The following is a 57671-nucleotide window of genomic DNA, read 5'->3' as shown; positions in this document are numbered from 1 at the left end:
AGCGCGATCAAGGCCAGCAACGCCGAAAGCGCCGCGAACCCGGTGAACATCGGCGTCAGCTTGACGCCGCGCGTCAGGTAGGCCTGACGATCTTTGAGTCCGAGCCAGCCGGAACCGGCCATGACTTTTGCCGCCGACATCATCGAGATGCGCGGCACGTCGACGTCCGTCGCGGCTCCGCTTGCCGTTCGCGTCCAGAAAACGCCGCCGCCCGTTGCGTCCGCGATCGGCTTCATCTTGCTGTCCGTCGCCGTCACTTCGCTCATTTCACGCGGGTCTTCGACGCCGGCGTTGGCAACCGCTGTCAACTCGCCGGTCGAAGCCGAAGTCTCGGCTTTGTAGAGGCCCGGAAGTTTGACATCGATCGTCGAACGCCAGACACCGGGCTCGGCTGTCGCGCGTGTGAGCGTGACATCGGTCGTATCGCCGCCGGGGCCGAGTATTTTCACCGGCGAGATTGCGTCGTCCATCGAGCGCCGTTCGACCGTCAGTTTCAGTCCGCGCGCGGATGCGATGAGCCGCTCTTCCTCGAGGTCGGGCTCCTTCATGAGCCAATGCGATAGCCGGCGCAGGAGATCGGTATGCGGCCCGCCGCCATCGTAGCCGCGCGCCCACAGCCAAGCCTGATCGGACGTCAGCAGCGCAACGCGTCCCTTGCCCTTGCGGTCGAGAATGAGCAATGGCTTGTCCTCGGCGCCGGTCATCATGATGCGGCCGCGCTCGCCGTTGACCTCGGCTTGGCGGAACCAGCGTCCCCACGTCGGCTGCGGAGACCCGTCCGCGACTTTCGCCGAGTTCCAGCCCGGCAAACCTTGCGTCACCGGATGCTTCTGGCCTTCGGGCGTAACTTTGGCGCGGAACGGCATTTCGAGAACGCGACCAGTCGGAGCCGCAGGCAGCACCGACGACAGCGGCGTATGATAAATGCTGTAGGCGCTGGCGTAATCGTCACCCGCCGCGACCAGCAGCGCGCCGCCGTGCTCGTCGACGTAGCGCGCGATGTTGTCGTAGTAGAGCAGCTGCAGAATGCCCCGGTGCTCGTACCTGTCGAAGATGATCAGATCGAACTCGTTGATCTTTTCCGAAAAGAGTTCGCGCGTCGGGAACGCGATCAGCGACAGCTGATTGATCGGCGTTCCGTCCTGCTTCTCGGGCGGCCGCAAAATTGTGAAGTGCACGAGATCGACCGCCGCGTCGGATTTCAGAAGATTGCGCCACGTCCGTTCGCCCGGATGCGGCTCGCCGGAGACGAGAAGCACGCGAAGGTTTTCACGCACGCCCTCGGCCGCGACGACGGCGCGATTGTTGGCGGTCGTCAGCTCGCCCGGTGTCGGCGCCAGCTCGATCTCGACGATGTTCGTCCCCGTGTGCGGGATCGGCATGTCAACCGTGACCTTGCGGCCGATTTCGGTGCGAACCGTTTCGTCCGGCTGGCCTTCGCGGCGGACTTTCAGCGTCACGGCTCCGGAAGCTGAGGTCGGAGCTTTGCCGGTCTCGCGCACGGCAAGTTCGATGGGGCGCGATTGCCCGACGAGCCCGTATCGCGGCGCCTCGATGATCTCGATACGCCGGTCGAATTCATCCGGCTTGCCGGTCAGCAGCGTATGCACCGGCGCGTCGAAGCCGAGCGCCGCCGCCGACTTCGGCACGTCGTGCACCTGACCGTCGGAAACAAAAACGACGCCGGCGATGCGGTCGGGGGCCGTGTCGCTCAGCGCCGCGTTGAGGTCGGTGAACAGGTTCGTTCCCGGCGCCGTCTGCTCGCCTGGAACGCCCCCGGTCACCCACTTGATCTTGAGGTTCGGGATTCTCGCGAACTTTTTCTCGATGTCGCTGCGGATCGCTTCGAGCTGTTGCGACCGGTCGGCGAGTTTCTGGCTCGGGCTTTCGTCGAGCACGACGATGGCGACATTGTCGAGGCTCTCGCGCTGCTCTTCTTTCAGGATCGGATTGAGAAGCGCGCCGATCAGCGCCGCCAGCGCCGCGAGCCGTAGCAGCGCCCCGCGCGACCGCCGCATGAGAAGCGCTATGACGAGGCCAAGCGCCACCGCCGCCAGCGCAATCAGCACCAGATTGGGAACGAGCGGAGCGAATGTAATCGACCAGTTCAAATTCGGTCCTCTATTGCCCCAAGCGTTCGAGCAGCGCCGGCACGTGCACCTGGTCGGCTTTGTAGTTGCCTGTCAGCGCGTGCATGACAATGTTGATGCCGCCGCGAAACGCCATTTCCCGCTGCATCTCGCCGCCCGGAACCGTCGGGTAAATCGGCCGGCCGCGCTCGTCGAGCGCCCAGGCCGCCGCCAGATCGTTCGACGTGATCATGATCGATGTGACGCCGTCGGAAACGCGCGCCTTGTGCGTGTCGTTGTCGTTGTTCGGGATCGCCTCGACCCAGAGCTGCCCGCCGTCCCAGCGGCCGGGGAACGACCGCAGCAGATAGAACGACTTCGTGACGACATGATTTTCCGGAACCGGTTCGAGCGGCGGCACGTCGAGCTTGCTCAGCAGCCGCTGCAACGCAGATCCGCTTTTGCCCGCGAGCGGCAACGTGCTGCTGCCGCCCTGGCCATAGTCGCGCGTGTCGAAAATGATGAGGCCGCCTTCCTTCATGTAGGCGTCGATCTTGGCGATCACCGCGTCGGGAAGGGCTTCCGCAGTTTCAAGCACCGGCCAATACAGAACTGGATAGAAAGCAATCTCGTCCTTCTTGATATCGACGGGCTTCGGTTCGCCCGGCTCGACGGCTGTCCGCGTTTGCAGCACGCGTCCCAGTCCTTCGAGGCCCGCGCGGCTCGTTTCATCCGTCGTGCGATCGCCGCTGACGACGTAGCCGATCGTGACTTTGCTCGTCGCCTCGATGGCGGCTTTGTCGGCCGCCGAAAGGTTGCCTGAGCGGACGACCTGCGTGCTGTCCATCGGCGGGCGCGGCGCGAACGAGTCGAGCTGTTGAATGTCCGGTTGCCGGAAATCCTGCGGCGAGAAATCTTGTGCTCGGACGTTTTCCGGAAATGCCGTAGCCGCGAGCGCCGCCAGAGCAAGCACGGCAGCCGCGCCAGTACCGGGACGCGGACGGCGAGAGAACAGCCCGCCAAGTCCGCCCGCCTGCAAAACGAGAACCGCGAGAATGTCGGCAAACAGCAATCCGAGCGCGATGCCGAGCAGCGTCGGCTTCAGCGCCGTGCTCGCGCCGTTGTCGTAGGAGAGGCGGGTGACCGAGGCTGGAAGACCAGGAAACGGAATGAGCGTGCTTTTCGGCGTCAGCACGTTAAGCGCGCGCGGGCTCGCCGGTTGTCCGTAATAGCCCGGCGGATGCTCGACGCTCGGCGCGGTCTTTTCAAGTTCAGAGGCTTTGACGGGTTCCGCCGTCGGCGGTGGCGTGCGAAGCGCCCCGAACCCATCGAGCGTCCTGATCGGCGCGAGCACGTTGATGTCGTTCGTCTCGGTCGCGCTCACATTGGTATTCGCATCCGTCGCGGCGCTGTTGTGCGCCGCCGCCGCGCCGATCGTACCCATCGTCGAGAGACGGCGAAGCATGTCGACGAAAAGCCCCGACATGGGCAGGTTCGACCAGTCGGAATTCGCAGTGACGTGGAACAGCACGAGACGGCCGTTGCCGTGTTTGGCCGCGGTAACGAGCGGCGTCCCGTCCTTGAGCCGCGCCCAGATCTCGATCTCGGGTGTGAGCTCGGCCGGGTCGGCCAGCACCTGCCGGTTGATCGTCACATCTTTCGGAATGGCGAGACCGGCGAACGGACTGTTCTCGTCAAATCCCGCGAGCGGTTGCGGTGTCGACCATGAGAGCGCCCCGCCAAGCGAGCGGCCGCCGCTTCGGAGCGCGACGGGCAGCAGATCGTCGCCAGCCTTTTCGAGACGCGGACCGGCGAAGCGTACCAGAAGGCCGCCGCGCTGCACGAAGTCATCGACCTTCTTCGCCGTTTCGCCCGTCAGTGTGCCGATGTCCGCCAGCATCAGCACCGAGATGTTCTGCTTGAAGACGGCATCGAGCCCATCGGAAAGGTTGGCGTTCTTTGCGATCGCGAGATCGGCGTAAGGCTTCAACGCCTTCTCGATGTAGTAGAGCGGCGCCAGCAGCGGCTGCGCCTCCTCGCGGCTTTCGCCTGACAGAAGTCCGACGCGATGCCACTGCGTCGCCGCATCGATCAGGCTGACCGTTCCCGCCGAGCGCTCGCTCGCGATTTCAAGCCGCGCCACCTGATTGCGCAATTCGAGCGGCAACTCGAACACGACGGTCGTCGAGCGCTCGCCTGCCGCGAGTTTGAACGGCGCCTCGCCGAGCCGCTCGCTGCGCGCGGAATACGCATACACGCTGCCCGCGCGCGCCGGACCGCCCGGCGATAAAACGGTCGCCTCAAGCTTTCCCTTTTCGCCGAGGTGCGCCGCAAGTCCGAGCGCTTCGCGACCCTGCGCCTCGTCGAGCACGGCAAACGTGCCGTTGCCCGCCATGTCGGCAAGTTTCTCGGCGACCCCAGCGACATCCGACTTGTGATCGATGCCGTCTTGCAGCCAGACGATGCTCGGATTTTTGACGCCCGCTTCATCGAGCGCCTTTTGAAGCGCGTCGGTGGCCGCGCCGCGATCGGGCGCGAAGGGCTCCGGCACCAGCGCCGCAGCCGTGCTTCGTGCTTCCGCCGGAGATTGAATTTTGAGAACCGGCAGTCGCGTGGCCGCCGCCGTTCCCGCAACGATCACCGGGCGTCCTTTGCTCTCCGCCTCTCCGATGATGCGATCGATCATCGCGATGCGGTCCGGCCAACGCGATGCCGACGACCAGCCGTTGTCGACGAATACCACCACGGGCCCTTCGCCCGACAGCGCCGCGTCGCGCGACGGATTGAGAATGGGTTCCGCCAGCGCCAGGATGACGAGCGTCGCCGCGATCAGCCGGATGAGCGTCAGCCACCACGGAGTCTTTTCCGCGGTCTTCTCGTCATTATCGAGCCCGACGAGAATGCGCGTCGGCGGAAACTGAATTTGCGTCGGGCGCGGTGGCACGGCGCGCAACAGCCAATAGATGATCGGCAGCGTCACGAGCGCCGCCAGCAGCCAGGGATTGAGAAACGCCAGCGGACCGAAGCTCATGGCGCACGCTCCGTCGCATCCGAGCTTCCCGCCATCCACTTATAGCCGCTTGTTGAACCCTGGAGCCGCATCAGCAGCGACAGCAGCGGTTCCGACGCGGGCCTGTCGGTGTGATGCGTCAGGAACGACCAGCCGAACCGCTTCGCCATCTCGGTAAGCTCGGCGCGATGCGCTTCGAAACGCGCACGATATTTCGGCCGCAGTGCTTCGACGCGATCCGCCACCCATCGTTCGCCGCCGGACGGGCTCAGGAATTCCGTGCGCCCGTGATAGGGCAGCGTCTCTTCCGCCGGATCGAGCACTTGCACCATATGCCCGGCAACGCCGTTGCCTGCGAAACCTTCGAGCCGTTCGCGGATGACGTGCGGCGGTGACAGGAAATCGCTGAAAAGAATGAGCCCCGAAAACCGGCTGAGCGAAGCCTTTGGCGGCAGGCCGGTGTTCATCGCTTCGGAACGGCTGTGTCCGGCAATCGTCTCGGCGATGCGCGTCGCGGCATTACGGCTCGCGGTTGGCGACGTCTGCGCCAGAAGCGCGACGCGTTCGCCGCCACGCACCAAAAGTTCGGCCGCCGCCAGCGTCAGCACCAGCACGCGGTCGCGTTTTGAAACCGGCGCGATGTGGCTCTGAAAATTCATCGACGGAGAAATGTCGGGCCAGAGATGCAGCGTATGCGCCGCCTCCCATTCGCGCTCGCGGATATACAAGTGATCGGAACTCGCGGAGCGCCGCCAGTCGACGAGCGTCGCGTTTTCGCCCGGCTGGTATTGCCGGAATTGCCAGAACGTCTCGCCGGGGCCTGCGCGTCGCCGTCCGTGAATACCCTGCGCAACGGTCGACGCGATGCGGTCCGCCTCCATCAGCAACTCCGGCATGCGATCGACGAGATCGACCGCCTCGCGTTCGAGCGCCAGAACCTGCCGGCTCTCAGTGGTGATGCCGGAACCTTGCGCGCGGGCGCCCGCCATTCGCGATTACTCCACCGACGCCGCGAGGCGCGCGATGATGTGATTGAGATCTTCGCCCTCGGCGCGCGCCGCAAACGTCAGCGCCATGCGGTGCTTCAGGATCGGCTCGGCGAGTTGGATGACGTCGTCGACCGACGGCGCCAGGCGTCCGTCGATCAATGCCTTGGCGCGTACCGCAAGCATCAACGCCTGGCTGGCGCGCGGGCCAGGGCCCCAGGCGACGAAGCGATCGGTCTCAGCGTTCTCGCCCGTTCCCGGGCGCGCCGAGCGCACGAGCTTCAGGATCGCTTCGACGACCTTGTCGGGAACCGGGATCTGGCGGACGAGCCGCTGCGTCGCCATCAGGTCCTGCGCCGAGATCACCGCTTCGACTTTCGCGGTATCGGTGCCGGTCGTTGCGTAGAGCATGCGCCGCTCGGCGTTGAGATCGGGATATCCGACGTCAATTTGCAGGAGGAACCGATCGAGCTGCGCTTCGGGCAGCGGATATGTGCCTTCCTGTTCCAGCGGGTTCTGCGTCGCGAGCACATGGAACGGCGCGGGCGTGTCGTGCCGTTGCCCGGCGACGGTGACGTGATGTTCCTGCATCGCCTGCAGGAGCGCCGACTGCGTCTTCGGCGAAGCGCGGTTGATCTCGTCCGCCATCAGCAGCTGCGTAAAGATCGGCCCCTTGATGAAGCGGAACGAACGCCCGCGGCCCGGCTCATCGTCGAGCACTTCCGAGCCGATGATATCCGACGGCATGAGATCGGGCGTGAACTGGATGCGCTTGGCTTCAAGCCCGAGCACTTTGCCGAGCGTTTCGACGAGCAGCGTTTTCGCGAGACCCGGCACGCCGATCAGCAGCGCGTGTCCACCCGACAAAATCGTGATCAACGTCCGCTCGATGACCTGATCCTGACCGAAGATGACTGCGGCGGCGGCCTTGTGGGCGCGCTGCACGCGTTCGGCCGCCGCTTCGAGCCGTGGCACGATATCGGTGTGGGTCTCGACGACGTTGCTCATGGAATGAATGGCCTCGCTGGGCAGGTTTCGCGCAGATTTCGCATAGGGAAACGAAGGGCCGAGCTATGGCGTTCCCGGCAGCGCCTGAGCCTAGACGATCCCGCCGGGTCCTCCTAGGGTCAAGTGAATGTTACGTTAGGATAAGATAGCAATTCGCCGTCCCGAAGCCTTGCGACAGATGCCGGATAAATCTCATGAATTTGCCGCCATGAAAGAAACGTCCGCATCTTCCTCCACCGCATTGGATGCGTTGCTGCGCGCCGCGAAGGAAAGCGGCGAGGCAGGTGCGCGCCCGGTCGACAAATGGAACCCGCCGTACTGCGGTAGCATCGGCATGAGCATTCGGCGCGATGGCGTATGGCTTTACCAGGGCAGCCCGATTGGACGCATCGCGCTGGCCAAACTCTTCGCAAGCATTCTGAGAAAGGACGCCGACGGCAAGACCTACCTCGTGACGCCGGCCGAGAAGGTCGATGTCGACATCGACGATGCGCCGTTCCTTGCTGTCGAGATGGTGGTGTCGGGTGAAGGCCGCGATCAGGCGCTGACCTTCCGCACCAATGTCGACGATGTGGTGACCGTCGACGCGACTCATCCCCTTCGCTTCGCAGTGAGCGAGCCCGATGGCGGCCTCAAACCTTATGTGCTCGTGCGCGGCCGCCTCGAAGCGCTCTGCACGCGCGCCGTCTACATGGAACTGGTCTCGCTCGCCGTGGCGAAGAACGCGGACGGTGATGAAATCGGCCTATGGAGCGGCGGCGTGTGGTGGGCGCTCACCGCAAGCGTTTGATGCGCGGGCAACGGATGGCCGCAGCGCTTCGTCAACCAGGCAAGATTACTTCGTTTTCGCAGCTTTGACGCGTTTTGCGGCCGACGTTTCTTTCTTTTTCGCCGGCGGTTCGGCTGCTTCTCGCGCTAGCCGCTCGGCGCGCAGGCGCTCTGTCTTGGCCCGAACAGCGAGCCGCTGGGCTTCGTAATCCTTCATGGCCTGGGACGCTTCTTGTGCCCTGCGCAATTTAACGGCGGCGGCACTCGGTGCGGACTTAGGGGGTGACGCCATGGCAACAGCTCCTTCGATCTCGAAAACAAGCAAAACCCGCGACTGGCAGAGCAGGCGCGGGTTTCATTGATATAGCCATTGCCCCAATCCTCGCGAACCGGGGCTGAGGCTCCGACATCTGGACTTATACGGCCCGAAGATTGTCGGCCGAAGACTTACCGCTACGGCGATCGGCCACGATATCGAAGGACACTTTCTGACCTTCGTTGAGACCATTCAGCCCGGCCCGCTCGACTGCGCTGATGTGCACGAACACATCATTGCCGCCCTCATCCGGCTGGATGAAGCCAAAGCCCTTTTGGCTGTTGAACCATTTCACGGTTCCTGTCTGCATAAATAAAAATCCTTGTCTAAACATGCGCTCTACCCCGGCGAAATGCCGGGATAAACGGTCGAGATTTTTTTGGAAGTCCGTATCAGGCGCGCACTTCGCAGCGAGGCCAAAGTCGTTCCAGCGAAGCTCGATCACCCCTACTATGGAAAAAAACACCTTCGGTTGCAAGCCTAAGATGCGTGAAATCGCCGAATTAGCTGCTTTTCGGGCAGGCGCAGGCGTGCCCGTGCCTGAAAAACCGGCACACGATCAGGGACCAAGCTCAAATCTGCCGAAACGGCCTAATCCCCCGCCGCGACGGACAATTCTTTCGCCAGCGCTGCGCCGGGCGTGAATTCCGGGCTCGTCCGCTTCAGCCAATCGGCGATTTCCGCGAGTCGAGCGTTCGAGATGCCTTCGCCTTGTTTCCCGACGCGCGTTACGAAAAAGCCGTCGCCATTACGTGCGCCAATCCATTTCGAATCGTCTTCGGCCACGTATTTCAGGAACGACGACGGCTTCGCTGCACTCCCATCGCCGATGGCAAACGATGCCTCGGCCTTGTCCCACGTGACGTTCTGGCAGTTGCCGTCCCAGCCGAGCAATTTCAACGAATCCTGCGCCGCGCCCGTGGCTTTTCCGAACAGCGCAACCTTGAAATCGTCACCGAGCCAGCGGACGGTGACATGATTGCCGTCGCAGGCTTTGAGGTGCAATTTGTTGTCTTCGAACGCTTGCGGATTAGCAAACGACGGCGAGACGCCGAGTGCTGCCAGGACCAGGGAAGCCCCGCACGATAAAATGCGCATATCGGTGATCTCCGTCTTGAGTTCGCGCGATGATGGCTGGCCATCTGAGATGAGCAAGGTGTTTTGAGGTAGAATATTGAAAACTAACGTAAATGTGATCCTTCGTGTTCGTCTTCGCTGAGAACTGGGACTGAGGTTGCCGGACGGAAACCCGTTGCGATCTGCAGGATGTGAACTGATTGGGCTTAATCGGCGTTGAGGCTCCATGACCGGCTGGATTGGTAGTCTGCATTCCCTCGCTCTTGCTTCCCGAAAAATGCCGGTGGCGATCCGCTATCTGATTACCGCATCGGCCGTCCTTGTCTTGATGTGGGCATGGATGCACACGGACGCGAATACGCAGCGCTATCCGTATTTGATTTTTATTCCGATTATCTTTGCGTCCGGGGCGCTTCTGGATAGTGGCAATGGATTTTTCGCTACCCTATTGAGTGCGGCCGTCGTCGATCATTACGTGTTGCCTCCAGTCGGTTCACTAGCCGTCGCGAGCGGCGATGATCAGATCTCGCTCGCGCTGTTCGTCATTGTTGGATTCATTATCGCCGCCGTGGTGGAGGCGCTGCACGTAGGTTTGGTCAATCTCGCTATCGAGCATGAGCGCGCGCAAACGGCCGTCAAAGATCGCGAGGTTCTGCTCGAAGAGCTTTCGCATCGAACGCGCAACGACCTTGCCAACGTCATAACGCTTTTGAATATGCAGGCTCGTTCGTTGGACGGCGCCGCGCACGACGCATTGGTTTCGGCGGCCGACCGTGTGCAGGCGATTGCACGCGTCCATCGTCGTTTTCAGATCCATAACCACCGTGTCGTCGTCGATACCAAATCCTACATTAGCGAACTGTGTGACGATCTGCGGCTCTCGCGGTTGGCGTCGCGTCCCGTAGCTCTGCAATGCGACGCCGAAAGCCATTTGATCAGCATTGAAAAGGCCGTCCCCCTCGGCTTGATTCTGAACGAATCCGTGACGAACGCAACTAAGCATGCGTTCCCTGATGATCGTTCGGGCGCGATCGGCATACGTTTCGTGCGCACCGACGATACGTACACGCTGACGATCGCCGACAATGGGGTTGGAACAGCGGCTACTGTCTCTCAACGCGGGACAGGGAGCCGACTGATCCAGATGCTGGCAGCGCAACTCGAAAGCAAGATCACGACCGAGCCGCGCACGCCCGGCACCGCGGTTGTCGTGACGATCCCAGTAAAAACCGCGAAATGAGGAAGGCTAGTCGACGAGCGAGAGAAGCTCCTGGCGCTTGATCGGATTGTCGCGAAAACACCCGAGCATGCGGCTGGTGACGAGATCGGTATCCGGCTTGTGCACGCCGCGCGTCGTCATGCAATGATGCGTTGCCTTGATGATGACGCCGACACCTTTCGGCTGCAGCGCGCTCTCGATGGCATTGGCGATCTGCGCCGTCATTTTTTCCTGGATCTGCAGTCGTTTCGCATAAGCGTCGACGACACGGGCGAGCTTGCTGATTCCGACGACGCGCCCGCGCGGAACGTAAGCGATCCAGGCGCGTCCGACGATCGGAGCGAGATGGTGCTCGCAATGACTTTCGAAGCGGATGCCGCGAAGCATGACCATCTCGTCGTAGCCTTCGATTTCTTCGAAGGTCTTCTGAAGAATTTCCGCCGGGTCTTGCCGGTAGCCTGAGAAAAATTCTTCGAACGCTCGCGACATGCGCGACGGCGTTTCGGCGAGGCCGGGCCGGTCCGGATCGTCTCCCGCCCATCGAATAATGGTGCGGAATGCCGCTTCGACGTCGGAGCGTTCGAGTGCGTCGTCGTTGGCCTCAACCCGCAAGCACTTGTTCAGTGGTGTGACCAATGCATCCACGAGATCGTCTCCTGTGATTGATGAACAGCCTTACTTGCCGGCCACGACATGAACCGTCCCGGTCATATCGGGATGGAAGCGGCAGAAGTATTTGCTTGTTCCCGCGTGATCGAATTGCAGCCGTGCCGATTGGCTTTCGGCGATGGCGACGTCCCAAGAGCCGTCGTTGGCGGTTGCGGTATGATCGATGAAGTCCTCATTTACCCACTCGATCGTATCGCCTTCTTTGATGGTGATCTCGGCAGGCGAGAAGGCGAGGTCGGTTATTTTTATTTTTACGACCTCGCCCGCGAGCCCGACGCGAGCGCTCATGATCTGCAGCGCCAGGAGCATGGCGGCGCAACGAAATGCGGTTCGCATCGGCCCCATCCGTTACTTGAGTGTGCTCGCAAGATGCTCGGCGTGTGCCAGGTGACCCTGGAAGATTTTCAGGCCGGTTTGCAGCAGGCCCTTCAATTCGCCGTTCGACGAGGAGGGGATCAGCGTCGTCTCGAGCGCGCCATCGACGGTCTTATGAAACGCGACTTCGTTCGCGACGTAAGCCTTGTCGAACGCTGCGCCCGACAGCTTGCTCAGTTCATCGTGCTTCTGCGCGGCTTGCTCGGAGAGAGCTTTGCTCGTGCCGTTGTCTTCCGGCGTGACGTTGAGCTTTTTGACCAAAGCCAGCGCCTTTTCGTTGACCGCCTTGTGGTCGCGAACCATGTCGCTCGCGAATGCGCGAACGGCTTTGTTCTGTGATTTTTCAAGAGCCAGCTGACCGGCTTTCACGTCGATGTCACCCGCCGTATAGGCGATGTGCGCGATCTGCGGATCGGACGGTTGGTCGGCTGCGAACGTCGGTGACGCTAGCGCTGCGAGCGCGACCACTGCAGCGAAACTCGTTGGGAAGTGACGCATTGAAATTGCCTCCGTGTTGCGAGCCATGCAGGCTCTCAGTCTCACGAAGGATTGGATGGCAGCGCGCGCGAAACGTTCCCCAAAATCAGCGTTGGCTGAGGCGCGACACAACGGCATTCGTCAATCGCTCGCATCGTTTGCCGTCAAACGGAAAAACGTCGCTGAAAAAAGAACCGATGTGGTCCTCGAGCGAAGACTTGAGAAGATTGCGCGCTCGATGCAGGCGCGTTTTCACGGTCTCCGGCTTGATGCCGTAAAGCTCCGCCGTCTCGTCTATGCTCAAGCCTTCGATGGCGCGTGCAATGAGAACGGTTCGGAATTCGTCCGGCAGCTTATCGATCGCCTGTTCCAGAAGGCGGCAGATCTCATGTTGTGAGGTGGCTCGCTCAGGGTCCACGATCGTCTGTCCAGAAAGAGGGAAGGGAATGATCTCGGCGATCCTTTCCGGCGGAAGCTCGAACTGCGAAGCGGGCTGATCGACCCGCCGCCGCGCCCGCTGCAGGGCTTCGTTGAGCACGATGCGCGTCAGCCATGTGGTCAGGCTCGACTCTCCGCGAAAATCGGAAATCGCCGAGAAGGCGCGGAAGTACGCCTCCTGCAACACGTCTTCGGCCTCGCTGTCGTCGCGGACGATACTGCGCGCGACACGATAAAGACGCCGATTGTGTTCCTGGATGATCGCGCGGATCGCCGCTTCATCTTTTGCAGACGCGCGCCGGATGAGATCGGCTTCCGCCGATCTTGCCGCGCTGCTCACCATCGATTGAGCCATGGCCGTAGTCCTTCCCGAAGCACCGATCCTATTGGATGCACGCCCGGAAAAAAGGTTCCCGCAAGACCGGCCGCGGCACGCAAGCCCATATTTTAGCGGCTTGGAGCGCCGAGGCCTCCGAAATCGCTAATCTCAATGAACTTTGAATTCGGCCTCGACAAGCCTCAGTTCGGCGGGGCGGATCAGCTCCGAATGCGCGACGGTAACCCGGAAAAGTTTACCATCGAGCGTCGCCGTCCAGAAATCGAGAAACGATTTGAGCTTCGGGAAGCGCGGAGCGAGGTCGTACTCCTGCCAGATGTAGCTTTGCAGCAGCGACGGATGATCCGGAAGACGATATAGAATTTCGGCAGTCGTCAGGCTGAAGCCGGCAAGTTGAGCTTTGAGCCCGCCGACATAAGAAACGTCCTTGTTGGTCACTGGCAATCTCCCTTTCAATAAGAGTGATTGGCGCCCTCCCCGGAATAACGATGATCAGTTGAGATTCGCGCGTTGTCCAGACGAATGACAAAGCGCGGGACTACTAGCAAAGTGCACGGATGAGTGCTCGGCGCATTGCAGCTTTTGGATGTTCGCAAGATGCTCGAAACGGCGCTGAAGAGTTTGACGACGTTCTTTGCCACGATCGGCCCGGTCGAGGCTGCGGTGTTGTTCGCAACGCTGACGCCGAAGATGGCACGTCAGGAGCGTCAGGCGATCGCCGTGCGCGCGACGCTGATCGCGTCAGCTATCCTTGGATTCTTTACGTTGCTCGGCGGCCCGATCCTCGCGCAACTCGGCGTCTCGATTGCCGCGTTGCAGACCGCGGGCGGTGTGATCCTGCTGATGATCGCGCTCGACATGATCTTCGCGCGACCAGGCGGTGCGATCAAATTGACGCCGCCCGAAGGCGCCGAAGCGCAGACGCGCGAGGATGTCGCCGTATTTCCGCTTGCGACGCCGTTGCTCGCGGGACCGGGTGCGATGAGCGCCGGAATTCTGCTGGCCGCAAACGCAAGCGATGAGCCATTCGGCTTGGCGGTCGTCACGGCATCCCTTGCGTGCGTTATGATTGTGACCCTCGCTCTGTTGCTTCTCGCGCAAGAACTCAATCGCGTGATGGGGATTACCGCTCAGCGCGTGCTCATTCGCGTTTTCGGAATTCTGCTCGCAGCGCTCGCCGTGCAGGCGCTGTTCAACGGCATCAAAGATTCGGGGCTGATCCCACCCCACGGATTTTCTTGAGTATCGGCACACGAGATGATCGCGGCAGGCGATTCTGAACGCTCGTTAGCGCCTCTTTAACGCATCGATGTTTCAATCCGGGACAACGAATTCGGTTTGAGTTGCGTTTTTGTAGCGTTGAAAGCGTGAATATGTGTGCGTTTGCTGCGAGCCGGTCGCCGGCCAAAGTCGCTCGTGCGGCGATCGTGCCGCTGCTCGTTGCAGCAGCAGCTTTACTCGAGGCCGGATGCGCCACGGATAATAACGCGTACAACGCGGGTGCTCCGGCCAACGTCGCATATGTCCGCCAGGCATCGGCGGCCACCGAAATGGAAGAGGACGGCTTGCCGTCGCAGGTGCCGCCGTCCGCAAATATCCGCCAGTTGCCCGACGATCCGTCAGAACCCTATAGCCGCAACTACGGTGGCCCGAATCCGGCGGCAATCGACCATAAGCCGGCGGCTGAAATCACACATACGCCTATCCCGGCGGAGGCCGCGATCCCATCCGACTTACCGCCCGCGTTTCGCCGACAGCTTGCGATGGCCGGTTACGCCACCGAGTAGCGTCGACCGACAGCGTCGCGAAGACGGTTGCGACATGGTATGCGGACCCATGTCCTCAGATATTTCCATCTGCCGCTATCTCGATGTCGAACGCACACCCCGCCTCGATGAAGAGATCGACGCGATCTTTTTCGAAGCGAGCAACACGAAATCTTTCGAAAGCGACGCAGCGCGATCAGCCTTCCGCGAGCGCTGGCTGGGGCGCTATCTTCGTGACGATCCGCAGTTCGCGTATCTGGCAATGTCGATTGCGGGTGACGTGGTGGGCTATCTCGTCGGCACGATCGAAGACCCGGCGTCGCGCCCGTCCACGGAGAACACCATCGCCGCATTTCGCGAGGTGACGAAACGATATCCGGCTCATCTGCACGTCAATGTTGCGCGCGCCTATCGCAGTTCTGGAGTTGGCGGCCGCTTGATCGATACGTTTGTCGCCGATGCGCAACGTGCAGGCGCGGCCGGTGTTCACGTGATCACGAGCGCAGCGTCCGCCAATGTCCGCTTTTATAATCGCAACGATTTTCAGGAAATCGCGCGTGCCGGACCAGCCGACGCACTCGTTTTTCTGGCGCGAGCATTGACCTGAAAACATCCGGCCGTCGACGTTTACATGAGACGGCCGGAGAGTTGCACGACGCCTAGGGAAGAGAATTTACGCGCTCAGTTGGTGAGTTCCGGAAGCCGGGGCGGCAAAGCAAACCCGATCGGTTCTGACTTTTTCATAAGCGTTCGCGGGTCTTCATTGGTCCGCCGCGACTTGCCCTCGAACATTGCGCCTTGTTCGATCGATAGCGATTGATGGTAGATGTCGCCTTCGACTTCGCTCGTTGTCTGCAGCATGACGCGCTTGCTGTGGACGGAGCCGACGACGTGTCCGCGAACGACGACTTCCTCCGCGGAGATGCTGCCGGTCACTGTCGCGCCTTCGCCGACGACGACGTGGCTGCCTTCGATATCACCTTCGACGATCCCGTCGACCTGCACTTCGCCTTTGCAAATCAGATTACCGGCAATCGTCAGGTCGCGGCCGATAACGGAAACGGATTTAGCGGGCTCGGCCTGCGGCACCGTCAGAAACGGGCGCGGCTGGAATGACGGGGCAGGGGGCAACTCGGACGTGGCTGCCACGGTTTGCAGCTTCGGCGAGTCGGTCTCTGAGCGGCGAAAGTTCGGCAACATCGGAAATCTTCCCCTCACACAACTTAAGCAACAAGAGCACCCGTCACCCGAGCGCATGTGATTCGGTTAGCACCTTCACCGTCCCGGTTCAGCCGGGAGTCACAACTAATGCACCGACAATCCCCAGGATTATAAGCGGCCGCTACAATACTGGCCGCACACTGTGGCAGAAGATCAACGAACACGCGCGCCTGCGGAATTTTTAGTCATTTGACTAACGCCTTGACCGCAGCCAGGACGTCCTCGGCATGGCCGGGAACTTTCACCTTGCGCCAGCTTCCGGCGAGCTTGCCCTTGGAATCGATCAAAAATGTCGAGCGCTCCACGCCCATATACTTGCGGCCATACATGCTTTTTTCCACCCAGACGCCATAGGCATTGGCGGCATCCTTATTTTCATCCGCCAGCAGCCGCAGCGGCAGGTCGTGTTTGGTTTTGAATTTTTTGTGGCTCGCCGCGCTGTCGGGAGAAATACCGATCACCTCGGCGCCCGCTTTGGTGAAGTCGTCCGCAAGGCATGAGAAATCCTTGGCTTCCTGCGTGCACCCCGACGTGTCGTCCTTTGGATAGAAATAGACCACCACCGGACGGCCCTTGAGCTTCGATAGGCGCACGACGGAACCGGCGTCGTCATGCAGAGAAAAGTCGGGTGCGATTTCACCGTCTTGGAGCATCTTGAAAGTGCCTTTCTTTTGTCGCTTTTACATCTGTACGTGCCATCGCGTAAGAACAGAAACCAGCACTTTGTAGCTTATCCGGCAACGAGTTCTGCCCGTTCGCCGGAAGGCACGGATCAGTCGGTCGTTGTTGTTGCCGTCCGCGGGGGTTTGAGGAGCGGCGTTGGCGAAATCCGTAACTGGCGGGCGTCCTGTCGAGGGACGCGGCGCCAATAATACTGCGCATCACGTGAACCGGCCCGGTGCGACGACCTTGCCGGAGCGCGGCGTCGCGATATCTTCTGATGAGATTGAATCCGACGAGGCCGTGGTGACGCGCGGCCTGCGGCGGTTTTTCCGCGGCTGCCGGCTGATGTTCTACGTCGTGATGCCGTTGCTTCTGCTGACTGCAATCGGCGTCGGCGTTCTTTATGTCCGGCTGCGGCATGGTCCGATCGGCTTCGATTTCGTCGTCGCCCCCATCGAACGCGGCATCAACGCGGAATTGGCGGCAAGCTCGGTCAAGATCGACGGCGCGGAGTTGCGCCTGGGCGCATCTGGCGAGCTGGAATTTCGCCTGCGGGATGTGAGTGTTCTTGAAAAGGGCGGCGATGTCGTCCTTTCGTCCCCTCTTGCTGCCGTCAACATCTCGCTCGCGGCTCTGATGCAGGGGCGGGTCGTTCCGCGGCGCATCGAATTGATCGATCCCATCATTGCGCTCGCTTATTCCGAGGAGTCTGGCTTCGTTTTTGAACGCGCCGTCCCGCGTCCGGTGCCCGCGCGCGCATCGAGCGAGAATGCGGCTGCAACGGCGACTTCACAAGAGAGTCCGATGGCGCCGAACACCACCGTCGCTGTACGGACGGTCCGCACCGGCCACCAGCTCAATCTCGCGAAGATGCTGAGCGACTCCTCTTATCGCGCCCGCCAGCGGCTCGACGCGACCTCGTATCTGACCGAATTCGGCCTCTCGAACGCGACCGTCGTCGTCGATTACGAAGGCCAGCGCAGCTCATGGCGCATCGACGAAGCCAGCGTCGATTTCAACCATCGGAAAAAGCGCAGTCTCATTTCCGGCCGCGCACTCGTCGCGTCGAAACAGGGTCCCTGGGCCGTCTCGTTCCTGACGGACGAAAGGGAGGCGACCGATAAGCTGCAGGTCAAGGCGACCATTCGTGATCTCGTACCGTCGACACTGGCCGCTGCCGCTCCGCCGCTTGCCCTCCTTGGAATGTTCGAATTCCCCGTCGCGGCTGATGCAACCGTCGTGCTGACGCGCTCGGGCGATATCGAGAACGGCGACCTTGCGCTCGAATTCGGAAAGGGCCGCGCACGGCTGCCATATCTCGTGCAGCCCATGGACGTGACGGCCGGGGTCTTCAAGCTCGACTACGACGGCAAGAAACGGCGCTGGGATCTGAAGCCGAGCCCGGTCAAATGGGCTGACGGAACGATCATGTTCTCCGGTGCGATGATGGACGTCGCGAAGGCGAACGAGGCGCCGCAATGGCGCTTTGCGCTCGATGGCAAGAAGGGCGTGTTCGAATCCCCGGAATTCAACGTCCCGCCGGTGACGATCGACAGCTGGACGGCTCAGGGCTCCATCATTCCGCGCCGCGGCCAGGTCGACATCGACGAGTTTCGCCTCGCGGGCGGCGGCGGCGTTGCGACCGTCAAGGCGACGACGCAGGCAGGCCCCGACGGGCAAAGCATGGCGGCCGAATTCTCGGTGTCGCCGATGCCGCTGCAAACGCTCAAGGCCTTGTGGCCCCGGGCGCTCGCGACCGGCACCCGCGAATGGGTCGGCAAAAATCTTTCCGCCGTCGACTTTCAGGGCGGAACGCTGCGTTTCACCAACGGCAACGTCGGCGGCGTCGATGCCGGAACCGTCACCGTGTCCACCGATCTCGAGCGCGTGACGGCAAATTTCGATGCGAAGAACCTCGTGTTCCGTCCACTGCCGGGCATGCCCGAAGTCAAAGTGCCGGAGGTGTCGGTCAGGCTCGCGGACAACGCTCTCGATATCGCAATGCCTGCCGCCGAAACGACGCTTGCGGACGGCCAGCGGCTCGCGATCAAGGATGTCAGCGTCCGCACCGACAACGTCATGGCGGCGAGGCCGAACGGCGCGATCGGTCTGACGGCGTCCGGCGATCTCGCGCCATTCATTGAGACGGTCCAATCGCTGCCGATCCGCAACCTGCGTGACGCTCCGCGGCTTCCGAAGGCAGGCGAAGGCAAGGTCGACGCGCATTTCGACATCAAGGTGCCGTTCATTCCCAATGTCTCGGGCGACGACATTTCCGTCAGCGGCAAGGCGAGGATCACGGATGGCCGTTTCGGCAAAGTTGCGGGCCGGTTCGATGTCCAGGGTTTCACGCTCAATCTCGATCTCAGCGACACCACCCTCGATGCGAAAGGCGACCTGCTCGTCAACGGCGTTCCGGCGAAGATCACGGGCCAGCGGCTGCTCGGTCCAACCGCCGGGCAGCAACCGCCCATCAAGATCATGGCCAAGCTCGACGATGCCGATCGCACGCAACTCGGCCTCGACATCAACGATATCGTGCAAGGTGTCGTCCCGATCGAAGTCTCGTTGGAACCGGCCGCGAACGGCCCGCTCGCCGTCAAGCTTCATGCCGACCTGACCAACGCCGACATGACGCTCGATCATCTGCAGTGGCACAAAGCAGCCGGACGCAGCGCCGCGGTCGATGCCGATATCGTCAGCAACCCGAACCATGACACGGAGTTGCAGCGCTTCAAGATCACCAGCGACGACATCGCAGCCGAAGGCAAAATCGTCGTCGGGTCGGACAACAAGATCAAGCAATTCGAATTTCCGAACCTGATGCTCAACGTCGTGTCGCGTCTCGACATCAAGGGATCGCGCGGCAAGGACGACATGTGGTCTGTCGATGCATCAGGCAAGAACTTCGACGGCCGTAACTTTTTCCGTGCGCTGTTTAACGTCGGCAACGGGCCTGAGCGTAAAGGCAACCCCCCGGGCGCCGCCAAGGGCGCACGCGTCAACGCCCAGATCGACAATGTCATCGGCGGCTACGACGTCTCTCTGCGCAACGTGAAAATGCAGATCGAGACGCGCGGCGGCAATCTGACGGCGCTGGACGTCAAAGGCACGCTCGACGGCGGAGCGCCGCTCGCGGCTACAGTCGACAAAAGTTCCGGCCCGCGTCGCTTGCTCGTCGATTCTCCCGATGCCGGGCAGGTGATGAAGCTCGTCAATTTCTATCCCAACATGCAGGGTGGGCGTTTGCGCCTTGAGGTCAATCTCGACGGTTCGGGACCGGCGGAGAAAACCGGAATTCTTTGGGTCGAGGATTTCAAGATTCTGGGCGATCCGATCGTCAGCGAGGTTGTCAGCAGCGCCGACCAGGGGAGGCCTGCCATCGATGGACGCCGCAACGTCACGCGCGAGGTTTTCGAGTTCGACCGGATGCGCGCGCCGTTCTCCGTCGGCTACGGACAGTTCGTGCTCGAGGAGGCCTATCTGAAAGGCCCGCTGCTTGGCGCCAACCTGCGCGGCAAGGTCGATTTCAAAACAAAGCACGTCAATTTCGGCGGCACGTACATTCCATTGCAGGGTCTGAACGGGGCTCTTGGCGGCATTCCGCTGCTCGGCCAGATTATCTCGGGCACGCAAGGCGAAGGCATTTTCGGCATCACGTTCGCGGTCCAGGGGCCGACGGCTAATCCTCAGGTGATCGTCAACCCGTTATCGCTCGTCGCGCCGGGCATCTTCCGCGAGGTGTTCCAGATGACGGCGTCCGATCCGAAGGTGCAGATCCGCGGTGACGATCGCGCACCCCAGGCAGCAACGGCCGCGCGCGTGCGCCAGACGAAGCCCGATGAGCCCGCGGCCGGCCAGAAACCAAAAAAAGCCAGCGCCAACACCAAAATAAAATCGAAACCGAAAAAGCCGGTCGAAGCCCAGGCGGGCGGCATCGATGGCTGGTCGTCGACCACCCAGCCCTCGCAGTAGGTCTCCGCCCGAATTCGCGTTTGGGTCAGACGGGTCGCACGAGAACGTGCTTCTTCTTGCCGAGCGAGAGCTTGATCACGCCGTTTGAAACCGCATCCGTCGCCTTGAGAACGGCCTTGTCCGACGTCACGGCCTCATCGTTGACCTTCAGCCCGCCGCCTTGAATTTGCCGCCGCGCCTCGCTGTTCGACGCGACGAGCCCGGCCTTGACGAATGCGGTCAGCACGCCAAGTCCGGTTTCTAATTCTGCTGAAGAAATCTCGATCGTCGGCAGGTCGGTCGCAAGCGCTCCTTGTTCGAACGTCTTGCGCGCCGTCTCGGCCGCCGCTTCCGCCTTCTCGCGGCCATGCACCAGCGCAGTCGCCTCTGTCGCCAGCGTCTTCTTCGCCTCGTTGATCTCCGCTCCGCCGAGGCTCGAAAGTTTCGCGATCTCGTCGAGCGGCAGCATCGTGAAAAGTTTTAGGAAGCGGGCAACGTCGGCGTCTTCCGTGTTGCGCCAGAACTGCCAGTAGTCGTAGGGCGAAAGCTGCGCCTCGTTGAGCCACACCGCGCCGGATGCGGTCTTGCCCATCTTGGCGCCCGACGACGTCGTCAGCAGCGGGCACGTCAGCCCGAAGAGTTGCTCCTTGACCCCCATCCGGCGGCCGAGATCGATGCCGGTGACGATGTTGCCCCACTGATCCGAGCCGCCCATCTGCAGGTTGCAGCCATAGCGGCGGTTGAGTTCGACGAAATCGTAGGACTGCAGCAGCATGTAGTTGAATTCGATGAATGACAGCTCCTGCTCACGGTCGAGACGCAGCTTCGCGCTGTCCATCGTCAGCATGCGGTTGACCGAGAAATGCCGCCCCACGTCGCGCAGGAATTCGATATAGTTGAGCGGCGCCAGCCATTCGGCGTTGTCGACCATCAGCGCGTCGGATTTGCCGGTGCCGAACGCCAGGAAGTTCGAGAACACGCGCTTGATGCTGTCCTTGTTGGCGTCGATCTCCGCGATCGTGCGGATCTGGCGCGTTTCGTCCTTGCCCGACGGATCGCCAACGCGTGTCGTGCCGCCGCCCATCAGCGCGATCGGCTTGCCGCCCGTTCTTTGCAGCCACGACAGCATCATGATCGAGATCAAATGTCCGACGTGCAGCGATGGCGCCGTGCAGTCGTAGCCCGCATAGGCGATTGCGCGCCCCTCGGATGCGAGTTTGTCGAGGCCATCGAGGTCTGAGCACTGGTGGACGAAACCGCGCTCGGTCATAATCTGCAGGAATTCGGACTTCAGTGTCGGCATTGCAATTCAGAGCTTTCGTTTCGGTAGCGTCCGTCTCAGGGACAGGGCGGCGGCAACATGCACGGGAAGGTGGTTATGGGCAAGGTGATGCGCGCCATCGGCCTGATGAGCGGAACGTCGCTGGACGGCATCGACGTCGCCTATCTCGAAACGGATGGCGAAACCATCGTGAAACGCGGTCCGGCGCGGACGTTTCCCTACGACGACCGGATGCGGGACCTGCTCGCGAAAGCGATTGCCGCGGCCGCAAATCTTTCCACGCGCGACGAGCGTCCGGCGGCACTGACGGAGGCCGAGCAAGCGTTGACGACGCGCCATGCGGATGCCGTCGCTGAATTCTTTAACGCGGTCGGCATCGAGCCCGCCTCCATCGATCTGATCGGCTTTCACGGCCAGACGGTCCTGCACCGGCCCGAAAACGGTCTGACGGTTCAGCTCGGTCTGGGCGAGCTTCTGGCGAACGCCACCCGCTGCCCGGTGATTTACGATTTGCGCGCGGCCGATGTCGCGGCTGGCGGCCAGGGAGCGCCGCTCGTCCCGGCCTATCATCGCGCTTTGACAGCGAAGCTTCCGCAGCGGCCGCTGGCGATCGTCAATATCGGCGGCGTCGCGAACGTCACGTGGATCGGCCGCGACGGCGCGCTGATTGCATTCGATACCGGCCCCGGAAATGCGTTGCTCGACGACTGGATGATGCGGCGGGCGAAACTTCCCCGCGATGAGGATGGCGCTGCGGCAGCACGCGGACACGCCGACGAAGACATCGTTCGTGATCTTCTCGGGCACGCTTATTTCGCCAAGCCGCCGCCCAAATCCCTCGACCGCAATAGCTTCGCAGCCCACGCGATCGAAAATCTTTCGACGGACTGTGGCGCAGCGACGCTTGCCGTGTTCACGGCGCAGAGCATCGCCAGATCGCGGGAACATATGCCGGAAGAGCCGGAGCTTTGGATCGTCGCGGGCGGCGGCAGGCGAAACCGCACGATCATGCGATTGCTGGCTGAGCGCGTCGAGCACGCCGTCGTCCCGGCCGAGGCTGTTGGCATCGACGGTGATAGTCTGGAGGCGGAAGCCTGGGCTTATCTCGCTGTGCGCTCGGTCAAAGGCCTGCCGATTACGTTTCCGGGAACAACGGGCGCGCCCGCGCCGATGACGGGCGGCCTGCGCGCCGATCCATCGCCGGCACGCAAGCTGATTTGATCCGCGATCGCGTTTGAAAAGCGGCGATTATTCGTCGTCGCTGTCGTCGTCACCGCCGCCGCTCGGGCTGGGTGCAGGCACGCTCTGCGCTTCCATCCGCTCGAGCTCACGCTGCCGCTGACGTTCGCGCTCCCGCTCGCGTTCACGCTCTTTGTTGCGTTCGCGATCCTGCTCGAACTGGATCATGCGTTCGTCGAGATATTTGCCGACGACGTCGCCCAGTTCTTCGATCTTGTTCTCGAAGAAATGGTTGGCGCCGGGGATGATCTCGTGCGCGATCTTGATGCCGCGCTGGACCTTCGTCTTCACCGACATTTCCGCAACCGACGACGTCGGAACGACCCTGTCGAGTTCGCCATTGACCAGCAGGCCGGACGACGGGCACGGCGCGAGAAAGTTGAAATCATAGAGGTTCGCGAGCGGCGCGACGCAGATGAAGCCGTCGACTTCAGGGCGGCGCATGAGAAGCTGCATCGCGATCCATGTGCCGAACGAGACGCCGGCGATCCAGCAGGTCTTGGCGTCGGGCTTGACGAGCTGCAGCCAGTCGAGCGCGGATGCCGCATCCGCAAGCTCGCCGGGGCCGCTGTCCCAGACGCCCTGGCTCCGTCCGACACCACGGAAATTGAAGCGCAGCACCGAGAAGCCGCGCGCCGCGAACGTATGATATAATGAATAGACAACCTGGTTATTCATCGTCCCGCCGAGCTGCGGATGCGGATGAAGGATGAGCGCGATCGGGCTGTCGCTGTTGGCTTCATGATGATAACGGGCCTCCAGGCGACCGCCGGGACCATTGATAATCAGTTCGGGCATCAGAAAACTTCTCGGTTTGTGGTGATCGGGGTTAGGCCGGCTGGGCGCTCGGACACGAGGTCGCGTTCAAATCCTCGTGGCTCTGTTTCTTGAACCTTGACTTCCGCACTCAGGATTTCCATAAGTTTAGAACGGTTCGAAACATTTCCTAGCTTTGTTAAGGTTCACGCCGCAAGTCAAGGCGGCTGTCTTAGCACAGTCAGGGGTATCGGGCGCAAGGCAAGGATTTCGCCGCCACTTGAGGCGGCTCTAGTCCGGAGACGAATGTGGAACTGACGACCAAAGGCCGGTACGCGGTCATGGCGATGGCGGATCTCGCCGCGCACGCCGATCAAACTGCTGTTCCGCTTTCGTCGGTCGCGGATCGCCAGCATTTGCCGCTGTCCTATCTTGAACAGCTTTTCGTTCCGCTCCGCCGCTCCGGCCTCGTCGAGAGCGCCCGTGGTCGCTCAGGCGGCTACCGGCTCGCGAAGAAGTCTGCCGAGATTTCCATTGCCGCCGTGATGGCTGCCGTCGAGGAAGTCACGCACTTCACCCGATGCACCGATAACGACCCGCGCTGCTCGGTTGCGACACCGTGCCTGACGCACGTCTTATGGAGCGCACTGAGTAAGGCCACGTCGGAGTTCCTTGAGTCGGTAAGTCTTGCGGACGTATTGCCCGGTGGAGAATTTGCCGTGCGGGCCGCCGCGGCTGTTTCGGATTCGCCGGCACCCAAGAAGCGCGCTTATCTCGATTACAACGCGACCACGCCGCTGCGGCCCGAGGCCAAGGCCGCCATGATCGTGGCGCTCGACGTGGTCGGAAATCCGTCCTCGGTCCACATGGAGGGACGCCGCGCGCGAAGCATCGTCGAATCGGCACGCGAAAGCGTCGCGCGTCTGGTCGGCGCGAAACCGTCTGAAGTTGTCTTCACGAGCGGCGCATCAGAGGCGAATGCCTGGGTCATGGCGCAGCCGTGGGAAACGATCCTGACGAGCGGCATCGAGCATGATTCCGTTCTTGCTCCGGCGCACGCTGCAAAATGCAACGTCATCGAGCTTTCGACCGGCCGCGATGGTGTGGTGCGCGTCGAGCAAATCGCCGAATTGATTTTGAAGCATGGCGTAGCTCGCCCGGCAGTGATCGCTCTGCAAATGGCGAACAATGAAACCGGCGTTATCCAGCCGGTCGCCGAGGTCGCCGAATTCGCGCGAGCGCATGGCATCGTCGTGCACTCGGATGCGGTTCAGGCGGCGGGCCGCGTGCCCGTTGATTTTGCGGCGCTGTGCCTCGATACGATGGCGATCTCGGCGCATAAGCTCGGCGGCCCGAAAGGGATCGGCGCACTCATCATTCGCGATCATTTTGATCTCGTGCCGCTGCTGCGTGGCGGCGGCCAGGAACGGCGCCGCCGCGCTGGGACGGAGAATGTCGCGGCCATAGCGGGCTTTGGCGCCGCGGCCGAGGCCGCCTACGCTGAACTTCCCGGCATGTCGGCGGTTAAAGGCTTGCGCGACGATCTCGAAGCGCACATCCGCGCCATCAGCCCGCGCGCCGAGATCATCAGCGAAACCGCGCCACGAATTGGCAACACCATCGCGGTCGCGCTGCCGGGCAAGCTGGCGGAGACATTGGTGATCCGCCTCGATCTGGCCGGTATCGCGGTCAGCGCGGGCTCGGCCTGTTCGTCGGGCAAAGTTGGCGCCAGCCATGTGCTCGAAGCGATGGGACTTGGTCCCGAGATCGCATCCGGAACGATACGGATCAGCCTTGGGATTGAAACGACGAAAGACGACATCGCGGCGTTTATCGCGGCCTGGCGAGCGATTGCCGGTTCGCAGGCGATCGCCGCTTGAAGACAAAACTGAACTGAAGGGCCGCCTTTGCGGCATTGTTGAAAGAGAGACGAGGAAATGGCTGCTGTTCAGGAGACGATTGATCAAGTCAAGAAGATCGACGTCGACCAGTACAAGTACGGTTTCGAAACCAAGATCGAGAGCATCAAGGCTCCGAAGGGTCTCGATGAATCGACCGTGCGCTACATCTCGGCCAAGAAGGGCGAGCCCGAGTGGCTCCTGAACTGGCGTCTTGAGGCGTTCCAGCGCTGGAAGGCGATGACCGAGCCGACCTGGGCCAGGGTCCATTATCCCAAGATCGATTTTCAGGACCTCTATTATTATTCCGCGCCGAAATCGACCGAGGGTCCGAAGAGCCTCGACGAAGTCGATCCGGAGTTGCTCGAAACTTACAAAAAGCTCGGAATTCCACTGAAGGAGCAGGAAATCCTCGCGGGCGTTTCGTCATCGCGCGTCGCCGTCGACGCCGTGTTCGACAGCGTCTCGATCGTGACGACCTTCAAGGAAGAACTGGCGAAAGCGGGCGTGATTTTCTGCCCGATTTCGGAAGCGGTGCGCGAGCATCCCGAGCTTGTGAAAAAGTATCTGGGCTCCGTCGTGCCGCAGTCGGATAATTTCTATGCGGCGCTGAACTCGGCGGTCTTCTCGGACGGCTCGTTCGTCTATGTGCCGGAGGGCGTGCGCTGCCCGATGGAGCTTTCGACATACTTCCGCATTAACGAAAAGCAGACCGGCCAGTTCGAGCGCACGCTGATCATCGCCGACAAGGGCGCTTACGTGTCCTATCTCGAAGGCTGCACGGCGCCGACGCGCGATGAAAATCAGCTGCACGCGGCGGTCGTCGAACTCGTCGCGCTCGATGATGCTGAGATCAAATATTCGACCGTGCAGAATTGGTATCCGGGCGACTCCCAAGGCAAGGGCGGCATTTATAACTTCGTGACCAAGCGCGGCGACTGCCGCGGCCACCATTCGAAGATTTCCTGGACGCAGGTCGAGACCGGCTCCGCGATCACCTGGAAGTATCCGAGCTGCATTCTGCGCGGCGACCATTCTCGTGGCGAGTTCTACTCGATCGCCGTTTCGAACGGCTATCAGCAGATCGACAGCGGCACCAAGATGATCCACCTCGGCAAGAACTCGTCGAGCCGCATCATCTCGAAGGGCATCGCGGCGGGCTATTCGCAGAACACCTATCGCGGCCTCGTCTCGGCGCACCGCAAGGCAACCGGCGTCCGTAACTTCACGAACTGCGACTCGCTTCTGATCGGCGACAAATGCGGCGCACACACCGTGCCCTACATCGAAGCCAAGAACTCGAGCGCGCATTTCGAGCACGAAGCGACGACGTCGAGGATTTCCGACGACATGCTGTTCTATTGCCAGCAGCGCGGACTTTCGCAGGAAGAAGCGATCGCGCTCGTCGTCAACGGGTTCGTCCGCGACGTGCTGCAGCATTTGCCGATGGAATTCATGGCCGAGACACAAAAGCTGATCGGCATATCGCTCGAAGGAAGCGTGGGATAATGGGTGTTTTTTGCTCCCTTCTACCGTCATGGCCGCGCAGGCGGCCATCCACGCCAGACGTGAATAGGAATGAAGCGCAGACGAATTGCGCTATCGCGAAGTTGAAAGTGTAAAGGTCGAACAGATGCTTGAAATTAAAAACCTGCACGTAAAGCTCGAGGACGAGGATCGCGTGATCCTGAAAGGACTTTCGCTCACCGTTCCGAAAGGCGAAGTCCACGCCATCATGGGCCCGAACGGCTCCGGAAAATCGACGCTCGCTTATGTGCTCGCAGGCCGCGCCGGCTATGAAGTGACCGACGGCGACATTCTCTGGAACGGCGAATCCATTCTTGAAATGGCGCCCGATGAGCGCGCCGCCAAAGGCGTCTTCCTGGCGTTCCAGTATCCGATGGAAATTCCCGGCGTTGCCGGTTTGACGTTCCTTCGCACGGCGATGAACGCGGTGAGAAAGAAGCGCGGAGAACCCGAGCTGACGACTCCCGCCTTCATGAAGATCGCCAAAGAGAAGGGCGAGAAGCTCAACATCGACATCAACATGCTGAAGCGTCCCGTCAACGTCGGCTTCTCGGGCGGCGAGAAAAAGCGTTCCGAGATTCTCCAGATGGCGCTCCTCGAGCCGACGCTCTGCGTGCTCGATGAAACCGATTCAGGTCTCGATATCGACGCCCTGCGCATCGTCGCCGAAGGCGTCAATGCGCTTCGTGACAAGGATCGCGCATTCCTCGTCATCACGCACTATCAGCGGCTGTTGAACTACATCGTTCCCGACAAGGTTCACGTGCTGGCCGACGGCCGCATTCAGAAAACAGGCGGCAAGGAACTCGCGCTCGAGCTGGAAAAATCGGGATACGCGGACTTCACCGGCAAGGCGGCGTGACATGAACGTGGCATTGATGAAAACAAAGGCCGAGCAGGCGTTGACGGAGGCGTTCGAGGCCTCTGCCGCGAAATTGCCCGGAAGCGCCGCTGTCAAGGCCCGGCGCGCCGAAGCGATCGGCGCGTTCGGATCTCTCGGTCTGCCGCATCGGCGCATCGAGGAATGGAAGTACACGGACCTTCGCGGCGCTCTCAAGGAAGCGTTGCCGCCGGCCGTTCAGGACGAAACCGCGCTGACCATTGCGGAATTGATCGTCGCGCTCGGACCGCTCGCCCACGTCGACGCGCATCGCATCGCGTTCGTCAACGGCCGCCACCGCAGTGAACTCGATGATCTGAGCGATGCGTCGGGCTTCGATATTGCGACGCTCGGAAAAACGCTCGCTTCCGCGCCGACGAATGTCGCCGATGCGTTGACGAAATCCGACGCCAACGGCGCGATCGCGGCGCTGAACGCCGCCTTCATGACCGACGGCGCCATCGTTCGCGTTGCCGACAAGGCAGTGTTGACGAAGCCGCTGCTCATCGTCTTCGTGCGCGCCGGAAGCGCGAGACACGCCGTGACCGTGCGCAATTTCGTCTCGATCGGCGCCGGCGCAACGGCGACGATCATCGAGGCGCATGTTGTCCTTCCGGGTTCCACACCCGATGCGCAAAGCAATGCGCTGACCGAAGTCAGCGTCGGCAAGGCTGCAACCCTGCACCATGCCAAGGTCGCCGTCGATGACGGCAAATGCGTGCATCTCGCCGATTGGGACGTCGTACTCCAAGCAGACGCGACCTATCGCGGCTTCCAGTTTTCGTCAGGGCTCGGACTTGCCCGCAACGAGACCAACGTCCGCTACGCCGGAGAAGGCGGCAAGCTCGACTTGTCGGGCGCTTACATGGCCCGCGCGCACGAGCACATCGATACCACGCTGGTCGTCGATCACGCCGTGCCCGGCTGCGAAAGCCGCGAGCTGTTCAAAGGCGTGCTCGATGGACACGGGCGTGGCGTGTTCCAGGGCAAGATCATCGTTCAGCCCAATGCACAGAAAACCGATGGCAAGCAGATGTCGCAAGCGCTGATGCTGTCGGCGGATGCCGAATTCGACTCCAAGCCCGAGCTTGAGATTTTCGCCGACGACGTCGTCTGCGGTCACGGCACGACATCGGCGGAGCTTGATCCCGATCTGCTGTTTTATTGCCGGTCGCGCGGTATTCCGGAAAGCCAGGCCCGCGCTCTGATGATCGAGTCGTTTATCGGTGAAGCGATCGATAAAATCGAGAATCCGGAGCTTCACACGGCGTTGATGGCCTATGCGATAAACTGGCTTGCGCACACGGCTCGCGGATAGGAATGCAGATGGGAAGTGAAACGAAAGTTGCAGCTGTGCGCAGCGCCGGTTCGCAAACGGGCCTGACCGCCGCGCCTTACGACGTCGAGCTTCTTCGCGCCGACTTCCCAATTCTGTTTCGCGAAGTCCACGACCGGCCGCTCGTCTATCTCGACAACGGCGCGTCGGCACAGAAACCGCGTTCCGTCATCGAAGCGATGGATTACGCGTATCGCTTCGAATACGCCAACGTGCATCGCGGCCTGCACCATCTCTCGAACGTCGCGACCGATCATTACGAGGCGGCACGCGAGACCGCGCGCCGGTTTCTCAACGCCCAGCACGCCGAAGAGATCATCTTCACCCGCAACGCGACCGGCGCGATCAATCTCGTCGCGCGCTCTTTCGGCGAGCCACGCATCGGTGAGGGCGACGAGATCGTCATCACGATCATGGAGCATCACGCCAACATCGTGCCGTGGCATTTCCTGCGCGAGCGCAACGGCGCGGTGCTGAAGTGGGCGCCGATGACCGATCGCGGCGAGCTGATCGTCGAAAAGCTCGACCAGTTGATCACCAAGCGCACCAAACTCGTCGCCGTGACCCACATGTCGAACGTGCTCGGCACGGTGAATCCGGTGAAGGACATCATCCGCATCGCGCATGCCAAGGGCGTTCCCGTTCTCATCGACGGCAGCCAGTCAGCAGTGCACATGACCGTCGATGTGCGCGATCTCGATTGCGATTTCTACGTTTTCACGGGGCACAAGACATACGGCCCGTCGGGCATCGGCGTCCTCTACGCCAAGCGCGAGCATCTCGAGGCGATGCCGCCCTACGAAGGCGGCGGCGATATGATCGAGAATGTCTCCCTCGAACGCATCACCTATGCGAAGCCGCCGCATCGCTTCGAAGCCGGAACGCCCGCGATTGTCGAAGCCGTGGGACTGAACGCGGCGCTGAACTATATGATGCAGATCGGCCGCGACCGCATCGCGCACCACGAGGCGGAGCTTGGCGCTTATGCGGCCGAACGCCTGGCCGAGCTTCCGTGGCTGAAGCTTTATGGCACGGCGCCGGGCAAAGGCGCGATTTTCTCATTTACGGTCGACGGCCTGCATCCCCACGACGTCTCGACCATCATCGATCGGTCGGGCGTCGCGATACGCGCGGGGCACCATTGCGCGCAGCCGCTGATGGAACGCTTGGGAGTAACGGCAACATGCCGCGCCTCCTTCGCATTATACAACACGAAAGCCGAGGCTGACGCTCTGGTGACGGCACTGACCAAGGCTCATGATCTCTTTACGTAAGGAGCTTCCGCATGGACGGGAAGCAGAAGACCGAAGAGCGCGAAGCTCTGAAAACGGCCGTTGAAGGCCTCGACGCACCGCCTGTGACGCCGTCCGATGACGGCGCGAATGCGTTTGCGGAAACCAGCGGCGAAGCTCCGCCGCCCGCAGCATCGACGGGATTGTCGTCGGAAGAAATCGATCGCCTGACGAACGACATCGTCGCGGCGTTGAAGACGGTTTACGACCCCGAGATCCCGGCCGACATCTACGAGCTTGGGCTGATCTATAAGGTCGAGATCGACGACGACCGCAACGTCGTTATCGATATGACGCTCACCGCTCCGGGCTGTCCGGTTGCCGGTGAAATGCCGATCTGGGTCGAAAACGCCGTCAATGCCGTACCGGGTGTCGCCCATACGAAGGTCAACGTCGTGTTTACCCCACCCTGGGATCAGAGCCGGATGTCGGATGAGGCTCGGCTCGCGGTCGGCATGTTCTGAGATACCTCGCTTTTGCAACGCGGATACCCATATATGGGAACCGCTCATCGAACCACGGAGGCCCGAGTGCCCTCGCTTAGAATGATGCCAAAAGTCATGACGCTGACGGACGCCGCCGCGGGGCGCATCGTGGCGTTGATTGCCCAGAAGCCCGGCGTCAAGGCGCTGAAGATCGGCATCAAGAAGGGCGGATGCGCGGGCATGGAATATACGATGTCGTGGGCCGATCAGATCGGCAAATTCGACGAGGTGATCGAGGATAAGGGCGCCATCGTCCTCATCGATCCGGCCGCGATCATGTATTTGCTCGGCACCGAGATGGACTTCAAGACCGATAAGCTTTCGTCCCAGTTTGTGTTCAACAATCCAAATCAGAAAAGCGCCTGCGGCTGCGGTGAGAGCGTCAATCTCGAACCGGCGCCAGTGGTGCCGGAGGGCTTTGCCCCGGCCGATCGGTGACAGCAAATGGAGTTGATGTTTTGTGAGGCGTCGCTGTTCCAGCGGCGCCTCATGTTTTTGCGATTTTTCTAAGCGTCGTTGGTCCCGCTCAAATCATGGCATCCGCTCCAGGGTGTGACCGCGCCATTCTTCGCTCATGGGGCCATACTCTCGCCCATTGTGAACTATGCGGGCGTGGTGAGGGCCAACGGGAAACGCTGTGGCAGCGGGCGGCGAGGCGCCGTTGTGCTGCTCCTGGTAGAAGCCCCAATTCCCAGGGTCGCCGTTTGCGTAGCCCAGATAGAAAGCGCTGGCGGGCAAACTGAAAGCGCAAGCGGATAGTGCCGTCGCAGCGGCCGCGACGAGAGCCTTTGTCGAGAGGGTCATGGCGCCAAATTCCTTTGGCTGCAGGTCTAACCGTGCCACTCCGCCGTCCGTGGTGGGGATGTGGTGTGCACCGACGCGCCGACCATAGGCCGGGTGGCTTATCATCCGATCGGCGATGAGGAGGAGAACGCGCCGCCGAGGCGGGCGCATCCTGGATGCGCCCGATTTGAGCGAGGCGTCGTTCTGCGGTTCGGCCGCGCGTTTCTTAGCCTCGGCCGGGCACCTTCGCTGGGCGTGAGGGTTTGCGCATGAACGCCGGGATATTCTCCGCGAATCCGACGCGATCATCCGTCCTGGGTGCCTGTTGCGGCTTGCGAGTCGGCTCGGCGGCGGGCGGACGTTCCACAGACGGAGCGCGACGCGGCGCCGCCTTCGGCTCGTCCGTCCAGCTGTCGGCCGCGCGCGGACGCGGCGCGGGCCGTTGCGGTTTATCGCGCGTCGGCTGCTCGCTCGCACGAGGACGTTCACGCTTCGCCTGCTGCGTGGGTGGCGTGGATGGCTGCGGGCGTTCGACCTTGCCTTCGGGCTCGTCGTGGCGCGGCGCGCCGTTGACTTTCTTAGGTTCGGACTTTCGCGCTTCGCGACCACTGTGCGGCCGGCTGGACTTTGCTTGCGACGCCCCACGTCCGCCGCGACCCCGGCGCCTTTTGCCTGCGCCCGCGATATCTTCCTCGCTTGGAGGATCGCCGAGCCAGACCGCAACTTCGCCCGTCACCTTCTCGATATCGGCGACGAATTTCAGGTCGTCCGGACTGACGAGAGATGTCGAATTGCCTTCCCGCCCCGCGCGCCCCGTTCGTCCGATGCGGTGGACATAATCGTCGGCTGCCCACGGAAGATCGAAGTTGAAGACGTGCGAAACATCCGGAATATCGAGGCCGCGCGCGGCAACGTCGGACGCGGCAAGCAGCATGATCTCGCCGTTGCGGAACTTGTCCAGCGTCTCCGTGCGGCTCGTCTGGTCCATATCGCCGTGCAGCTCTCCAGCATTGAACCCGTGCTTGGATAGCGATTTGTAGAGCACCGCGACATCGCGCTTGCGGTTGCAGAAGATGATCGCGTTCTTGACGTTGCCGTCGCGAATGAGATCACGAAGCATCTCACGCTTCGCCCAGTCTTCTCCGTTCTGACAGTAAGCAAAGCGCTGCGTGATCGTCTTTGCCGTCGTTGCGGGTTTGGCGACTTCGATGCGCGTCGGATCTCTAAGGAACTGATCGACGAGCCGTGTGATCTCGGGCGGCATCGTCGCGGAAAAGAACAGCGTCTGCCGGCGCGGCGGCAGCAGCTTGCAAATTTTTTCGATGTCCGGAATGAAGCCCATGTCGAGCATGCGGTCGGCTTCGTCGATGACGAGGATTTCGACGCCCATCAGCATGACGCGTCCGCGCCCGAAATGGTCGAGCAAGCGCCCCGGGGTCGCAATCAGGACGTCGACGCCGCGGTCGAGCTTCTTCACCTGCTCGTCCATCGACACGCCGCCGATCAACAGCGCCACCGACAGCTTGTGATTGACACCGTATTTCTCGAAGCTCTGCTCAACCTGAGCGGCAAGCTCGCGCGTTGGCGCCAGGATCAGCGAGCGTGGCATTCGGGCACGAGCGCGGCCCGTCTCGAGCCGCGTGATCATCGGAAGAACGAAAGAGGCGGTCTTGCCCGTGCCCGTTTGCGCGATACCGAGAATGTCGCAGCCGGTTAGGGCAACCGGAATAGCGGCGGATTGAATAGGGGTGGGATTCACATATCCCGCGGCCGTTACAGCCGCTTGAACCTTGGGCGAAAGCCCGAGGTCAGCGAACGTCTTGCTGTCCAATAGTCAACGTCTCCATCTGCACAACCCAAAAACTCCGGCGCGAAAGCACCAGACGGTCGATTGAGAGCGCAGGGGGATAGGGTGCCGAAAAGGTCCAAAGCCGAAATGGGAGTGCGGATCAAAATGCGTAAAAAATGCGCAAACTCGATCCCCTGCGCTCCGGCACGTCCGCGTGCTCGCACACATCAGCCGCGAGTGCAAGGAAAACTCGGTGGTTTCGCACTGTTGGGCCGCGCGTTTCTGTCACGGGCAGGGGATAGCGTAATCCGGACATCCCGATTGTTGGGCCGAAGCGGGAAACCGTTTCCCCGCTCCGGTTTCTCAGACGTACAGCGATCAGTCTTCGAGCAGCCACTTGCCGAACAGGCCGCCGATGACGCCGCCGAGGATCGGCGCGGCCCAGAACACCCAGACCTGCGTCAGAGCTTCGCCGCCCGCAAAGATCGCCGGACCGAAGCTCCGGGCAGGGTTCACGGACGTGTTCGAGATCGGTATCGACATCAAGTGAATAGCGGTGAGCGTCAGGCCGATCGCGACCGGCGCCAGCAGAGCAGGTCCATTCGCGCGCGTTACGCCCATGATGACAACAAGGAAGAAGGCCGTCAGGACCGTCTCGAGAATGAAGACTTCAGTTAGGCTTGCTTTGAGCATGGACAATTCGCCGTAACCGTTCGCAGCGAACGTCGCGCCCGTGTGACCGACGAGCGAGAATACTCCGCAGGCGGCCAGCGCGCCGACGACTTGCGCGATGATGTAAGGCACGGCCTTGCTCGCCTCGAACCGGCCGCCCGCGACCAGCCCGAGCGTGACAGCCGGATTGAAGTGACCGCCTGAGATATGGCCAACCGCATACGCCATCACCATGACGGTGCAGCCGATAGACAACGCGACGCCGAGAATGCCGGCTGCGCCCGCGGGCGCTCCGAATGAGTAAAAGGCGGCGCCGAGAACGGACGCCATAAGCATAAAGGTGCCGGACGCTTCGGCTGCGATTGCTCTGCTATTCATGCAAAATTTCCCCCTGAGGCAATGTCCACCGCGCGCAGCGATTCTCTTGCTCCGAATCGCCGCCACGCCGAATAATCGTAACTGAGATCGGCTTATGGAGCGAGCCAAGCGGCGCCCACATCGGTTAAATCAGATTGCAAAAAAAGCGTTGGAATCCGGTCACAAATCGAGAATTGCTTATTTGTCATATTAGCTGAATTGATTTTCTGGTTGGTGCTCCGAGGCGTAACATGCGTTCAGCAACGGTGAGATCGGGTGCCTTGTAGCAATCGCGTATGCACGGCCATGCTGATAACTGGCGGCTAGACCGAGGGTTTTCGACAGATGACTGCAAACGCCTTAGCGAAGACCGAATTGGTGGCGGAAACTGTCAGCCCTCCCGCTGCGGCGCGATCGAAGGGTCAACGCCGCGGCGAAGCCATTCGCGAATTGAAGAAGCGTGATAACTCGACGAACTTCTCTCACATCGGTTTTGTCTACCTGGTGATCGCGGCCGCGATTGGCGGCGCGCTCTGGAGCTATTCCGCCGTTGCGGCCGCAGGCTTGGAATGGTGGTGGAATATCCCCGCGACGCTTGTTGCGATCGTCGTGATCGGCGCCTCGCAGCATCAGTTTGGCGGCATCATTCACGAGGGCACGCATTTCATTCTGTTCGAGAACAAGATTTTGAACGAGCTGGCGTCCGATTGGTTCGCGGCATTTCCGATCTATACGTCGACCTTCCACTTCCGTTTGCACCACCTCGCGCATCACCAGTTCATCAACGATCCGGTGCGCGATCCCGATTGGGCGCAGTTGCACGACAGCGGCCACGACCTCGATTTTCCGATTACGCACTTCGAGATGCTGGCCGCGCTCGGCAAGCAAATCTGGCTGCCGAATTTGTTCCGCTACACCATTGCGCGCGCTCGCTACAGCGCGCTCGGGACCGTGAACAACCCTTATGTCGATCGCGAAAAGCGCGGCGAAAGACTTCCGACGCTGGCCGGAATCCTTTTTGCCATTGCCGCCCCGGCTGCAGTCGTTCCTTTGGTTCGCTCAGGACATGGCGCGCTGGCGTTTGCCGCCCTCGGCGCACTGACGGCCGTTGTCGTGACGTACTTCGCGCGCCTCGACGAGAACAAGCTTCCGCATGCGCACGTCGAAACGGTCATCTCGCACCGCACGACGAACATCAGTCGCGTCGCCTTCATGGCGACCCTCTATGCGGCGTTGACCGCGATCGAAGTCGGCGGCTGGGGGCAGGCGTGGAGCTACTTCGCGCTACTTTGGATCGTTCCTCTGTTCACGACCTTCCCGCTGTTCATGATCATGCGCCAATGGGTGCAGCATGGAAATGCTGATCGTGGGCGCTATACGAATTCGCGCGTGTTTCTCGTCAATCCGTTCATCCGCTATGCGGTGTTCCCGTTCGGCATGGACTACCACCTGCCGCATCACATCTACGCGTCGGTTCCGCATTACAAGCTGCATGGCCTACACGAACTGCTGCTGCAGGACCCCGAATATCGCGAGAAGGGAGTCGTGGTCGAAGGCTACTTCAACTCGCCGTATGGTGAGATCGAGGACCGAAATCCGACCGTCATCGAGGTGTTGGGAGAGAAGTACGCGCCGAAGGACCAGCAAGAGGCCTACGTCGATACCTCGACGCTCGAATATGCCAAGGTCCGAAACCCCGACGCGATCGAGCGCGAAAACCGGGATTCGCTGAAAGAGGGTTAGAAGCGATCTCACACGCGATGCGCGTTGAACGCGCTCGCGGTCATGGCCGTGCTGGCCATGACGATGGACGTTAGATGTCCAGGTCCTTGGCGAAGGCTGCACGCTCCTGAATGAAACGGAAGCGTGCTTCGGGCTTTGATCCCATCAGCGAATTCACGACCTCGGATAAGCCGTCGCGTTCCCCTTCGCCGATTGAGACGCGCAGCAGCGTGCGCCGCCGCTTGTCCATCGTCGTTTCCTTAAGGTCCTTGAAGTCCATCTCGCCGAGACCTTTGAAGCGCGTGACCTTCGGCTTCTTGCCTTTGAAATGCGTCTCGAGGAGCTGATCGCGATGCGCTTCGGTGCGCGCATAGACGACATCCGACTTGTCGGAGACTTTGTAGAGAGGCGGCACGGCAAGAAAGAGATGCCCATTCTCGATCAGCTCGGGCATCTCCTGATAGAAGAATGTAATCAGCAGCGATGCGATGTGCGCGCCGTCGACATCGGCGTCCGTCATGATGATCACGCGCTCGTAACGCAGATCTTCGTCACGATATTTCGCTGCTGTGCCCGCGCCGAGCGCTTGTACGAGATCGGCCAGAAGCTGGTTCTGCGAAAGCTTCGCGGACGACGCGTTCGCGACGTTCAGGATTTTTCCGCGCAGCGGTAGAATGGCCTGCGTTTCGCGATCTCGCGCGCTCTTGGCGCTGCCGCCGGCCGAGTCGCCCTCAACGATGAAAATCTCGGTTCCCGCAGCCTGCTGGATCGAGCAGTCGGCGAGCTTTCCCGGCAGACGCAGCTTGCGCGTCGCCGATTGCCGGCCGACTTCTTTTTCCCGCCGCCGCTTCAGACGCTCTTCCGATTGATCGACGGTCCATTCGAGCAGCTTCGTCGCCTGCTGCGGAGAATCCACAAGCCAGTGATCGAAAGCGTCGCGCACCGCCGTCTCGACGATCTTCGTCGCTTCGACTGACGCCAGCTTGTCTTTCGTCTGCCCCTGGAATTCCGGTTCGCGGATGAACACGGAGAGCGTCGAGGCTGCCGTTCCCATCACATCTTCCGACGTGATCTGCTGCGCCTTCTTGTTTCCGGTCAGTTCGCCGTAGGCGCGAAGCCCCTTGTAGAGAGCCTGCCGCAAGCCGTTCTCATGCGTGCCGCCGTCGGCAGTCGGCACGGTGTTGCAATAGGAGAGCGAAAAACCGTCCTCGTCGGAAATCCAGGCGACGGCCCACTCGACCGAGCCGTGCCCGCCGTCCTTTTCGATCCGGCCCGAAAAAATATCCTTCGTGACGCGCGTGCGGCCATCGATCGATTCGGTCAGATAGTCGGCGAGGCCCCCGGGGAAATGGAACACGGCTTCCGGCGGCGTGTCGTCCTTGATGAGTTCCGGCGCGCATTTCCAGCGGATCTCGACGCCCGCGAAAAGATAGGCTTTGGCGCGCGACATCTTGAGAAGCCGAGCGGGCTTGAACGCAGCGCCCTTGCCAAAAATCTTCTCGTCCGGACGGAAACGCACCTTCGTTCCGCGCCGGTTCATGATCGAGCCGAGCTTTTCCAGCTTCGTCTGTGGAATGCCGCGCGAAAAGACCATGCGATAAAGCTGCTGGTCGCGCGCTACCTGCACTTCGAGCGTTTCCGAAAGCGCGTTGACGACCGACACGCCGACGCCGTGCAGGCCGCCCGACGTATTGTAAGCCTTGGAATCGAACTTGCCGCCCGCGTGCAGCACGGTCAGGACGACTTCGAGCGTGCTCAGGCTTTTGTTCTTCGGGTACGGGCCGACAGGAATGCCGCGGCCGTTGTCGGTGACGGCCAGGAAGCCGTCGGCGGAAAGCTCGACCTCGATCCATGTCGCGTGACCGGCGACCGCTTCGTCCATCGAGTTATCGATCACCTCGGCGAAAAGGTGATGCATCGCCTTTTCGTCGGTGCCGCCGATGTACATGCCGGGGCGGCGGCGAACGGGCTCCAGGCCTTCGAGAACTTCGATGTCATGCTCGCTGTAACCCGTGCTATCTGACGGTTTACGGGCGCGCGACGATTTTTCAGTCATTTCGCTGTCGAATTCCGAAAAGAGATCAATCTGCGATCGGCCCATGAGCAATCCTCAATCATGTCACGCCGACAGGCACGCGCCGGAACCCGAAAGAACCCGAAGCGGCCTGACGCACGACAGCAGAACCGCTGAGGCGAATCTTGGAGACGTCCTTATAGACTGAGCCGCGCCCCACGCCACCACGCGCAATGAGCTTTGTGGCCGAACCGCCACTTAAGACGGGCTTCCGGCTGCGACATTGTCGATAAGCCGCGTCTTCCCGAGCCATGCGGCGGCCAGGATACGCAGCGGTTTTCCGGGCGACACGGACGCGCTGAGCGTCGAAGCGTCGCGAATGTCAATATAGTCGACTTTCGTGAATCCCGCCTTCACGAGGCGTGCCGTGGCATCCGTTGTCACGACGCTGAATGGCGTTCCGATGGCGATTTTCTCCGCCGCATCGGTGATCGTCGCATAGAGCGCGGGCGCAATGGCGCGCTCCTTCTCCGACAAGTAGGCGTTGCGCGACGATAGCGCCAATCCGTCCGTCTCGCGCACAGTCGGCGCGGCGATGAGCTTCAGCGGCATGTTGAGGTCGTCGACCAGCTGCCGCAGAACGGCGAGCTGCTGGTAGTCTTTTTCGCCAAAGATCGCGACGTCGGGCGTGACCTGGTTGAAAAGCTTGGCGCAGACCGTCGCGACACCGTCAAAATGGTGCGGCCGGAACGCGCCTTCGAGATCGGCCGCCGCGCTGCCGGCTTTGATGCCGGTCGAGAAGCTCGCCGGATACATTTCCTCGACGCTTGGACTCCAGACGAGATCGGCTTCGGCCGCCGTGAGCTTGGCATGGTCACCGGCTTCATCGCGAGGATAGCGCGCCAGATCCTCGTGCGGGGCAAACTGCGTCGGATTGACGAAGATGGACACGACCACCTTGTCGGCGCGGTCTTTGGCTTGCCTGACCAGCGAAACATGTCCTGAATGCAGCGCGCCCATCGTCGGCACCAGCGCAATCGTTTTGCCGGCGCTGCGCCAGTCGGCCGTGACGTGTCTCAGGTCCCGGACGGTGGAAACGGCTTTGACGGAATGGCTCACGGCGCGCGCCTTATTCTGCTGAGAATCGAGGCCGTTCCTGCCGCTAGACGAGGTGGCCCGTCAAGACAATTGGATGCTGACTACGTTCGAGAGCAGAGCAGCGGACATTTTCGCGATCTGCTATGCTTGGTCCGGCAGGCGAATCGTCGGCGGCGCCTGGATATAGCGGGTTACAAATAATGGTCGCGGCATTGCGGCACGAGGATTTACAGCGCGCTCTTCCCCCCCGGGATGAACTTTCCGCGCAATATTTGACGGACGAGCCGCGGCTCGTCGGCGCCTTGATCGAGCGCGCTTTCTTCGCCGAAGATGAGCGTCGGCGTATCGCCGACGTCGCGCGCAGGCTTGTCCACACCGCACGCGCCAGCAAGGCCGACCATTCCGGCGTCGACGCCTTCATGCACGAATACGGCTTGGCGACGGACGAGGGCGTCATCCTGATGTGCCTCGCCGAGGCATTGCTCAGAATTCCTGATACCGAAACGGCGAACGCATTCATCGCCGACAAGATCGCGGGCGGGGCATGGGACAAGCATCTCGGCCAGTCCGATAGCCTGCTCGTTAACGCCTCGACCTGGGGCTTGATGCTCACCGGGCGCATCGTAAAGCTCAAGGAGGCCAAAGGCGCCAATCCTCTGCAAGCGCTGAAACGCCTCGTCGCGCGCTCGGGCGAACCGACGATCCGCCTTGCCGTGCGCCAAGCGGTCCGCCTGCTCGGTGAGCAATTCGTGCTGGGCTCGACGATCGAAGCCGCGTTGTCGCGCGCCCGAGCCTTCGAGGAAAAAGGCTACCGCTTCTCCTACGACATGCTGGGCGAAGCGGCCCGCTCCGAGCGCGACGCAGAGCGTTACTTCCAACGCTATATGGCCGCCATCGACACGGTCGGAAACGCCGCGCCGCCGTTCACCGCCACCAATGTCGACGCAATTTTCGAACGGCCGTCCATTTCGGTGAAGCTGTCGGCGCTGCATCCGCGCTTCGAGCCGGGCAAGGAACACCGCCTCCATGCCGAGCTTGCGCCGCGTCTGTTGACGCTCGCGCGCGCGGCGCGGGCAAAAGGTCTTGCGCTGACGATCGACGCCGAGGAACAGGATCGGCTCGACCTTACCGCCGGCATATTCGGCGAGATGCTGGTCAATCCGCAGCTCGACAACTGGAACGGTCTCGGCCTTGCCGTTCAAGCCTACGGCAAGCGCGCAATCCCGCTCATTCGTTGGCTTCGCAGGCTTGCCGAGCAGACCGGCAAGCGCATTCCGGTGCGGCTCGTCAAAGGCGCCTACTGGGACAGCGAGATCAAATGGGCGCAGGAGCGCGGCCTTGAAGATTATCCCGTGTTCTCGCGCAAGCTGCACACCGACGTCTCTTATCTCGCGGCGATGCGCCTTTTGATTTCGGAGCCTGTCGCGTTCTATCCGCAGTTCGCGACCCACAACGCGCACACGATTGCGTCGGCCTCCGTCGCCGGCGGCGCGATCGAATTCGAATATCAGCGTCTGCACGGCATGGGCGAAGCCCTCTACGAGCAGATCGTCGGCGTCGGACAGTTTGGGCGTCCGTGCCGGATTTACGCGCCCGTCGGCGGTCATGAGGATTTGCTCGGCTATCTCGTGCGCCGATTGCTTGAGAACGGCGCTAATACATCCTTCGTCAACCGCTTGGGCGACGATGAAACGTCGGTGTCCGACATCATCGCCGATCCGGTCGAGATCGCGGATCGGGAATATACCTCCGGCGACCGCCCGGCGCTGCTCATACGCCCGCGCGACATCTATCTTCCAGAGCGCAAGAACAGTGCCGGATTGCCGCTCATCGAGGCAAGCGTCCGGCAGTCCCTTTTTGCCGATATCGGCAAGGTCTTGAAAACGCCCTTCGCGGCGGGACCGATCGTCAACGGCACGGCCACGACCGCCGGCGACGCAGCGGCATTTGCGGTCTCGCCGCACGATCATCGCGAACGCATCGGATCGGTCCGGCTCGCAACGCCGCAAAATCTTGAGGATGCGATTGCGAGCGCGCGCAATGCGTCCGCGCGCTGGGAACGAACGGACGCGGCTGAACGCGCTCGTATTCTTGAAACGGCGGCCGATCTTTTCGAGCGCGACCGCGTAACGTTGCTGGCGGCGCTTATCCGCGAGGCGGGTAAGACGCTCGACGCAGCTCAGGCCGAGCTTCGCGAGTCGGTCGATTTTCTCCGCTACTATGCGGTTGAGGCGCGGCGGTTGTTTTCAAATTCGATCCGGCTACGCGGCCCGACCGGCGAAGACAACACGTTGACGCTCAGGGGGCGCGGACCGTTCGCCTGCATATCGCCGTGGAATTTCCCGATCGCGATCTTCACGGGACAGATCGCGGCGGCGCTTGCGGCTGGAAATCCGGTCATCGCGAAGCCGGCCGAGCAGACGCCGATTGCAGGCTTTCTCGTCGTCAAGCTGCTGCACGAAGCCGGAATTCCGCGCGATGTCCTGCATCTCGTCACCGGAGGCGGCAAACTCGGCGAGGCGCTTGTCAAGGATGCACGCGTTGAAGGCGTCGTCTTCACCGGCTCCGGCGAAACGGCGTGGGCGATTCAGAAATCGCTCGCCGACCGGCGCGGCGCGATCGTCCCCTTCATTGCCGAGACCGGCGGCATCAACGCGATGATCGCGGATTCCTCCGCCTTGCCGGAACAGGTGGTCCGTGATGCCGTGCGCTCAGCGTTCGACAGCGCCGGACAACGTTGCTCCGCCGCGCGCATCCTGTTCGTCCAGGACGAAAGCGCATCGCGAATTCGTTCCATGCTCGCCGGTGCGATCGAGGCGCTCGATGTCGGCGATCCGCTCGACTATGCGACCGACATCGGTCCGGTCATCGATGAGTCGGCGCAGGATCTCCTAGAAAGCCATAAGGTTCGCATGCAGCGCGAGGCCCGCGAGATCGTCGACCTTGCGATGCCGGAAGCCTGTCGCGCCGGCACATACGTCACGCCCGCGCTGTTCGAAATCGATCGTCTCGCCAAGCTCGACCACGAGGTCTTCGGGCCGATCCTCCACATGATCCGCTATCAGCGCGATCACCTCGACAAAGTCGTCGCGGCGTTGAACGCTACCGGCTACGGCCTGACGCTCGGTCTTCACAGCCGCATCGAAAGTGTCGCCCAATACGTTTCCGAGAATGCGCGTGTCGGAAACCTGTATATCAATCGCAACCAGATCGGCGCCGTTGTCGGCGTCCAGCCATTCGGCGGCGAGGGCCTTTCCGGAACCGGTCCGAAAGCGGGTGGCCCGAATTATCTTTTACGATTTGCAACGGAACGCACGCGCTCGACCGACATCACCGCGACGGGCGGCAACTACACGCTGCTCAGCGGGAAAAACCCGGCAGGTTGATGACGTCGCGCATCGGGAAGATTTCATCGCGGCGTTGAGGGTCGACCTTCGACGGCAAGATCGAGTTTGAAAGCGAACTCGTCTTTACGCCGCCGCCGCATGGCAGTCATCGCCGAATTTCGAATTTGCTTAGGAAAAATTCCGTCACATCGGGAAAAATTCCCAACATATTCAGCGTTGATATTCGGGTGTGCCTCGCTAGAACGAAATGACATTCCGGAAGTCAAAGCTGAGCGCGGGCAACTTGTGAAGCTACTCGTCGTCGAGGATCATCCGATCGTCATTTCAGGGTGCAGGGCGCTATTTTCCGAAGACGAAGGCGTGACGATGATCGAGGCGCGCACGGCTTCGGCGGCGCGCACGGCGCTGAAAAACGAAGCTCCCGATGTGTCGGTCATCGATATCAATCTTCCCGATGGCTCGGGCCTCGAGCTGACGCGTGAATTCATTGCGCACGATCCGGACGCCAAGGTCGTCGTCTTTTCGATGAGCGACACGCCGATGCTGGCCATTCAGGCCATCGAATGCGGCGCCAAGAGTTACGTCAGCAAGAATGGCAGCCCCAGCGATCTGAAGAATGCGGTTCTCGCCGTGGCGCGTGGCGATCTTTGGATTTCGGACGATCTCATCCAGGAAATGGCGCTGCTGCGCGCCAAAGCTCCGGGGGCAACGACGTTCCTGAGCGAGCGCGAGCACCAGGTTTTGAGGATGCTGGCGCGCGGTCGCAGCATGGCGGAAATCGCCAATGATATCTCGGTGTCGTATAAGACCGTAGCGGCTGACTGCGCGATGCTGAGAACGAAGCTCGGCGCTCGAACCTCTTCGGAAATGATCCGTATCGCCGTCGAGTTGAAACTCGTGTAGGATTTCGGTAGTCGGACGCCACGCCGCCAAGCCAACGCGGTTTTTAGTGCGGCGGTGACGAGTTCCGCGCGCCATGCGCAATGCGCTGGCCTGACTTCGGAAGACCGGCCAATTCCCACGCCGCATCGCGAAGTTAACGTACCTCCTCCGTGTCAATGGGAAAAATTCCCGATTCAATAGGGAAAATATCACCTTACATCGGGAATTTATCCTGATGTATCGTGCAACTCGTTCATGTCTTCAGGAATTAATCCTGTCGGGCGAGAACGAGAGGCACTGGGTTGCGCCCACGCAATCCTTAAATCGGAGTTCGACACGGATGAAGCTCAAACTGTTAGGCTTGGCCGCATTGCTGCTGGTTCCGGGATTGGCCGCATCGGCCCAATTCGACAAGGCGATGGCTGCATCGGCATCGCTGACGGCGCTCGATCCGGACAATGACGGTACTGTTGACGTGCCGGAAGCGAAGGCGGCAGCCGCAAAGCTGTTCACCAAGCTCGATCCGGATAATGACGGAACGCTCGATGCGAAAGAGCTATCGGGCCGCGTCGACGAAGCTGGGCTGAAGGCGGCCGATCCTGACAATGATGGAACGCTGGACCAGAAAGAATACGAAGCCATCGTCGAGGCCCGTTTCAAGGCAGCGGATCCGGATAACGACGGCACGCTCGACGATAAAGAGCTAACGACCGACGCCGGGAAAGCATTCCTGCTTCTCGTGGAATAAATTCTCATTACTGCACTGCCGGGTGACCGGGCGGATACAATAGCCACGCGTTCGTCTGTGCATCCGGCAGTGCGGTGATTGATGTTTGCCGAATCTCCCTGCAACTTTTCAAGAAAAGCAAACATCCACGGGAAGGACTCTCTCAGGAAGCGCTCGACTGACCTAAATTCAACCTCGGAGGTTATCCGTGCAACGGTCAACATCTCCACTTTTCTCAGGCATTGCTTTGGCTGCAATTGCCGGATGGTCAATGTCCGCTTTCTCTGAAGCTCCGGCCCGCGTGAAGGGGTATTTCTGCGGCGCTAAAAGCGAACAGGTCGCCTATATGCAGCGGCTCGCGGCCGGCGACAGCGAAGAAATCGCAGCCAACACCGTCAATAAATCGGCAGGCAAACAGACCTGCGCCTATTTTCTCCCCGCCGATGCGATACCGGTCAAGGATCAGGTCGTTCTGAGTGGCGGCCTGGTTTTCAAGGTGCAAAGCTTCGTTTTCCTGCCGGAAAAGGTTGAGCGCTGGACGGGGACGTATTTCGGTTCGATGCAGACGAAATCGAAGTACGGGGACATCTAGCTCGCAATTCTTTGTAGCGTCACAAGTCCTGTTTCGGACCGTGGTCGGGGAGAACGCCGTCCGGCAAGCATGGCTTGCCGACTGCGATGCACTTGAACGTGTTTCGCGGGCCTGAATGGCAATTGACGGCCTTGTCCTTCGAGTTATCCCAGAACTCGTAGCCTCGTCCGAGTGCGCCCGCGCGTGACGACCACCATACCGTCGCGGCTTTTTTTGCGTCGTCCTCAGTCGCGGCGGACGCCTCGCCGCTCTCGACCTGTGAGCCGCAAAACCGACCCTCCGCTGATGCGGGCCCGCTTGCTATAAAGGTCGCACACATGAGCACTGCGCAGCTCGCGTTGATGAACTTCAGCATTAGGAAACTCCTTTGATCGGGTTGTCATTCAATTGGCGTCACCGTGAAACCCCGTTCACGGAGCAACGCGACGAGGCCTTGAAGGCCGAGGTGATGCATGGCGCCGACGGCAATGAACAGGCCGCCCTTATCGAGGAAGGGTAACGCACGCTCCAGCATGCGTGCATTGCGTTTGCTGACCAGTTCATCGCGCAATGAAGCAAGCGTCGCGTCGTCGAGGCCGGCATTCGGCGCCATTTCCCGAGTGAGAGTCCACGCGGCATCCATGCGCCGGAAGCGATATAATTCGGACATCGTCTGGGTAACGTCATCGACGCGAGGATGAAGCTCGATGCTCGCCTTCAACCAGGTCGCCTGCAGTTCGGGCGGAATGGAGGCGAGAGAGCTATATTGCTCGTATGTCGTCTCGAGTCCGACGATCCGCGCTCCGATCGCCTGCGCTCTTTCGACGACGATGGTATCCATCGGCTTCAGCCCGCGTTCCTGAAGCTGGCGCTGACAGGGCGAGTCCGCCAGGAACATCGTCGCGGCCCACGGCTTCAATCCGAGAGCCAGCTGCGAGGGATAACCGGCATCGGCCAGGACTTTCTCGACGACGGCCATTTCATCGTCGCCAAGAATGCGCTGCAATTCTCGATCATGCGAAACCATCAACGGCTGAGCTCGTGTCATCGCATTGGTCAATGATGCACGCGATGTCTCGGCAGCTTCGACGGCAACAACCTTCGACGCGTCGATGGCGGCGAGCGTCGCTTGTGACAAGCTTTGCAGGTTCGTATCGATGACGTGAACCGTGCCGAACAGGAACGATGCCGGCACGCCGGCTTTATCAATACGCCAGAGAACAGCTTCGCTATTGGCGACGAGACTCGCGTCGTTGAGAATCTTTTCGAGCTTGCCTCTGTCGCGATGATCGATCTCATAGAGCACACTGGTCGGCACGCATGCCGTGTCATCGGCACCTTTGGAGATTGCTGGAAATGCCGCCTCTGTCGTGACCGCGAATATCAGGGCAGCGCTCCATAGGAGAAATCGTTCAACGCGGCGCGGCAGCCGCGAGCACTCCACGCGGTCCATCGGGAGTCGCAATGCGCTTGATCTCTGTATTGGTTGTGAGGTCGATGACCGAAACGCTCGCAGAAAACCAGTTTGCGACATAGGCCTTGTTCCCATCCTGGATGACTGCCAGCCCTTCAGGGTATCGTCCGACTTTTACTTCGGCGCGGGGTTGCCGTGTGTTTGCGTCGAATATGGAGACGCTTCCGCTCGCCTGGTTCGAGACAAGAAATTGTGAGCCGTTCTTAGTGACGGCGAGGCCGTAGGGCATTTTGCGCGTCTCAGATGAGAAGACGACAGTAAGCGACGACGTATCGATGATCGACAGCGTTGCCGATTGCGCGTTGGCCACGATCAGTTTTGTCTGGTCCGGCGTCAGCGTCAACGCGAACGGAGCATGGCCAACGCCGATCTCCTTGATCAAGATCTGCTTATGAGTGTCGATAACGGAAATGGTATCGGCTTCCCGGTTGGCGACGAAGAGACGAGAGGCATCATCGGAAATCACCAGATGTGCTGGCGAACGGCCCGTCGGAATGGACTTCAGAATTGCGCCGGATTTCGCGTCGACCACAGAGACTCGATCCTTGCTCCAATCTCCGACATAGAGTGTTCCGACGCCATCGACGCCGATGCCGAACGGCTGGCCGCCGATATCCAACGTGCGCACGACGCTGTGCGTCTTCAAATCGGCGACGACGATCTTTCCCGTTTCCGGCTGTGTGATGAACGCGTCGCCGGACACGGGATCGATCGTGAACGATGCAGGCTTGCCGCCAAGCTCGATGCGGGCGGAAATCTCATCGGCTTGCGTATCGATGATCGCGAGCACGCCCGCATCTTGGCAGAGGACGTAAATCGCCTGATGCGTTTCGGCGGCCTTTGCCGAAATCGCGGCAAGTGTCAGCGCCGCCAATACGCCGACGACGCGCCTCATCACTTGCCTTTACCTTCCGCCTTCGCCTTGATTCCGGCAAGTCCAGCCTGGAAGAAGTCGGTCGTCGCCTTGGTTGCGGCTTCGTCGTTCTTGTCCTCGGGCGGCTCATTCGTCGTGTCGGCGCGATAGAAGCGCGACGTCCATTCGACTTCGCTGCCGCCATCCGCAGGGCGGACCGAGATCTGATCGGAATAGAAGCTCACCGGAAAGGCGTCGACGTTTTCTTTGAGCAGCCGGTATTCGATCGACATCTCTTTCTCGTTGTAGGCGTCGAGGCTTTCGACGATGTCTCCGCCGCTTTTGAGCGTCAGCGTGCGCGTCGCACCTTCCTTGTTGCCGCCTTCCGCAGCCACTTTCGCGAGGCCCGAATGCCAATCGCCGATCGAGCCAAACTCCTTGATCACCTCCCAGACGGCCGCCGGCGGAGCCGCGATGGTGATCTTCTCGTCGGCCTTTTGCGGCGTCGGTCCGTGCGCGCTGGCGGAACCGAAGCTTGCGGCGAGGACAAAAAACGAAACAGCGAGAGGACGGACAAAATCCATGCGTTTAAGCTCCAGATTGCGAGGGAAGAAAGCGCGCCAGACGAGCGCGATTGAATATCCGGGGATCGCCGATGATCGACAATCCGTAGAGAAGAACCATTGAGAGAAGTGCCAGCGCGGCCGGGATGTAGGCCATGTTCGTGGATGTCGCCACAACGCGAGCTTTTGTCGAAGCCATTAGCGCGTCTGAGATGCCGCCGGATTTCTGGAGCTCGACGTATGTCAGGCCAGTCTTCTCGGCCAGCTCCTGAAGGTGCGCCGTCTTCACCGACGAGAGATGCTCCTCTCCCGACTCCGGCGCCGCGCCGAACGGCGCGTTGCGCGGATTGTAGCCTTCGCGCGATTCCGCTCCGGGAGGCGCAGCGCCGATGCGGTTATCTTGCGGAACGTCACTCGGTCCATAAACGCCGGCTTGGCGGCCCTCATCGTCGTATTTCGGGATGGGAACTTTGTCTGTTCCGCCGACGCCGACGATCAGACCTTTGACATCGCCAATCTTGCCTTCGAATGGCGGCGTGCCGGTGAAGGGAAGAGGCGGCGCCTCCTGTCCGTCCGTCAGAAAAATGAGATCGGATTTGAGGCTCGCCGCGATATCGATCGCGGAATAAAGCCCCTTGGCGATATAGCTGTCGCCTTGCCATGCCATGCGCCAGTCGAGTTCTGATAGGGCGTCTTCGAGACCATCATAACTGTTGCAGATCTCGACGGGGTTGAAGAGCAGGAACGAAATGCGTTCGGTGAAAACACCCAAACCGAGACGCGATTGGCAGGGCACGTTTTGAACGAGATCTATAAGCGCGTTGCGTGCCGCTTGCAGTCGGCTCGCTGACCCCGGCGGGCGCCCCATATCGCGCGTGTTCATACTGCCCGTGATGTCGACGATTGCGACGGCATCGACCACGTTCTGATTGCGAATGAAATGAAAGCCGACGAGTGCCGCAAGCGTCAGCGCCAGTCCCGCCATAAGCAGAAACATGCGGCGATCCCACGCTATGGCGAATGACGTCATGGCAAGCCCTTCGGCACGCCCGGCAGGTCGGTCCACACTTTCTTGGGCGTCGCCTGTTCGTCGTCCGGCAGGTTTTCCGCTTGCGGAAGATCGCGAACGATGCGCATCGCAATATCGAGATTGAACTTCGTATTCCAGTCGTTCGGATCGAGTTTGAGCGCCAGCCGATATTCGGATTTCGCGACGTTGATCAGCGCCGCGGCATGATCGAGATCGCCCTTTCGGACAAACTCCGAGCCTCTGCGCGTTCGCTCGTTGGCGATGTTGTAAAGTGCGCGAGCGCGGACGCGAGGATCAATTCTCGCTTCGCTGCTGCTGAGCAACGTTTGGGCATCGTCAATGCGATCGTGGAAGATCAATTGATTGACGCGAGCAAGAATGACCTCCGACGGCGAGCTTTTGGGATCGATGGAAACGTCCTTGTTCGCGACCAGCGAGGCAATCGCATCATTCGCGCTTCTTGCCCGCAAAACCTGCACGACTGTTGAAGCCGTAAAGAGCAATGCCAGCAGGGCGATCATCCATAGGATCGGACCGCGCCACGGCAATATGGGCTTGAACATGCTAAGCAGCATGTGCGCTACCCCGCTTCGGCATCACCGATCGCTCGAAAAATTTTGCGGCGAGAAGCGTAGCCATGCCGAGCGCCGCAAGGCTGTAGGCCCACCGCGATAGATCGTATTGAGGAATGCGCTCGCTGTAGACGATCGGCGTCTGCTCCAGCTTGCCGATTTCGGTAATTGCGGCCTTCACCGCTTCAGGGCTTTCAGCCTCGAAAGCGCGGTAGGGAACATGCAGCCCCTGCAGGAACATGTTCAGATGCCGTTCGGGGAGAACTTGTGGGATGTCGTCGACGCCCGGAGGCGGCGGCTCGAAAATGCCGTTCGTGCCCTTCGTTCGAAGATAGAGCCAGTAAAGGTGCACGGGCTGGCGCGCGAATTCGGCTCTCAGCGTCTCCTGAACGCGGCGTGCGATCACGGCCGCGCCATCTGAGACGAGCACGATGGCGCGCGACGCCTGCGATACGTCCTCCTGCGTCATGTCGAGAGCCATCGCCAGTCCGCGTCCGACATCCGTAAAGGCCAACCCCGGCCGGTCGATCGCGTCGATGGCTCCGAGAATGAGACTTTTGTGATCCGTTATCGGCAGGACATGGATCGGCGCCGTTGAGAACGCGGCGACGCCGAAGCGGTCATGGGCACGTTCCGTCACGAAGTCTTTGAGAAGACGCTTGGCCGCTGCAGCTTTCGACTCTTGCCCGCCACTTGGTGGCTGCCCCGCGAAGGTATCATCCATGCTGGATGAACGATCGATCAGCAGGACGATATGCGCGCCTTGGCCAAATCGATCGATCGCACGTTCCCTGAGCGAGAGCCCAGCGATGCCGAGGATGAGCCCGAGCATAGCCAGCGCGCCGGCAAGCCTGAGTCCGAGCGCAATGATTTGCGACGTTCGGTCCGCTTCGAAGCCGCCGAGCGACGGATACCCCTCCTGGCGTTGCGCGCTGAGCAGCAGCGGCAGGATCGCGAGCGGCAATAAATAGAGCGCCAATGGATTGGTGAAGATCATGCGGCCGCCTTCTCTTCACGTGCGAGATCGGCCGCCAGCTTTCGAACGTCCTCGATCGAAAATGTGCTTTCAGCGGTTTGTTTGTTTCCGGAAAAGAAGAAGAGGCGCGAGCTTTCAAAAAATTGCTGAAGTTTTTCCTTGAGCACGGCGAAACGCTGGCGTTGGCTAAGGAATGTCGAAAGATCTTCGGCGAATAAGCGCCGCCCATAGGATTCGTCGAACGCGCGATGAAGCGCAATCAGGGAATCTCCATAGAGTGTGTCGCCGGCCTTCGCAGATTGAAGTTCCCGAATGCGGCGATCCGCGATCGTGAACGGCCGTCCTTGCCGTTTCGCAAAGGGGCCCTTGGCGTAATGCCAGAGCAGCAAAACAGTCGACAGCGCCAATGCAGCAAGGGCAACGCCGAGCAGCGTCGTCTGTCGCGATGTACCGATAGCGTGAGCTTTGGCATCGGGCGCCATGATGTCGGCGATTTCAACCGACTTTCCCGACATGAAGTCGCTGATCGCATATTCGCGCAATGGCGACATGATGATCTGAAGAGCGGGGATCAACGCGACATCCTGAGGAGGCGGCGTGGCAATCTCTCCATTCGCCGCTGGGGCCTCCGGAGCTTGTGCGGCAGGAGACGGTCCCACGTTTCGGAACTTCAGCGGATACGCCGGTATCTTGACTTTCACCGGCTCGATCGCTGCATAGAACGTCTGATATTTGAGCGTAATATCGTGAATCTTGCGGCCCTGATCGTCGCGAACCTTATGATCGACGCCGGTAAGTTCGAGCCAATAAGTCAGCGGCCCGGGACGCGGAAGCCCTGCCGTCAGAAGCTCGGTATCGCCAGTCGTTACAACTTCTATCCGGCGTTCAAACGTATCACCGATGAAATATCCGAAAGCCCGGGGCTCATAAATATTCACGGCCTCGACCGCCGCTGCGCACGGCCCGGAGCTGATGAGCAGAATTGCAAGGATCAGCCAAGCCCGCATCACACGCTTCCATAAAGAAGAAATGACGTGAGACGCATCCAGTCGATGCGATCGCGTATCGTGAACATTTCTCGCGCTGTCGTGTCGAACACTTGTCGCGTGCGCTCGCGCTGCTCTTTCCGAACGGCCTGCCAGCGCGCCTTGAGAGAGGGTCGCATCGCAACCAGCCGGCGCGAGCCGGTTTCGAGGTCGCGCAGATTGAGCAGACCCCAGTCGGGCAGATCGTCCAGTTGCAGGCTGTCGTCGATTTCGATCGGCACGACATCGTGGAATGCGAGCGCTTCAGCTGCAAGGCGCGCGTCTTCGGTCGACCAAAGAAAATCCGACACGAGGAATACGAGCTTGCGCGTTCCCGATACGGCCGTCGCCGCTTCCATGACTCCTTGAACGCCAGGTTTTTCCGGCGTGTATTGGCGCAACTTATCGATGGCTTGCGAATGCGCCGCGCGCGAAAGCGTCCTTTGCAGACGCAGGTCCTCTCGGAGCGCGCTGTCGAAGGGGATGAGCGAGAAGGTATCGCCGGCACGTTCAGCGCAGACGGCGAGCGCCTGCGCCAGGTCCGCCGCGAGAGAAATCTCATTGCAGCGGCCCTCGAATGCCATCGATGTCGAGACGTCGACAAGAACGGCCACGTCGATCGCACTCGGCTGCTCGAAGCGGCGCACGAGAAGGCGCTCAAACGGATCGTTCAGCGAAGCCCGGATCGCAATTCGCCTGGGGTCGGGAAGCGAAAGCAGGGGCACGATATCGCGGAAGCGGCCGCCACCTCCATAGAGATGACTGCGATGCGAGCCGGCTCGGATGCCGCTCGTCCGCCAGGGAATGCTATAGGCGACGTCTCGGAGTTCGTCACTCACGGCGCGGGAACCTTCGCGAAGACGTCGCTGATCAACGCGCGAACGAGTTCCTCGCGGCGGAGCTCGTAGACGGGCGCGAGGAAGATGCGGTGCGCCATGCATTCGTAAAAGATGTCTCGGATATCTTCCGGCACGACCATGTCGCGGCCGGTGAGCCATGCCGAGACGCGTGCGGCGCGGATCAGGTAGCTCATGCCGCGAGGGCTCGCGCCACCCGCGACCAGCTTGCTGACATCGACGCCCGCGACGCTCAAACCGGCGCTCGATGGGTTGCGCACGGCATTCCAGAGATCGAGCGTATATCGTTCGAGCGACGGGCTAACGGTGATCGTGGACTGAATGACCTTCGCAAGCGCATTGAGCTGGCGATAATCGACAACGCCTTCCTTCAGCATGCCAATCAACGCATCGACGTCGTGAAAGCGCGTGTCAAACAGGAGTTGACGACGTGACTGTTCGTCGGGCGGCGTTCCGATTGCAACTTCCATCAGGAAGCGATCGCGCGCGGCAGCGGGAAGCTCGAACGTCTCTTCGCGTTCAATACGGTTCCGGTCGGCGAACACCAGAAGATAAGGGAACGTGTGTTCGGTATTGAAAGCTGTGATGCTGCGCTCCGCCATCAAGCGTAGCAGCAGAGAGTGAACCTGCGGGCGGGCGCGGTTGATCTCGTTGAAGAAGAACACCGAGAGATCGCCGCCATGACGGAGCACGGGGCCTGGCTCGACGCGCGGTTTGCCCTCTTCATTCAGGAACGTGTAATAAATCATGTCCGAGGGCATCAAATCGATCGTGCCTTCGACGCGTTCGTAAGCGCCGCCAAGCGTTCTCGCGACGGCTCGGAGCAACGTCGTTTTGCCGACGCCGACATCGCCTTCGAGCAGGACATGGCCTCGCGCGAATATCGCAATGATCATGAGACGTATCGCGCGTTCCTGCCCGACGACCGCCTTCGCAACCTCGCTTTCGAGTTCGAGCGCACGCTGGCGCCAATCCGCGAGGTTCATGCTTTCCATGTCTGCCTGTTCTTGTTGTGAGCCCGCGAGCGCGCGATTCATCGTGGCATTTTCCATGCGAAACGTCCGCCCGCGACCATGATCGGTCGACGGCCTACTTTGCCGAATGAAAAATGGGGTGCTGCAACTGCAGCACCCCAATGACCTCGGAGAGGAAGTCTTGTCTTAGCGTGGCAAGATCCCGAGGGTCTTTATGGGGCGCGCGTCTACTGGATCTTCTTGACGTCGTAGACCCACTTGCCCGTCTTCTTGAAGTGCGCGGAACGCAAAGCGTTACGCTCTTCTTCGCCCTTCCGCGATACGCCTTGCTTGGCCAGTTCCTTCGGATCGTGCTTCGGATCGTACTTCGAGCCCGCGATTTTGTCCGGGAAACCAGGCTTTGGTTCCCAGCAGTTGCCGGGCGCTTTGCAGTGCGTGCCATCATACGCCAGTGCGGCCGGCGCGGTCGCAGCGACGAGACCAGCGGCGACGATCACAGCGCCCGCCAAGATCGGGAGTGAACTCTTCTTCATCGGCTTTCCTCCATCTTCTACTTTGCTCGGGCGGCTTCGCCGCCCTTGTTGTTCCGTACCAGCATGGGACCGCCCGTTGGTTTCGGGACGGCGGCCAGACTAGTTTCCGGAAATCTTGCACTGCGCCTTTTCAGCCGCAGCTTTGCCCGTCGCTTCCCAGGCCTTGATGTCGAAGATCTTGAAGTTATTTTTCTGCTCGTCAGTCAGCCATTCGGCTTCTTTGACGTCGTCTTTCTGGATGTGGCGAATCCAGGCGATGAGCTTCAGCATATTGTCGAGTTCGAGATCCTGGCCATGCGGACCCATCATGCCGTTGGCGCCGCCGAAGATCGTTTCGAACATGCCTTTGTCGGTCGCGTTTTTCGGGTATGTCCAATAAGAGTCGTTGAGACCCGGTCCGACTTTACCCTCGCCGAGATGGCCGTGGCAGCCCGAGCAAGATTCGAGATAAATTTCTTCGCCCTTGGGCAGGCAGCCAGCAACTTCGACATAGGGGTCGACGCCCGTCTCCAGGAACTTTTTGACGGCTGGCGTGTCTCTGCCTTCTTTCGGCGATTGGCCTTCGATGTCGAGAGCTTCGCCGGTCACTGTATTCCGAAAGACTTCCTGTGCACTGGCACTTGGACCGAACGCCGCCAATGCACAGAAAGCCAGACCCGCTGCCGCCACCGTGAATTTCAATTGTGATCTAAGTCCCACTTGTCCACTTTCCTCGATATTACCGGCAGAAGCCGGGCGTTTATTGATTGGATGCCGGAGGGACGAGAGGGATTCCCTCATCCTTCAAAACATCTTCGATTTTTGATTGCACCTTGGGCAACGCTTCATCGATCGCGGCGAGTAACGCCTTATCGTCCTTGCGAACGGCAAACGATTGGTTGAAATGGAACGGCACCTTCATGCCGTCCGAGCGAACGTTATTGTCGGGCACGACAATCAGTTTCAGCGCGTCGTTCGCCTTCACATAGCGCGCGACTTCCGGAGCAAACGCCACCGCCAGCCCGGCAGTCTCGTTCGCGACTTCGTTGACCATGCGGTCAGGCGGGATGCGCGTGTAGGTGTTTCTGCGATCTTTGAAGTTCGTCAACGACGATGCATAGTTGATGCTGTCGTTATACAGGTCTTCCTTTTCCATCATGACCGATGCGGGCGTACTCGGCACGAAACCGATCTTCCCCGCCTTCGCCAAGTCCGGGCTGTCCCAGTTCTCGATCTTCAAGGGAGAGTCTTTGCGGATGATGAAAACGTAGGGTGCGCGATAGTAGGGCTTCGACGTCAGAACGCGTTCGTCGCCCGTATCGGTTCCGACGACGAGGTCGCAGAGCTTATTGTCGAGCTGGTCGCGAACCGCATAGATCGCAGGCTTTGGCGACCACACGAATTCTGCTGTGCGGCCGATGCCGCCAGCGATGATCTTCGCGATTTTGTTTTCGAAGCCGGTTTCGTCCTTGGCAGAATACGGCGCTTCATTTGCTGCTGCGCAGACACGAAGGACGGAATTATTGCTTGCGGCATTGGTTGCCGTCTCTTGCGCAAAGGATGGACTGATCGACATCCAAGCTAGGAAGGAAAGCCCGGCGACAAGCACGGGTCCGGAAACCGTTCCGGTGGTGCTGTGGCTTCTCTCCGTACGGATACTAAGAGGCATGCGCGAAAATACCTTTCGAATGCTGGTCAGAGTCGTCTGACGGCTTGTGATCTCGAAATCCGAAGTCGCCAGCCTTCGGGGCAATCGCGTTGCAAGGAACTCGCGGGGCGGCTCGCCATGTAGTGAAGCTAGAAATGACTGCCGCCGCGCGGCCCAGCATCCTCGCAGACGCTAAGCTTGTGAGGGGAGATCGCGGCACCGTTTGATGCCGTGCCGCGATCCCGAGCTTGCGTTAGCCCTTCGACCACTCGCCGACGTTCACGTCATCGTAGGGGTTCTTGCCATCAAGCGAGAACACTTCGAGACTGCCGCCCATCTGCGTGTAGTTCTGCAGGTTCTTGAACGCGCCAACCGCGCCGAGGCCTGCTGTCGGGTCCTGAAGGTCGAACACCAAGCCAACGCCCGGCCAACCGCCAACGCCCGACATCACAGCAATGTACTGGATGCCCTTGTGCTCGTAGGTCATCGGATAACCGATGATGCCCGACGGCAGCTTATGCTTCCACACCAGCTCGCCGGTGTCGGAGTTGCGGGCCTTCAGGAAGCCATCAAGCGTTCCGTAGAACACGAGATTGCCTGCGGTCGCGAGCGTTCCGCCCCAGACCGAGAAGCGCTCCATGTGCTCCCACTTGTAGGTGTTGTTGATGGCGTCATAGGCCTTGATCTGGCCGAGACCGAGATAGTTCTGACGATCACCCTTCGGACCGGGGTACATCCACAGCGTCGCGCCGACGAAGAACTGGCCGGCACGATAGGGAAGCATGAATGGTTCCCAGTCCATGCAGATGTGGTTGATACCTACGAAGAACAAACGCTTCGTCGGATCATAGGAGTCGTGACCCTGGTTATGGTAACCCATGGCCGACGGGCAGATGTCGGTACCCTTGTGATCCATACGGGTGCCGTATTCCGGATCGCGAACCGGCAGACCAGTCTTGAGGTCAACCGTCTTGAAGACGTTGACGGTATCGTCAAGCTTGTCAGCCGAGATCAGGTCACCGTTTTCACGGTCGAGCGTATAGATGATGCCGTTACGATCGGGATGCGTCAGAAGCTTGCGCTTCTTGCCGGTCTTGTCGGTCTGTTCCGACAGCATGATGACGTTGACGCCAGCAAAGTCCCACTCGTCGTGCGGGGTCTTCTGGTAGCCCCACTTCATCTTACCGGTGTCAGCATCGCGGGCCGTGATGGTCATGGTCCACTTGTTGTCGCCGGGACGCATCGTCTCGTTCCACGGAGCGGGGTTGCCCGACCCGTAATAGATCAGGTTCAGCGACGGGTCGTAGGCGTACCAGCCCCAGTTCGTGCCGCCGCCGATCTTCCAGGCGTCGCCTTCCCAGGTCGCGGTGCCGAGGCCCTTTTGACCGTAGTGCGGATTGGCGCTGTTGAAGTCGTCAGCAAGACCGACTTCAGCGTCGGGTCCCGTTGCATAGTAGCGCCAGGCCTGCTCACCAGTCCTGACATTGTAAGCAGTCACGTGTCCGCGAACACCGAGCTCGGCGCCCGACGAACCAACGATCGCCAGATCATGAACGACGGACGGAGCCTGCGTCAGTGTCTGACCGACCTTGATGTCGCCGTTCTCAACTTTCCAGAACTCTTCACCCGTCTTGGCATTCAGGGCAACGAGATGGCCGTCGAGCTGCGTCTTGATGATCAGTGAAGGCGTTTTGTCATCGCCCGGCCAATAGGCCAGACCGCGGTTTACGAGGTCGCAGCAAGCAACCGAGCGTGCCGCCGGATCCTGCTTCGGGCTGTGCTGCCAGAGGATGTGGCCGGGGTCGTTGAGATCGAGTGCGAACGTTTTGTTCGGGAACGAGCTGTGAACATACATCACGTCGCCGATGACGAGAGGAGCACCTTCATGGCCGTGCAGCTCACCGGTGGAGAACGACCAAGCATGCTTCAGCTGCTTGACGTTGTCCGCGTTGATCTGCGTCATCGGGCTGTAGTTATTCGAATCGTAGTTTTTGCCCGGCATAACCCAGTTTTCGTTGCTGTTTGACAGCTCGACGAGCTTGTCATTCGCAAGCGCGCTGGTGGCCGCGCCCATCTGCATGGCAGCAGCTAACGCCATGCAGGACGCCGACATCAGCATCGATGTGCTAACGAGTCTTTTCATGCCAATTTAACCTCGCGTTTCCAATCCCAGCTAT

53 protein-coding genes (1 of these 53 running past the window's edge) are annotated in these 57671 nt (G+C 60.8%); 19 read left to right on the top strand and 34 right to left on the bottom strand.

Annotated elements, in window-relative coordinates; translation table 11 throughout:
• The 4 genes in view from WC026_RS04745 to WC026_RS04730 are tightly spaced (at most 10 nt apart) and all read right to left on the bottom strand, a layout consistent with a single transcriptional unit that may run on beyond the window.
• On the bottom strand, window positions 1–2111 hold the 5' portion of the coding sequence (locus WC026_RS04745; protein ID WP_372709653.1) for a hypothetical protein. The gene continues 25 nt to the left of window position 1, outside the view; 2111 of the gene's 2136 nt are visible here — the first part of the coding sequence; the start codon lies at window positions 2109–2111; its stop codon lies off the left edge, out of view.
• 10 nt (window positions 2112–2121) lie between these two features.
• Window positions 2122–5100 (bottom strand): DUF4159 domain-containing protein, encoded by a 2979-nt coding sequence (locus WC026_RS04740; protein WP_372709652.1) that lies wholly within the window; start codon window positions 5098–5100, stop codon window positions 2122–2124.
• Window positions 5097–6068, bottom strand: coding sequence for a DUF58 domain-containing protein (locus WC026_RS04735; protein ID WP_372709651.1), 972 nt, complete (start codon window positions 6066–6068; stop codon window positions 5097–5099). The genes WC026_RS04740 and WC026_RS04735 overlap by 4 nt, the downstream gene beginning before the upstream one ends.
• Window positions 6069–6074: 6 nt before the next feature.
• A complete protein-coding gene (locus WC026_RS04730) occupies window positions 6075–7073 on the bottom strand; it encodes an AAA family ATPase (RefSeq protein ID WP_372709650.1) in 999 nt (332 codons plus the stop codon).
• A 178-nt stretch (window positions 7074–7251) separates the two neighbouring features.
• Here WC026_RS04730 and WC026_RS04725 point away from each other — a divergent pair, with 178 nt between their 5' ends.
• Window positions 7252–7863: a DUF1285 domain-containing protein gene (locus WC026_RS04725; RefSeq protein WP_372709649.1), complete on the top strand. Its 612-nt coding sequence runs from the start codon at window positions 7252–7254 to the stop codon at window positions 7861–7863.
• A gap of 45 nt (window positions 7864–7908) precedes the next feature.
• On the opposite strand, the gene WC026_RS04720 is transcribed toward WC026_RS04725, so the two are convergent.
• From WC026_RS04720 to WC026_RS04710, 3 genes are all read right to left on the bottom strand, one after another.
• Window positions 7909–8133, bottom strand: a complete 225-nt coding sequence (locus tag WC026_RS04720) for a hypothetical protein (protein WP_372709648.1) — start codon at window positions 8131–8133, stop codon at window positions 7909–7911.
• Between the two features lie 124 nt (window positions 8134–8257).
• Window positions 8258–8467 (bottom strand): cold-shock protein, encoded by a 210-nt coding sequence (locus tag WC026_RS04715; protein ID WP_372709726.1) that lies wholly within the window; start codon window positions 8465–8467, stop codon window positions 8258–8260.
• Between the two features lie 281 nt (window positions 8468–8748).
• Window positions 8749–9255: a hypothetical protein gene (locus WC026_RS04710; RefSeq protein WP_372709647.1), complete on the bottom strand. Its 507-nt coding sequence runs from the start codon at window positions 9253–9255 to the stop codon at window positions 8749–8751.
• Window positions 9256–9460: 205 nt separating this feature from the next.
• On the opposite strand from WC026_RS04710, the gene WC026_RS04705 reads away from it, so the two are divergent.
• A complete protein-coding gene (locus WC026_RS04705) occupies window positions 9461–10474 on the top strand; it encodes a sensor histidine kinase (RefSeq protein WP_372709646.1) in 1014 nt (337 codons plus the stop codon).
• A gap of 6 nt (window positions 10475–10480) precedes the next feature.
• On the opposite strand, the gene folE is transcribed toward WC026_RS04705, so the two are convergent.
• The 5 genes from folE to WC026_RS04680 all read right to left on the bottom strand — a co-directional run bounded on the left by folE (window position 10481) and on the right by WC026_RS04680 (window position 13187).
• On the bottom strand, window positions 10481–11089 hold the full coding sequence (folE, locus tag WC026_RS04700) for a GTP cyclohydrolase I FolE (protein WP_372709725.1): 609 nt from the start codon (window positions 11087–11089) through the stop codon (window positions 10481–10483).
• 39 nt (window positions 11090–11128) lie between these two features.
• Window positions 11129–11458: a cupredoxin family copper-binding protein gene (locus tag WC026_RS04695; protein WP_372709645.1), complete on the bottom strand. Its 330-nt coding sequence runs from the start codon at window positions 11456–11458 to the stop codon at window positions 11129–11131.
• 12 nt (window positions 11459–11470) lie between these two features.
• Window positions 11471–11995, bottom strand: coding sequence for a DUF4142 domain-containing protein (locus WC026_RS04690; protein ID WP_372709644.1), 525 nt, complete (start codon window positions 11993–11995; stop codon window positions 11471–11473).
• An 85-nt stretch (window positions 11996–12080) separates the two neighbouring features.
• Window positions 12081–12767, bottom strand: coding sequence for an RNA polymerase sigma factor (locus WC026_RS04685; RefSeq protein WP_372709643.1), 687 nt, complete (start codon window positions 12765–12767; stop codon window positions 12081–12083).
• A 132-nt stretch (window positions 12768–12899) separates the two neighbouring features.
• Window positions 12900–13187: an usg protein gene (locus WC026_RS04680; RefSeq protein ID WP_372709642.1), complete on the bottom strand. Its 288-nt coding sequence runs from the start codon at window positions 13185–13187 to the stop codon at window positions 12900–12902.
• A 123-nt stretch (window positions 13188–13310) separates the two neighbouring features.
• Here WC026_RS04680 and WC026_RS04675 point away from each other — a divergent pair, with 123 nt between their 5' ends.
• The 3 genes from WC026_RS04675 to WC026_RS04665 all read left to right on the top strand — a co-directional run bounded on the left by WC026_RS04675 (window position 13311) and on the right by WC026_RS04665 (window position 15122).
• Window positions 13311–13991, top strand: coding sequence for a MarC family protein (locus WC026_RS04675; protein ID WP_372709641.1), 681 nt, complete (start codon window positions 13311–13313; stop codon window positions 13989–13991).
• A 131-nt stretch (window positions 13992–14122) separates the two neighbouring features.
• A complete protein-coding gene (locus WC026_RS04670; protein ID WP_372709640.1) occupies window positions 14123–14536 on the top strand; it encodes an adhesin in 414 nt (137 codons plus the stop codon).
• A gap of 49 nt (window positions 14537–14585) precedes the next feature.
• Entirely contained in the window at window positions 14586–15122 is a 537-nt protein-coding gene (locus WC026_RS04665; protein ID WP_372709639.1) for a GNAT family N-acetyltransferase, read from the top strand.
• A gap of 74 nt (window positions 15123–15196) precedes the next feature.
• On the opposite strand, the gene WC026_RS04660 is transcribed toward WC026_RS04665, so the two are convergent.
• Window positions 15197–15664 (bottom strand): polymer-forming cytoskeletal protein, encoded by a 468-nt coding sequence (locus WC026_RS04660; RefSeq protein WP_372709638.1) that lies wholly within the window; start codon window positions 15662–15664, stop codon window positions 15197–15199.
• A 257-nt stretch (window positions 15665–15921) separates the two neighbouring features.
• A complete protein-coding gene (locus WC026_RS04655) occupies window positions 15922–16389 on the bottom strand; it encodes a peroxiredoxin (RefSeq protein ID WP_372709637.1) in 468 nt (155 codons plus the stop codon).
• A 166-nt stretch (window positions 16390–16555) separates the two neighbouring features.
• Between WC026_RS04655 and WC026_RS04650 the strand changes: the two genes are divergently transcribed.
• Window positions 16556–20374, top strand: a complete 3819-nt coding sequence (locus WC026_RS04650) for an AsmA-like C-terminal region-containing protein (RefSeq protein WP_372709636.1) — start codon at window positions 16556–16558, stop codon at window positions 20372–20374.
• 25 nt (window positions 20375–20399) lie between these two features.
• Here the strand turns inward: WC026_RS04650 and tyrS are convergent, their stop codons facing one another.
• Window positions 20400–21656: a tyrosine--tRNA ligase gene (tyrS, locus tag WC026_RS04645; protein ID WP_372709635.1), complete on the bottom strand. Its 1257-nt coding sequence runs from the start codon at window positions 21654–21656 to the stop codon at window positions 20400–20402.
• Between the two features lie 75 nt (window positions 21657–21731).
• On the opposite strand from tyrS, the gene WC026_RS04640 reads away from it, so the two are divergent.
• A complete protein-coding gene (locus WC026_RS04640; protein WP_372709634.1) occupies window positions 21732–22856 on the top strand; it encodes an anhydro-N-acetylmuramic acid kinase in 1125 nt (374 codons plus the stop codon).
• Between the two features lie 27 nt (window positions 22857–22883).
• Here WC026_RS04640 and WC026_RS04635 read toward each other — a convergent pair whose 3' ends face one another.
• The gene (locus WC026_RS04635) at window positions 22884–23672 is read right to left on the bottom strand and encodes an alpha/beta hydrolase (protein WP_372709633.1); all 789 of its coding nucleotides are present in this window, start codon (window positions 23670–23672) and stop codon (window positions 22884–22886) included.
• A gap of 266 nt (window positions 23673–23938) precedes the next feature.
• Between WC026_RS04635 and WC026_RS04630 the strand changes: the two genes are divergently transcribed.
• The 7 genes from WC026_RS04630 (at window position 23939) to WC026_RS04600 (ending at window position 31486) form a co-directional block, all read left to right on the top strand.
• A complete protein-coding gene (locus WC026_RS04630; protein ID WP_372709632.1) occupies window positions 23939–25510 on the top strand; it encodes an aminotransferase class V-fold PLP-dependent enzyme in 1572 nt (523 codons plus the stop codon).
• A 57-nt stretch (window positions 25511–25567) separates the two neighbouring features.
• Window positions 25568–27037: a Fe-S cluster assembly protein SufB gene (gene sufB / locus WC026_RS04625; RefSeq protein ID WP_372709631.1), complete on the top strand. Its 1470-nt coding sequence runs from the start codon at window positions 25568–25570 to the stop codon at window positions 27035–27037.
• A gap of 124 nt (window positions 27038–27161) precedes the next feature.
• Window positions 27162–27917 (top strand): Fe-S cluster assembly ATPase SufC, encoded by a 756-nt coding sequence (gene sufC, locus WC026_RS04620; RefSeq protein WP_372709630.1) that lies wholly within the window; start codon window positions 27162–27164, stop codon window positions 27915–27917.
• Window position 27918: 1 nt separating this feature from the next.
• Window positions 27919–29253 (top strand): Fe-S cluster assembly protein SufD, encoded by a 1335-nt coding sequence (gene sufD, locus WC026_RS04615; protein ID WP_372709629.1) that lies wholly within the window; start codon window positions 27919–27921, stop codon window positions 29251–29253.
• A gap of 8 nt (window positions 29254–29261) precedes the next feature.
• Window positions 29262–30545, top strand: coding sequence for a cysteine desulfurase (locus tag WC026_RS04610; RefSeq protein WP_372709724.1), 1284 nt, complete (start codon window positions 29262–29264; stop codon window positions 30543–30545).
• A gap of 11 nt (window positions 30546–30556) precedes the next feature.
• The gene (locus tag WC026_RS04605; RefSeq protein ID WP_372709628.1) at window positions 30557–31027 is read left to right on the top strand and encodes an SUF system Fe-S cluster assembly protein; all 471 of its coding nucleotides are present in this window, start codon (window positions 30557–30559) and stop codon (window positions 31025–31027) included.
• Window positions 31028–31123: 96 nt separating this feature from the next.
• On the top strand, window positions 31124–31486 hold the full coding sequence (locus WC026_RS04600) for a HesB/IscA family protein (protein WP_372709723.1): 363 nt from the start codon (window positions 31124–31126) through the stop codon (window positions 31484–31486).
• Between the two features lie 571 nt (window positions 31487–32057).
• Here WC026_RS04600 and WC026_RS04595 read toward each other — a convergent pair.
• Together WC026_RS04595 and WC026_RS04590 are read right to left on the bottom strand one after the other, a co-directional pair.
• Complete coding sequence (locus tag WC026_RS04595; protein WP_372709627.1) at window positions 32058–33662, bottom strand: DEAD/DEAH box helicase; 1605 nt, start codon at window positions 33660–33662, stop codon at window positions 32058–32060.
• A gap of 336 nt (window positions 33663–33998) precedes the next feature.
• Window positions 33999–34670, bottom strand: a complete 672-nt coding sequence (locus WC026_RS04590) for an aquaporin (protein ID WP_372709626.1) — start codon at window positions 34668–34670, stop codon at window positions 33999–34001.
• Between the two features lie 324 nt (window positions 34671–34994).
• On the opposite strand from WC026_RS04590, the gene WC026_RS04585 reads away from it, so the two are divergent.
• Complete coding sequence (locus WC026_RS04585) at window positions 34995–36392, top strand: fatty acid desaturase (protein WP_372709625.1); 1398 nt, start codon at window positions 34995–34997, stop codon at window positions 36390–36392.
• Window positions 36393–36462: 70 nt separating this feature from the next.
• Here the strand turns inward: WC026_RS04585 and parE are convergent, their stop codons facing one another.
• Both parE and panC read right to left on the bottom strand, forming a co-directional pair.
• Entirely contained in the window at window positions 36463–38472 is a 2010-nt protein-coding gene (parE, locus tag WC026_RS04580) for a DNA topoisomerase IV subunit B (RefSeq protein WP_372709624.1), read from the bottom strand.
• A gap of 171 nt (window positions 38473–38643) precedes the next feature.
• Window positions 38644–39504 (bottom strand): pantoate--beta-alanine ligase, encoded by an 861-nt coding sequence (gene panC / locus WC026_RS04575; protein ID WP_372709623.1) that lies wholly within the window; start codon window positions 39502–39504, stop codon window positions 38644–38646.
• 179 nt (window positions 39505–39683) lie between these two features.
• Between panC and putA the strand changes: the two genes are divergently transcribed.
• The 4 genes from putA to WC026_RS04555 all read left to right on the top strand — a co-directional run bounded on the left by putA (window position 39684) and on the right by WC026_RS04555 (window position 45031).
• Complete coding sequence (gene putA, locus WC026_RS04570; protein ID WP_372709622.1) at window positions 39684–42869, top strand: bifunctional proline dehydrogenase/L-glutamate gamma-semialdehyde dehydrogenase PutA; 3186 nt, start codon at window positions 39684–39686, stop codon at window positions 42867–42869.
• A 246-nt stretch (window positions 42870–43115) separates the two neighbouring features.
• Window positions 43116–43733, top strand: coding sequence for a response regulator (locus WC026_RS04565; protein ID WP_372709621.1), 618 nt, complete (start codon window positions 43116–43118; stop codon window positions 43731–43733).
• Between the two features lie 319 nt (window positions 43734–44052).
• Window positions 44053–44460: an EF-hand domain-containing protein gene (locus WC026_RS04560; RefSeq protein WP_372709620.1), complete on the top strand. Its 408-nt coding sequence runs from the start codon at window positions 44053–44055 to the stop codon at window positions 44458–44460.
• A 250-nt stretch (window positions 44461–44710) separates the two neighbouring features.
• Window positions 44711–45031: a hypothetical protein gene (locus tag WC026_RS04555; RefSeq protein ID WP_372709619.1), complete on the top strand. Its 321-nt coding sequence runs from the start codon at window positions 44711–44713 to the stop codon at window positions 45029–45031.
• 19 nt (window positions 45032–45050) lie between these two features.
• On the opposite strand, the gene WC026_RS04550 is transcribed toward WC026_RS04555, so the two are convergent.
• From WC026_RS04550 to WC026_RS04485, 14 genes are all read right to left on the bottom strand, one after another.
• Window positions 45051–45386: a hypothetical protein gene (locus WC026_RS04550; protein WP_372709618.1), complete on the bottom strand. Its 336-nt coding sequence runs from the start codon at window positions 45384–45386 to the stop codon at window positions 45051–45053.
• A 24-nt stretch (window positions 45387–45410) separates the two neighbouring features.
• Complete coding sequence (locus WC026_RS04545) at window positions 45411–46328, bottom strand: TraB/GumN family protein (protein ID WP_372709617.1); 918 nt, start codon at window positions 46326–46328, stop codon at window positions 45411–45413.
• 94 nt (window positions 46329–46422) lie between these two features.
• A complete protein-coding gene (locus WC026_RS04540; protein WP_372709616.1) occupies window positions 46423–47379 on the bottom strand; it encodes a beta-propeller fold lactonase family protein in 957 nt (318 codons plus the stop codon).
• Window positions 47379–47921, bottom strand: a complete 543-nt coding sequence (locus WC026_RS04535) for an SRPBCC family protein (protein WP_372709615.1) — start codon at window positions 47919–47921, stop codon at window positions 47379–47381. Before WC026_RS04535 ends, WC026_RS04540 begins: the two co-directional genes overlap by 1 nt.
• A 4-nt stretch (window positions 47922–47925) precedes the next feature.
• A complete protein-coding gene (locus WC026_RS04530; RefSeq protein WP_372709614.1) occupies window positions 47926–48930 on the bottom strand; it encodes a vWA domain-containing protein in 1005 nt (334 codons plus the stop codon).
• Window positions 48927–49505 (bottom strand): hypothetical protein, encoded by a 579-nt coding sequence (locus WC026_RS04525; RefSeq protein ID WP_372709613.1) that lies wholly within the window; start codon window positions 49503–49505, stop codon window positions 48927–48929. Before WC026_RS04525 ends, WC026_RS04530 begins: the two co-directional genes overlap by 4 nt.
• Window positions 49495–50499 carry a vWA domain-containing protein gene (locus tag WC026_RS04520; protein ID WP_372709612.1) on the bottom strand — a complete coding sequence of 335 codons (1005 nt, stop codon included), beginning with the start codon at window positions 50497–50499 and terminating at the stop codon, window positions 49495–49497. Before WC026_RS04520 ends, WC026_RS04525 begins: the two co-directional genes overlap by 11 nt.
• Window positions 50496–51485 carry a nonribosomal peptide synthetase MxaA gene (locus tag WC026_RS04515; protein WP_372709611.1) on the bottom strand — a complete coding sequence of 330 codons (990 nt, stop codon included), beginning with the start codon at window positions 51483–51485 and terminating at the stop codon, window positions 50496–50498. The genes WC026_RS04520 and WC026_RS04515 overlap by 4 nt, the downstream gene beginning before the upstream one ends.
• Window positions 51485–52342: a VWA domain-containing protein gene (locus WC026_RS04510; protein WP_372709610.1), complete on the bottom strand. Its 858-nt coding sequence runs from the start codon at window positions 52340–52342 to the stop codon at window positions 51485–51487. The genes WC026_RS04515 and WC026_RS04510 overlap by 1 nt, the downstream gene beginning before the upstream one ends.
• Entirely contained in the window at window positions 52339–53397 is a 1059-nt protein-coding gene (locus WC026_RS04505) for an AAA family ATPase (RefSeq protein ID WP_372709609.1), read from the bottom strand. The genes WC026_RS04510 and WC026_RS04505 overlap by 4 nt, the downstream gene beginning before the upstream one ends.
• A 164-nt stretch (window positions 53398–53561) precedes the next feature.
• On the bottom strand, window positions 53562–53867 hold the full coding sequence (locus tag WC026_RS04500; RefSeq protein WP_372709608.1) for a methanol dehydrogenase: 306 nt from the start codon (window positions 53865–53867) through the stop codon (window positions 53562–53564).
• A 99-nt stretch (window positions 53868–53966) separates the two neighbouring features.
• Window positions 53967–54566: a cytochrome c(L), periplasmic gene (gene moxG, locus WC026_RS04495; protein WP_372709607.1), complete on the bottom strand. Its 600-nt coding sequence runs from the start codon at window positions 54564–54566 to the stop codon at window positions 53967–53969.
• Window positions 54567–54606: 40 nt separating this feature from the next.
• Window positions 54607–55515 (bottom strand): methanol oxidation system protein MoxJ, encoded by a 909-nt coding sequence (moxJ, locus tag WC026_RS04490; protein ID WP_372709606.1) that lies wholly within the window; start codon window positions 55513–55515, stop codon window positions 54607–54609.
• Window positions 55516–55747: 232 nt separating this feature from the next.
• Window positions 55748–57607 (bottom strand): methanol/ethanol family PQQ-dependent dehydrogenase, encoded by a 1860-nt coding sequence (locus WC026_RS04485; protein ID WP_372709722.1) that lies wholly within the window; start codon window positions 57605–57607, stop codon window positions 55748–55750.
• Between the last annotated feature and the right edge of the window lie 64 nt (window positions 57608–57671).

The organism is Hyphomicrobium sp. (genome assembly GCF_041674905.1).
GTDB lineage: Bacteria > Pseudomonadota > Alphaproteobacteria > Rhizobiales > Hyphomicrobiaceae > Hyphomicrobium_B.
This window is presented reverse-complemented; position numbering and strand designations above follow the sequence as displayed.

Excerpts from the sequence above, each read along its gene's own strand:
- WC026_RS04740 (WP_372709652.1), bottom strand. The coding sequence starts at position 5,100 with ATGAGCTTCGGTCCGCTGGCGTTTCTCAATCCCTGGCTGCTGGCGGCG.
- WC026_RS04735 (WP_372709651.1), bottom strand. The coding sequence starts at position 6,068 with ATGGCGGGCGCCCGCGCGCAAGGTTCCGGCATCACCACTGAGAGCCGG.
- WC026_RS04730 (WP_372709650.1), bottom strand. The coding sequence starts at position 7,073 with ATGAGCAACGTCGTCGAGACCCACACCGATATCGTGCCACGGCTCGAA.
- WC026_RS04725 (WP_372709649.1), top strand. The coding sequence starts at position 7,252 with ATGCCGGATAAATCTCATGAATTTGCCGCCATGAAAGAAACGTCCGCA.
- WC026_RS04720 (WP_372709648.1), bottom strand. The coding sequence starts at position 8,133 with ATGGCGTCACCCCCTAAGTCCGCACCGAGTGCCGCCGCCGTTAAATTG.
- WC026_RS04715 (WP_372709726.1), bottom strand. The coding sequence starts at position 8,467 with ATGCAGACAGGAACCGTGAAATGGTTCAACAGCCAAAAGGGCTTTGGC.
- WC026_RS04710 (WP_372709647.1), bottom strand. The coding sequence starts at position 9,255 with ATGCGCATTTTATCGTGCGGGGCTTCCCTGGTCCTGGCAGCACTCGGC.
- WC026_RS04705 (WP_372709646.1), top strand. The coding sequence starts at position 9,461 with ATGACCGGCTGGATTGGTAGTCTGCATTCCCTCGCTCTTGCTTCCCGA.
- WC026_RS04695 (WP_372709645.1), bottom strand. The coding sequence starts at position 11,458 with ATGCGAACCGCATTTCGTTGCGCCGCCATGCTCCTGGCGCTGCAGATC.
- WC026_RS04690 (WP_372709644.1), bottom strand. The coding sequence starts at position 11,995 with ATGCGTCACTTCCCAACGAGTTTCGCTGCAGTGGTCGCGCTCGCAGCG.
- WC026_RS04685 (WP_372709643.1), bottom strand. The coding sequence starts at position 12,767 with ATGGCTCAATCGATGGTGAGCAGCGCGGCAAGATCGGCGGAAGCCGAT.
- WC026_RS04670 (WP_372709640.1), top strand. The coding sequence starts at position 14,123 with ATGTGTGCGTTTGCTGCGAGCCGGTCGCCGGCCAAAGTCGCTCGTGCG.
- WC026_RS04665 (WP_372709639.1), top strand. The coding sequence starts at position 14,586 with ATGTCCTCAGATATTTCCATCTGCCGCTATCTCGATGTCGAACGCACA.
- WC026_RS04655 (WP_372709637.1), bottom strand. The coding sequence starts at position 16,389 with ATGCTCCAAGACGGTGAAATCGCACCCGACTTTTCTCTGCATGACGAC.
- tyrS (WP_372709635.1), bottom strand. The coding sequence starts at position 21,656 with ATGCCGACACTGAAGTCCGAATTCCTGCAGATTATGACCGAGCGCGGT.
- WC026_RS04640 (WP_372709634.1), top strand. The coding sequence starts at position 21,732 with ATGGGCAAGGTGATGCGCGCCATCGGCCTGATGAGCGGAACGTCGCTG.
- WC026_RS04635 (WP_372709633.1), bottom strand. The coding sequence starts at position 23,672 with ATGCCCGAACTGATTATCAATGGTCCCGGCGGTCGCCTGGAGGCCCGT.
- sufB (WP_372709631.1), top strand. The coding sequence starts at position 25,568 with ATGGCTGCTGTTCAGGAGACGATTGATCAAGTCAAGAAGATCGACGTC.
- sufC (WP_372709630.1), top strand. The coding sequence starts at position 27,162 with ATGCTTGAAATTAAAAACCTGCACGTAAAGCTCGAGGACGAGGATCGC.
- sufD (WP_372709629.1), top strand. The coding sequence starts at position 27,919 with ATGAACGTGGCATTGATGAAAACAAAGGCCGAGCAGGCGTTGACGGAG.
- WC026_RS04610 (WP_372709724.1), top strand. The coding sequence starts at position 29,262 with ATGGGAAGTGAAACGAAAGTTGCAGCTGTGCGCAGCGCCGGTTCGCAA.
- WC026_RS04605 (WP_372709628.1), top strand. The coding sequence starts at position 30,557 with ATGGACGGGAAGCAGAAGACCGAAGAGCGCGAAGCTCTGAAAACGGCC.
- WC026_RS04600 (WP_372709723.1), top strand. The coding sequence starts at position 31,124 with ATGACGCTGACGGACGCCGCCGCGGGGCGCATCGTGGCGTTGATTGCC.
- WC026_RS04590 (WP_372709626.1), bottom strand. The coding sequence starts at position 34,670 with ATGAATAGCAGAGCAATCGCAGCCGAAGCGTCCGGCACCTTTATGCTT.
- WC026_RS04585 (WP_372709625.1), top strand. The coding sequence starts at position 34,995 with ATGACTGCAAACGCCTTAGCGAAGACCGAATTGGTGGCGGAAACTGTC.
- parE (WP_372709624.1), bottom strand. The coding sequence starts at position 38,472 with ATGGGCCGATCGCAGATTGATCTCTTTTCGGAATTCGACAGCGAAATG.
- putA (WP_372709622.1), top strand. The coding sequence starts at position 39,684 with ATGGTCGCGGCATTGCGGCACGAGGATTTACAGCGCGCTCTTCCCCCC.
- WC026_RS04560 (WP_372709620.1), top strand. The coding sequence starts at position 44,053 with ATGAAGCTCAAACTGTTAGGCTTGGCCGCATTGCTGCTGGTTCCGGGA.
- WC026_RS04555 (WP_372709619.1), top strand. The coding sequence starts at position 44,711 with ATGTCCGCTTTCTCTGAAGCTCCGGCCCGCGTGAAGGGGTATTTCTGC.
- WC026_RS04550 (WP_372709618.1), bottom strand. The coding sequence starts at position 45,386 with ATGCTGAAGTTCATCAACGCGAGCTGCGCAGTGCTCATGTGTGCGACC.
- WC026_RS04540 (WP_372709616.1), bottom strand. The coding sequence starts at position 47,379 with ATGAGGCGCGTCGTCGGCGTATTGGCGGCGCTGACACTTGCCGCGATT.
- WC026_RS04535 (WP_372709615.1), bottom strand. The coding sequence starts at position 47,921 with ATGGATTTTGTCCGTCCTCTCGCTGTTTCGTTTTTTGTCCTCGCCGCA.
- WC026_RS04530 (WP_372709614.1), bottom strand. The coding sequence starts at position 48,930 with ATGACGTCATTCGCCATAGCGTGGGATCGCCGCATGTTTCTGCTTATG.
- WC026_RS04525 (WP_372709613.1), bottom strand. The coding sequence starts at position 49,505 with ATGCTGCTTAGCATGTTCAAGCCCATATTGCCGTGGCGCGGTCCGATC.
- WC026_RS04520 (WP_372709612.1), bottom strand. The coding sequence starts at position 50,499 with ATGATCTTCACCAATCCATTGGCGCTCTATTTATTGCCGCTCGCGATC.
- WC026_RS04515 (WP_372709611.1), bottom strand. The coding sequence starts at position 51,485 with ATGCGGGCTTGGCTGATCCTTGCAATTCTGCTCATCAGCTCCGGGCCG.
- WC026_RS04505 (WP_372709609.1), bottom strand. The coding sequence starts at position 53,397 with ATGAATCGCGCGCTCGCGGGCTCACAACAAGAACAGGCAGACATGGAA.
- WC026_RS04500 (WP_372709608.1), bottom strand. The coding sequence starts at position 53,867 with ATGAAGAAGAGTTCACTCCCGATCTTGGCGGGCGCTGTGATCGTCGCC.
- moxJ (WP_372709606.1), bottom strand. The coding sequence starts at position 55,515 with ATGCCTCTTAGTATCCGTACGGAGAGAAGCCACAGCACCACCGGAACG.
- WC026_RS04485 (WP_372709722.1), bottom strand. The coding sequence starts at position 57,607 with ATGTCGGCGTCCTGCATGGCGTTAGCTGCTGCCATGCAGATGGGCGCG.